Origin of the sequence: Anoxybacillus sp. FSL W8-0382 (assembly GCF_038003845.1) — a bacterium.
GTDB classification, from domain to species: domain Bacteria; phylum Bacillota; class Bacilli; order Bacillales; family Anoxybacillaceae; genus Anoxybacillus; species Anoxybacillus flavithermus_G.
Genome location: NZ_JBBOPX010000001.1, coordinates 450001 through 507671, shown reverse-complemented (window position 1 = coordinate 507671; position 57671 = coordinate 450001). Strand labels below are relative to the sequence as shown.

50 protein-coding genes, 25 tRNA genes, 2 rRNA genes and 2 riboswitches (2 of these 79 only partly in view) are annotated in these 57671 nt (G+C 41.8%); of the genes, 23 read left to right on the top strand and 54 right to left on the bottom strand.

Features of this window, described 5'->3' with window-relative positions; translation table 11 throughout:
* Positions 1–40 carry the 3' portion of an IS4 family transposase gene (locus NSS60_RS02775; RefSeq protein WP_032101754.1) on the top strand. 1076 nt of this gene lie to the left of the window's left edge, so 40 of the gene's 1116 nt are visible here — the last part of the coding sequence; the start codon falls outside the window, past its left edge; its stop codon occupies positions 38–40.
* 268 nt (positions 41–308) lie between these two features.
* Here NSS60_RS02775 and tnpC read toward each other — a convergent pair whose 3' ends face one another.
* The gene (tnpC, locus tag NSS60_RS02770; protein ID WP_088223648.1) at positions 309–1757 is read right to left on the bottom strand and encodes an IS66 family transposase; all 1449 of its coding nucleotides are present in this window, start codon (positions 1755–1757) and stop codon (positions 309–311) included.
* Positions 1758–1962: 205 nt separating this feature from the next.
* Here tnpC and NSS60_RS02765 point away from each other — a divergent pair, with 205 nt between their 5' ends.
* The gene (locus NSS60_RS02765; RefSeq protein ID WP_004888965.1) at positions 1963–2841 is read left to right on the top strand and encodes an IS982 family transposase; all 879 of its coding nucleotides are present in this window, start codon (positions 1963–1965) and stop codon (positions 2839–2841) included.
* Positions 2842–3183: 342 nt separating this feature from the next.
* Here the strand turns inward: NSS60_RS02765 and NSS60_RS02760 are convergent, their stop codons facing one another.
* Positions 3184–4533: an ISLre2 family transposase gene (locus NSS60_RS02760; RefSeq protein ID WP_339172569.1), complete on the bottom strand. Its 1350-nt coding sequence runs from the start codon at positions 4531–4533 to the stop codon at positions 3184–3186.
* A 159-nt stretch (positions 4534–4692) separates the two neighbouring features.
* Here NSS60_RS02760 and NSS60_RS02755 point away from each other — a divergent pair, with 159 nt between their 5' ends.
* Positions 4693–5466, top strand: coding sequence for a hypothetical protein (locus NSS60_RS02755; RefSeq protein WP_340720622.1), 774 nt, complete (start codon positions 4693–4695; stop codon positions 5464–5466).
* Between the two features lie 35 nt (positions 5467–5501).
* Here NSS60_RS02755 and NSS60_RS02750 read toward each other — a convergent pair whose 3' ends face one another.
* The gene (locus tag NSS60_RS02750; RefSeq protein ID WP_004888963.1) at positions 5502–5642 is read right to left on the bottom strand and encodes a hypothetical protein; all 141 of its coding nucleotides are present in this window, start codon (positions 5640–5642) and stop codon (positions 5502–5504) included.
* Between the two features lie 10 nt (positions 5643–5652).
* Positions 5653–5916, bottom strand: coding sequence for a YtzC family protein (locus NSS60_RS02745; protein ID WP_003397789.1), 264 nt, complete (start codon positions 5914–5916; stop codon positions 5653–5655).
* A 124-nt stretch (positions 5917–6040) separates the two neighbouring features.
* On the opposite strand from NSS60_RS02745, the gene NSS60_RS02740 reads away from it, so the two are divergent.
* Both NSS60_RS02740 and NSS60_RS02735 read left to right on the top strand, forming a co-directional pair.
* Positions 6041–6991 (top strand): TIGR01212 family radical SAM protein, encoded by a 951-nt coding sequence (locus tag NSS60_RS02740; protein ID WP_064214612.1) that lies wholly within the window; start codon positions 6041–6043, stop codon positions 6989–6991.
* On the top strand, positions 6991–7563 hold the full coding sequence (locus NSS60_RS02735) for a tRNA (mnm(5)s(2)U34)-methyltransferase (RefSeq protein WP_035018433.1): 573 nt from the start codon (positions 6991–6993) through the stop codon (positions 7561–7563). Before NSS60_RS02740 ends, NSS60_RS02735 begins: the two co-directional genes overlap by 1 nt.
* A 40-nt stretch (positions 7564–7603) precedes the next feature.
* Here NSS60_RS02735 and NSS60_RS02730 read toward each other — a convergent pair whose 3' ends face one another.
* The 3 genes from NSS60_RS02730 to NSS60_RS02720 are packed head-to-tail and all read right to left on the bottom strand — an operon-like array spanning position 7604 to position 10074.
* Complete coding sequence (locus NSS60_RS02730) at positions 7604–8167, bottom strand: Uma2 family endonuclease (RefSeq protein WP_004888960.1); 564 nt, start codon at positions 8165–8167, stop codon at positions 7604–7606.
* A gap of 43 nt (positions 8168–8210) precedes the next feature.
* A complete protein-coding gene (locus NSS60_RS02725) occupies positions 8211–9281 on the bottom strand; it encodes a tetraprenyl-beta-curcumene synthase family protein (RefSeq protein ID WP_004888959.1) in 1071 nt (356 codons plus the stop codon).
* Positions 9256–10074, bottom strand: coding sequence for an alpha/beta hydrolase (locus tag NSS60_RS02720; protein WP_004888958.1), 819 nt, complete (start codon positions 10072–10074; stop codon positions 9256–9258). The genes NSS60_RS02725 and NSS60_RS02720 overlap by 26 nt, the downstream gene beginning before the upstream one ends.
* A gap of 82 nt (positions 10075–10156) precedes the next feature.
* On the opposite strand from NSS60_RS02720, the gene NSS60_RS02715 reads away from it, so the two are divergent.
* Together NSS60_RS02715 and NSS60_RS02710 are read left to right on the top strand one after the other, a co-directional pair.
* Complete coding sequence (locus NSS60_RS02715; protein ID WP_004888957.1) at positions 10157–10687, top strand: gamma carbonic anhydrase; 531 nt, start codon at positions 10157–10159, stop codon at positions 10685–10687.
* 73 nt (positions 10688–10760) lie between these two features.
* Positions 10761–11291 carry a phosphatase PAP2 family protein gene (locus NSS60_RS02710; RefSeq protein ID WP_004888956.1) on the top strand — a complete coding sequence of 177 codons (531 nt, stop codon included), beginning with the start codon at positions 10761–10763 and terminating at the stop codon, positions 11289–11291.
* Between the two features lie 376 nt (positions 11292–11667).
* Here NSS60_RS02710 and metK read toward each other — a convergent pair whose 3' ends face one another.
* Positions 11668–12873: a methionine adenosyltransferase gene (metK, locus tag NSS60_RS02705; protein ID WP_004888955.1), complete on the bottom strand. Its 1206-nt coding sequence runs from the start codon at positions 12871–12873 to the stop codon at positions 11668–11670.
* 120 nt (positions 12874–12993) lie between these two features.
* Positions 12994–13102: riboswitch (SAM riboswitch) on the bottom strand.
* A gap of 174 nt (positions 13103–13276) precedes the next feature.
* Here metK and pckA point away from each other — a divergent pair.
* On the top strand, positions 13277–14863 hold the full coding sequence (gene pckA, locus NSS60_RS02700) for a phosphoenolpyruvate carboxykinase (ATP) (RefSeq protein WP_004888954.1): 1587 nt from the start codon (positions 13277–13279) through the stop codon (positions 14861–14863).
* A 294-nt stretch (positions 14864–15157) separates the two neighbouring features.
* Here pckA and NSS60_RS02695 read toward each other — a convergent pair whose 3' ends face one another.
* The gene (locus tag NSS60_RS02695; protein ID WP_004888953.1) at positions 15158–16237 is read right to left on the bottom strand and encodes a fatty acid desaturase family protein; all 1080 of its coding nucleotides are present in this window, start codon (positions 16235–16237) and stop codon (positions 15158–15160) included.
* 237 nt (positions 16238–16474) lie between these two features.
* On the opposite strand from NSS60_RS02695, the gene NSS60_RS02690 reads away from it, so the two are divergent.
* The 4 genes from NSS60_RS02690 to NSS60_RS02675 all read left to right on the top strand — a co-directional run bounded on the left by NSS60_RS02690 (position 16475) and on the right by NSS60_RS02675 (position 19367).
* A complete protein-coding gene (locus tag NSS60_RS02690) occupies positions 16475–16717 on the top strand; it encodes a DUF2584 domain-containing protein (protein ID WP_004888952.1) in 243 nt (80 codons plus the stop codon).
* Between the two features lie 99 nt (positions 16718–16816).
* Positions 16817–17794: an ABC transporter substrate-binding protein gene (locus NSS60_RS02685; protein WP_004888951.1), complete on the top strand. Its 978-nt coding sequence runs from the start codon at positions 16817–16819 to the stop codon at positions 17792–17794.
* Positions 17795–17803: 9 nt separating this feature from the next.
* On the top strand, positions 17804–18574 hold the full coding sequence (locus NSS60_RS02680) for an ABC transporter ATP-binding protein (RefSeq protein ID WP_340720621.1): 771 nt from the start codon (positions 17804–17806) through the stop codon (positions 18572–18574).
* Complete coding sequence (locus NSS60_RS02675; protein ID WP_004888949.1) at positions 18561–19367, top strand: ABC transporter permease; 807 nt, start codon at positions 18561–18563, stop codon at positions 19365–19367. Before NSS60_RS02680 ends, NSS60_RS02675 begins: the two co-directional genes overlap by 14 nt.
* Positions 19368–19394: 27 nt before the next feature.
* On the opposite strand, the gene ytkD is transcribed toward NSS60_RS02675, so the two are convergent.
* The 4 genes from ytkD to NSS60_RS02655 form a co-directional block, all read right to left on the bottom strand.
* Positions 19395–19868: an RNA deprotection pyrophosphohydrolase gene (gene ytkD / locus NSS60_RS02670; RefSeq protein WP_004888948.1), complete on the bottom strand. Its 474-nt coding sequence runs from the start codon at positions 19866–19868 to the stop codon at positions 19395–19397.
* Between the two features lie 63 nt (positions 19869–19931).
* Positions 19932–20240 carry a hypothetical protein gene (locus NSS60_RS02665; protein WP_004888947.1) on the bottom strand — a complete coding sequence of 103 codons (309 nt, stop codon included), beginning with the start codon at positions 20238–20240 and terminating at the stop codon, positions 19932–19934.
* A gap of 114 nt (positions 20241–20354) precedes the next feature.
* Entirely contained in the window at positions 20355–20792 is a 438-nt protein-coding gene (locus NSS60_RS02660; RefSeq protein ID WP_004888946.1) for a Dps family protein, read from the bottom strand.
* 208 nt (positions 20793–21000) lie between these two features.
* A complete protein-coding gene (locus NSS60_RS02655) occupies positions 21001–21474 on the bottom strand; it encodes an S-ribosylhomocysteine lyase (RefSeq protein ID WP_004888945.1) in 474 nt (157 codons plus the stop codon).
* Between the two features lie 129 nt (positions 21475–21603).
* Here NSS60_RS02655 and yidD point away from each other — a divergent pair, with 129 nt between their 5' ends.
* The 5 genes from yidD to NSS60_RS02630 all read left to right on the top strand — a co-directional run bounded on the left by yidD (position 21604) and on the right by NSS60_RS02630 (position 27685).
* A complete protein-coding gene (gene yidD / locus NSS60_RS02650; RefSeq protein ID WP_004888944.1) occupies positions 21604–21828 on the top strand; it encodes a membrane protein insertion efficiency factor YidD in 225 nt (74 codons plus the stop codon).
* Between the two features lie 209 nt (positions 21829–22037).
* Complete coding sequence (locus NSS60_RS02645) at positions 22038–23009, top strand: metal ABC transporter substrate-binding protein (protein ID WP_004888943.1); 972 nt, start codon at positions 22038–22040, stop codon at positions 23007–23009.
* Between the two features lie 212 nt (positions 23010–23221).
* Positions 23222–23423: riboswitch (cobalamin riboswitch) on the top strand.
* 110 nt (positions 23424–23533) lie between these two features.
* Positions 23534–25813 (top strand): ribonucleoside-diphosphate reductase subunit alpha, encoded by a 2280-nt coding sequence (locus tag NSS60_RS02640; RefSeq protein ID WP_035018431.1) that lies wholly within the window; start codon positions 23534–23536, stop codon positions 25811–25813.
* 389 nt (positions 25814–26202) lie between these two features.
* Positions 26203–26694 (top strand): flavodoxin domain-containing protein, encoded by a 492-nt coding sequence (locus NSS60_RS02635; RefSeq protein ID WP_035018430.1) that lies wholly within the window; start codon positions 26203–26205, stop codon positions 26692–26694.
* Positions 26648–27685 (top strand): ribonucleotide-diphosphate reductase subunit beta, encoded by a 1038-nt coding sequence (locus tag NSS60_RS02630; protein WP_004888939.1) that lies wholly within the window; start codon positions 26648–26650, stop codon positions 27683–27685. Before NSS60_RS02635 ends, NSS60_RS02630 begins: the two co-directional genes overlap by 47 nt.
* A 22-nt stretch (positions 27686–27707) precedes the next feature.
* On the opposite strand, the gene NSS60_RS02625 is transcribed toward NSS60_RS02630, so the two are convergent.
* From NSS60_RS02625 to NSS60_RS02610, 4 genes are read right to left on the bottom strand one after another with little or no spacing between them, the layout of a single operon-like run.
* The gene (locus NSS60_RS02625) at positions 27708–29663 is read right to left on the bottom strand and encodes a cytochrome D1 domain-containing protein (protein ID WP_004888938.1); all 1956 of its coding nucleotides are present in this window, start codon (positions 29661–29663) and stop codon (positions 27708–27710) included.
* Between the two features lie 47 nt (positions 29664–29710).
* Positions 29711–31771 carry a hypothetical protein gene (locus tag NSS60_RS02620; protein WP_064220688.1) on the bottom strand — a complete coding sequence of 687 codons (2061 nt, stop codon included), beginning with the start codon at positions 31769–31771 and terminating at the stop codon, positions 29711–29713.
* Positions 31772–31813: 42 nt separating this feature from the next.
* The gene (locus NSS60_RS02615) at positions 31814–32260 is read right to left on the bottom strand and encodes a hypothetical protein (RefSeq protein ID WP_004888936.1); all 447 of its coding nucleotides are present in this window, start codon (positions 32258–32260) and stop codon (positions 31814–31816) included.
* Between the two features lie 7 nt (positions 32261–32267).
* Positions 32268–32567, bottom strand: a complete 300-nt coding sequence (locus NSS60_RS02610) for a DUF2325 domain-containing protein (RefSeq protein WP_004888935.1) — start codon at positions 32565–32567, stop codon at positions 32268–32270.
* A 176-nt stretch (positions 32568–32743) separates the two neighbouring features.
* Here NSS60_RS02610 and NSS60_RS02605 point away from each other — a divergent pair, with 176 nt between their 5' ends.
* From NSS60_RS02605 to cydB, 3 genes are all read left to right on the top strand, one after another.
* Complete coding sequence (locus NSS60_RS02605) at positions 32744–32899, top strand: DUF1540 domain-containing protein (protein ID WP_064498957.1); 156 nt, start codon at positions 32744–32746, stop codon at positions 32897–32899.
* A gap of 177 nt (positions 32900–33076) precedes the next feature.
* Entirely contained in the window at positions 33077–34426 is a 1350-nt protein-coding gene (locus NSS60_RS02600; protein WP_004888934.1) for a cytochrome ubiquinol oxidase subunit I, read from the top strand.
* Positions 34416–35444 (top strand): cytochrome d ubiquinol oxidase subunit II, encoded by a 1029-nt coding sequence (cydB, locus tag NSS60_RS02595; protein WP_004888933.1) that lies wholly within the window; start codon positions 34416–34418, stop codon positions 35442–35444. The genes NSS60_RS02600 and cydB overlap by 11 nt, the downstream gene beginning before the upstream one ends.
* Positions 35445–35455: 11 nt before the next feature.
* On the opposite strand, the gene NSS60_RS02590 is transcribed toward cydB, so the two are convergent.
* Genes NSS60_RS02590 through NSS60_RS02570 form a run of 5 tightly spaced genes read right to left on the bottom strand, consistent with a single transcriptional unit; the run spans position 35456 to position 41666 of the window.
* Positions 35456–36886 (bottom strand): o-succinylbenzoate--CoA ligase, encoded by a 1431-nt coding sequence (locus NSS60_RS02590; RefSeq protein ID WP_035018425.1) that lies wholly within the window; start codon positions 36884–36886, stop codon positions 35456–35458.
* A gap of 56 nt (positions 36887–36942) precedes the next feature.
* Positions 36943–37761, bottom strand: a complete 819-nt coding sequence (menB, locus tag NSS60_RS02585; protein WP_004888931.1) for a 1,4-dihydroxy-2-naphthoyl-CoA synthase — start codon at positions 37759–37761, stop codon at positions 36943–36945.
* Complete coding sequence (gene menH / locus NSS60_RS02580; protein WP_004888930.1) at positions 37751–38578, bottom strand: 2-succinyl-6-hydroxy-2,4-cyclohexadiene-1-carboxylate synthase; 828 nt, start codon at positions 38576–38578, stop codon at positions 37751–37753. Before menH ends, menB begins: the two co-directional genes overlap by 11 nt.
* A gap of 2 nt (positions 38579–38580) precedes the next feature.
* Positions 38581–40314 (bottom strand): 2-succinyl-5-enolpyruvyl-6-hydroxy-3-cyclohexene-1-carboxylic-acid synthase, encoded by a 1734-nt coding sequence (gene menD / locus NSS60_RS02575; protein WP_004888929.1) that lies wholly within the window; start codon positions 40312–40314, stop codon positions 38581–38583.
* On the bottom strand, positions 40311–41666 hold the full coding sequence (locus NSS60_RS02570) for an isochorismate synthase (protein ID WP_004888928.1): 1356 nt from the start codon (positions 41664–41666) through the stop codon (positions 40311–40313). The genes menD and NSS60_RS02570 overlap by 4 nt, the downstream gene beginning before the upstream one ends.
* A gap of 157 nt (positions 41667–41823) precedes the next feature.
* Here NSS60_RS02570 and NSS60_RS02565 point away from each other — a divergent pair, with 157 nt between their 5' ends.
* Entirely contained in the window at positions 41824–42759 is a 936-nt protein-coding gene (locus tag NSS60_RS02565) for a 1,4-dihydroxy-2-naphthoate polyprenyltransferase (protein WP_004888927.1), read from the top strand.
* Between the two features lie 87 nt (positions 42760–42846).
* Positions 42847–43578 carry a yteA family sporulation protein gene (locus NSS60_RS02560; protein WP_004888926.1) on the top strand — a complete coding sequence of 244 codons (732 nt, stop codon included), beginning with the start codon at positions 42847–42849 and terminating at the stop codon, positions 43576–43578.
* Between the two features lie 37 nt (positions 43579–43615).
* Here NSS60_RS02560 and NSS60_RS02555 read toward each other — a convergent pair whose 3' ends face one another.
* The 5 genes from NSS60_RS02555 to glgB are packed head-to-tail and all read right to left on the bottom strand — an operon-like array spanning position 43616 to position 51496.
* On the bottom strand, positions 43616–46003 hold the full coding sequence (locus tag NSS60_RS02555) for a glycogen/starch/alpha-glucan phosphorylase (RefSeq protein ID WP_004888925.1): 2388 nt from the start codon (positions 46001–46003) through the stop codon (positions 43616–43618).
* A complete protein-coding gene (gene glgA, locus NSS60_RS02550; protein WP_004888924.1) occupies positions 45990–47444 on the bottom strand; it encodes a glycogen synthase GlgA in 1455 nt (484 codons plus the stop codon). The genes NSS60_RS02555 and glgA overlap by 14 nt, the downstream gene beginning before the upstream one ends.
* Positions 47441–48463: a sugar phosphate nucleotidyltransferase gene (locus tag NSS60_RS02545; protein WP_004888923.1), complete on the bottom strand. Its 1023-nt coding sequence runs from the start codon at positions 48461–48463 to the stop codon at positions 47441–47443. The genes glgA and NSS60_RS02545 overlap by 4 nt, the downstream gene beginning before the upstream one ends.
* On the bottom strand, positions 48451–49623 hold the full coding sequence (locus NSS60_RS02540; RefSeq protein ID WP_064214609.1) for a glucose-1-phosphate adenylyltransferase: 1173 nt from the start codon (positions 49621–49623) through the stop codon (positions 48451–48453). The genes NSS60_RS02545 and NSS60_RS02540 overlap by 13 nt, the downstream gene beginning before the upstream one ends.
* On the bottom strand, positions 49571–51496 hold the full coding sequence (gene glgB, locus NSS60_RS02535; protein WP_035019123.1) for a 1,4-alpha-glucan branching enzyme: 1926 nt from the start codon (positions 51494–51496) through the stop codon (positions 49571–49573). Before glgB ends, NSS60_RS02540 begins: the two co-directional genes overlap by 53 nt.
* Before the next feature lie 274 nt (positions 51497–51770).
* Here glgB and NSS60_RS02530 point away from each other — a divergent pair, with 274 nt between their 5' ends.
* Positions 51771–52697: a cation diffusion facilitator family transporter gene (locus NSS60_RS02530; protein WP_340720620.1), complete on the top strand. Its 927-nt coding sequence runs from the start codon at positions 51771–51773 to the stop codon at positions 52695–52697.
* Positions 52698–52756: 59 nt separating this feature from the next.
* Here the strand turns inward: NSS60_RS02530 and NSS60_RS02525 are convergent.
* The 27 genes from NSS60_RS02525 to NSS60_RS02395 form a co-directional block, all read right to left on the bottom strand.
* Positions 52757–52828 (bottom strand) — tRNA-Glu (locus NSS60_RS02525).
* Positions 52829–52839: 11 nt separating this feature from the next.
* Positions 52840–52931, bottom strand: a tRNA-Ser gene (locus tag NSS60_RS02520).
* A 3-nt stretch (positions 52932–52934) separates the two neighbouring features.
* Positions 52935–53009, bottom strand: a tRNA-Asn gene (locus NSS60_RS02515).
* A gap of 19 nt (positions 53010–53028) precedes the next feature.
* Positions 53029–53102, bottom strand: a tRNA-Ile gene (locus tag NSS60_RS02510).
* Positions 53103–53107: 5 nt separating this feature from the next.
* Positions 53108–53178, bottom strand: a tRNA-Gly gene (locus NSS60_RS02505).
* Positions 53179–53354: 176 nt separating this feature from the next.
* A tRNA-His gene (locus tag NSS60_RS02500) sits at positions 53355–53430 on the bottom strand.
* A gap of 8 nt (positions 53431–53438) precedes the next feature.
* Positions 53439–53511 (bottom strand) — tRNA-Thr (locus NSS60_RS02495).
* Between the two features lie 28 nt (positions 53512–53539).
* A tRNA-Ser gene (locus tag NSS60_RS02490) sits at positions 53540–53632 on the bottom strand.
* Positions 53633–53645: 13 nt separating this feature from the next.
* Positions 53646–53722, bottom strand: a tRNA-Ile gene (locus tag NSS60_RS02485).
* Positions 53723–53730: 8 nt separating this feature from the next.
* Positions 53731–53804 (bottom strand) — tRNA-Met (locus tag NSS60_RS02480).
* Positions 53805–53816: 12 nt separating this feature from the next.
* Positions 53817–53892: transfer RNA gene (locus tag NSS60_RS02475), tRNA-Ala, on the bottom strand.
* Between the two features lie 7 nt (positions 53893–53899).
* Positions 53900–53976 (bottom strand) — tRNA-Pro (locus NSS60_RS02470).
* Positions 53977–53996: 20 nt separating this feature from the next.
* Positions 53997–54073 (bottom strand) — tRNA-Arg (locus NSS60_RS02465).
* A gap of 8 nt (positions 54074–54081) precedes the next feature.
* Positions 54082–54167, bottom strand: a tRNA-Leu gene (locus NSS60_RS02460).
* Positions 54168–54176: 9 nt separating this feature from the next.
* Positions 54177–54251, bottom strand: a tRNA-Gly gene (locus NSS60_RS02455).
* 4 nt (positions 54252–54255) lie between these two features.
* Positions 54256–54336, bottom strand: a tRNA-Leu gene (locus tag NSS60_RS02450).
* Positions 54337–54340: 4 nt separating this feature from the next.
* Positions 54341–54416: transfer RNA gene (locus NSS60_RS02445), tRNA-Lys, on the bottom strand.
* A 10-nt stretch (positions 54417–54426) separates the two neighbouring features.
* A tRNA-Thr gene (locus NSS60_RS02440) sits at positions 54427–54502 on the bottom strand.
* Positions 54503–54539: 37 nt separating this feature from the next.
* Positions 54540–54615, bottom strand: a tRNA-Phe gene (locus NSS60_RS02435).
* 5 nt (positions 54616–54620) lie between these two features.
* Positions 54621–54696: transfer RNA gene (locus tag NSS60_RS02430), tRNA-Asp, on the bottom strand.
* 4 nt (positions 54697–54700) lie between these two features.
* A tRNA-Met gene (locus tag NSS60_RS02425) sits at positions 54701–54777 on the bottom strand.
* Between the two features lie 29 nt (positions 54778–54806).
* Positions 54807–54882: transfer RNA gene (locus NSS60_RS02420), tRNA-Val, on the bottom strand.
* Between the two features lie 8 nt (positions 54883–54890).
* Positions 54891–54962, bottom strand: a tRNA-Glu gene (locus tag NSS60_RS02415).
* Between the two features lie 21 nt (positions 54963–54983).
* A tRNA-Ser gene (locus NSS60_RS02410) sits at positions 54984–55074 on the bottom strand.
* A gap of 5 nt (positions 55075–55079) precedes the next feature.
* A tRNA-Asn gene (locus NSS60_RS02405) sits at positions 55080–55154 on the bottom strand.
* Between the two features lie 166 nt (positions 55155–55320).
* Positions 55321–55437, bottom strand: a 5S ribosomal RNA gene (gene rrf / locus NSS60_RS02400).
* Positions 55438–55549: 112 nt separating this feature from the next.
* Positions 55550–57671: ribosomal RNA gene (locus NSS60_RS02395) — 23S ribosomal RNA — on the bottom strand (it continues 804 nt past the right edge of the window).

Sequence of the window (57671 nt, the reverse complement as noted above, 5' to 3'; positions counted from 1 at the left end):
TGTTTGGTTGCGAAAATTTGATGGGCGAGCCAGTCCATAATCTCCCTTTTGTCGTTGTCGCTCTGATTTAACTGTATATATTTACCAAATGGACAGTGCCGCCTTTCTTTAGGTTTTGTCTTTTTGGCACAAATTCACAAAAAATAATTAACAGAAAATTCTAACTATATTTATGCAATGCTAATGTTAATAATTATATAGATTGTAAAAATTTATGTCAACAAAAAAATGGAATGTAACTATTCACCCCGATAGTAGTATGTAAAGGAGCGCAACACAAATAAGGCATCCCCGTAATAGAAAATGCCCTAAGTGGTAGAAAGAACACGATCGAGCGTTTCGCCTGTCAACAGAAGACATAACGAATCCCACACGTTTTTTTCGTGTTTCGTCAGTGTGGAAATGATGCTTCTTGTGATGCAAAAAGACTGGGCGAATGTTTCTTCGCGAAATGTACCCGAAATGTTCTCTTTCACTTTGACCATGCGAAGATCGCGTTCGGCTTGGTTGTTGTCAAAGGGAACATGCACTTCACGTAAGAAACGCAACACTTCTTCCTTTCGTTTCTGAAGCCGTCGAACAAAAGCGAGTGCTTTTTTCGGAAGAGGCGTCTTCGCTTCCAATCGGTGTTGTGCTCTTTCTAGGATGCGATCATACACTCGTTCCCACCGTCTCGCTTCTTCTTCGGAAAGTGCACCGTGATGGGCTTCGACGGCTTGCTTGGCGGCTAACAGAAACGTGGTCATGCGCATCGCCCACGTATGCCCTTGTTCGATGAAGCCCTTCAATTCACGCAAATGATGGGCGTGACAAAGGGCATGAGTGGCTTGTGTGTATTTCGGATACGTACCGAACCCATCGTGCATCATCGTCCCTTGATACCGCGGAAGAATCCCGATGTCATCGGTCGCTTTCTTTCCACGAGAAGCGTGAGGAGCCAAGTACGTATATTTCGATGTGCACGCGACATGCACCCATGCGAGTTTCCCCTTGATGCGCAAACTCGTTTCATCGACATGCAGGATGTTGGATTCAAGTAAGGCGTCTTCGATGATGTCCATATTTGATTCCAGCGCTTCACGTCCTCGTTTCACCATATTGGCAAGGGTTCCTGTACTGATTGAGTGTTGATATAATGCTTCGATTGTATCACTCAAACGTTTGTAAGGGATCAATTGGATATGATGCAAATATACAGCGAGCGCTGTGAGCCGTGGACCGTATTGCACATGATTCGTGACGTGGGATGGGAATTCGGCTTGTTGCACGCATCGACAATGCGGACACGATTTCACTTCACGTTCATGTTGTGTCACCTCGATCGTCACAGGAGGGAGATCAAACACTTGACGGATATCGACTTTGAACGGTTTGACTTCACGCAAAGAAGCCCCACATCCTTGACACGTATGCACACGGTGGACGACACGATGATGTGGATGTTCCACTTGACGGAGCGTCGTTCCTTGATGTCCTTCTTGTCCGCCTGGCTTGTTGCCAGATGGTTGACGAGAAGAACGTGTGTTGGCAAAACGGTCAGAAGATGGGGGCAAATGGCTATTGGAGCTGTTTTTTTTCGTGCGTGCTTCCAGCTCTTGAACACGGTACTTCAGTTGTTCATTTTCTTTGCGTAGTTGTTTGTTTTCGTGACGCAAATGTTCATTTTCTTGAACGAGTTGATGAATGAGCTGTTTTTGTTGTTGAACTTTGCCGATTAAGCTCTCAACTGTAAATACAGCTTGTTGTACCGTCAACATGCGATTCACCTCCTTGTCTATCAGTATTCACATCATAGACAAGGAAAGAAGAAAATATTCAGCTCACTTTATGATGTGGCTGAATAGTTACAATGGAATTATAACCCGTGGTACTAGATAAAATCGAGTAAGCATAAAAATAGCTCTTGCCTGCGGATCTCCTGTAGAATGAAAGTGCGATCCAACATTCGAAAGGAGAATCCCCATGCAAGAGCACTTTCATTTTACTACAGATCAAGCAAAGATTCAAAAACAATATGCAGTCATTTTCTTTTTTGTTTCTGCCCAGCTGTCACAAATTCAATTCTATCTTCAACGTCGCAATCGTCATTTGGTGAAACAAGAAGATACGGTGATCATTGCTATTCATCTTTTAGGAAAGCTGCTTGGCTTCTCTTCCGAACGTGCATGGCATCGCTTTGTGACTGGGAACTTGTTTACGGATGGACATTTTCTTGAACGTTCTCGATACAATCGCCGTTGCCGAGCGCTGCGCTTTGCGATCAAATGGATTCGTCATGAACTAGCGAAACGTGGACAACACCACGCCTATGCGGTCGTAGATAGTATGCCACTCGAGTTGTGCCATGCCGCAAGAATGTACCGTGTCAAACGATTCCAAGGAATCGCGGACATCGGACTTTGTGCGTCGAAAAAGCAGTGGTACTACGGATTTAAGCTCCATCTTCAGGTGACCAACCAAGGACTGCCCATGGGATACGTGGTAACGGAGGCGTCCTGTCACGATCGAACTGCAGCTGAAACCGTCATGACTCAAATTCCTCACCTCTATAACTTGGGTGACAAAGGATTCATCAGTAGCGAATTGCAAGAAAAGTTGTATGAAGAGTACCAAATCGCTTTTTGGACTCCATCTCGCAAAAACCAGAAACACCGCCCATCGGAATCATGGGAGAAATGGCTCAAACAAAAACGTAAAGTTATAGAGACGGTGTTCTCCGTCCTCGTTGACCAGTATCGTATGACAGAAATTCGTGCGAATTCGATTGCGGGATTTGAAGTAGCACTAGATGGCATCTTGTTGGCATATTCACTTGTCACACTTGGGCTAGTTGAGCGCTAGCGCTCAACTAGCACCACGGGTTATACACATTATTTTAAAAAATTTACACCCTCGTTGCAAGTGTATTTAAGCATGGCTACTCAATCATATAGATGATACACATGATACAAAAAGTATAAAATAATTAAAAATATTTCAGGTAGTTATTTTATTATGATTAGGTTATTATACACTAAAATGAAAGGGAGTTGACAATAAATGATGAAAAAATGTTTGAGTCAAGACTTTGTGGGAGATTTTTTTCTCGACCGATTTTTTTGGTTATATATGGTTTTATAAAATCGTTATATGTAAGCGCTTTTACTTACTCTCATCCTGTAGGTATGTGCGTTTTCTCTCGTTTTAAAAACCTTTCAATGCTTGCAATGCCTCGTAAATCGGTGTCCCTGAAGATTGGCGAAGGTATGGGATGTTATCTCGTACCACTTCTGTCATTTGCGTTTGCACGCGCTTCAGTGCCTTTTTCACGATCGTTTCTCGTTTCGTTTCTTCTCGTTCTTCCACGCCATACATCACTCCATCGCGTGTCCGAATGAGTAACGTATCTTTTATCGCGACGATCGCTCGCAACATCGCTTCAATCCCTGCATCCCTCCAACTTCGACCGTTTTTACTTCGTTTCGCAAACACATGCATCGTTGCTTCCGCACTCCCCATCGCCCTCATGTTTGTCGTGTCAATCCCTTTTTCCTTCAACCATACGCGATAGTCACGCAAACATCCTGGCATCTCCTCGATTCGACGAACAAGCGCCTCGAGTTGCTTTTCCTTCTCCTCATGTTCTAACGTACCGATGGCACTTGTGAGTTCTCGTAACACACCTTCTTCATCCCATGATGCTAACTTCTTTCGAATCACCCGATATCTCGCATGACCTCGGAACAATTGACGAATCTCTCTTGCCACATGGAACCGATCAAGCTGAAAGTACCCCCTGTCCCCGAAATATTCTCGACACGCTGTAATCCATGGGGCTCCATCTCCATTGATGACCACCCAATCCTCAAACGGATCATAGCTGTATTCCTTCATCAGAAAATTCTCTACAGCTTCCCAAATCGGTTCATTCGTTTGATGAACCATATACCGTCGATTCACTAAGGATACGCGTTTCCCGTTTTTCTCCCATCCTTGGTGAATCGTGATGATCTTTTCTTCTTTTCCTTTGATGCGGCTTCGTTGACGTTTCACGTACAACCCGTCTGCTTCGATAAAAAACACGCGCCCTTTTTTCTCCATCGCACGGTGCCCTTCCACCTCTGCCTCGATGATGGACTGGCGAATCGTTTCGTGACTCATACATGCATACCCCACCAGCTTTTCAAGCGACTGCGCAGCCTGTCGATACGAAGAACCCGTCACGGCGAGATGAATCGCTGTCTCCTCTAATAGCGGACTCACTCCATGCGCCCCATCGAACTGAAGAAAGACATCGAGTAAAGACGTATACACCTTTTTTTCACGGTCAAAGTAGTAGTTTCGCTTCACTTCCACCTCTCCAAATAGCGTTTGGAGTCGGATCGTCCGCTTATCTTTGAGCGCATATCGTTTCTTGTCCCGCTGTTCTGCCAATGTGCGGTCGATCTCCTCCAACACCTGTTGAAGGAGATGACCATATTGTTTTTGCATATGTCTAAATAAAGACTGTTCGATCTCTTTTAATGTCAAGCCGTTTGTGATATAATCCTGCATGGGCTCCACTCCTTTCTTTGGTTGTATTTTTTTCTCACTTACTACCTTACCAGGAGGAGAGCCCGTTTTTCATCTATTTTGCTTACATATCTGACAGGTTCCTTATTATACCAAATCAGGAACCTGTCTTTTTTTCTCCCACAAACATTTTACTCATACATGAAAAAATTTTTTCTCATCTTCTCTATTCTCATCAGTTTTCTTATTCTCGGATGCCAGTCGGAACACATAAAAGGATTTATTGTTTTTGGGAAATGGGACGGTGTATATGTAGCAAAAAAAGATGCTCCTTTTGTTCTTAACTTCATTTTATTAAGTGACAGCCCTCTAACAAACGTAACATCTATCGATTTTCCCGAAATCTCACACGCAATCGATGACATGCAATATGATCTTATCAAAGGTGATAAATACAAAGACTTTCAATTATTTAATATCGCTGTAAATTTACGTTTAAAAGAAGTAAGTAGCGCGACACTATCTAAAATAACTCTCATATTTGATCAAAAATATAAAGAGACATTCCCGATCGGTCAAATCAAGTTAGCTGTAGACGAGAAAGGAATATTTACTCCACAAAATGAGTATGTGACAGCTTATCCAAATACGCAATTTTTTCAAGCAAAGCTGAAAAACGTTTCAAAGCATACGATCCAAATAAAGGGTGTAACTGTAGAAAACACTTATTTACAGACAAAAGATGTAAAGATAAACGATAAATCGGAAAAACAGAGTGTAAGTCCGAACGAAACAATAAATATGTATTTTACTTTTGCTGAAAAGGCGGAACAAAGCGCTCACTTTTATATTGTTTCACCAAAAATTGAATATGAATTAGCAGGAAAAGCATCAAGCACATATATTGATCCTGTTTTTTACGGTGTGACAAACCTTACCAAAGAAAAACTAGATGACATTTTGAAACAAAACTAAACTATCCCCACCCGGAGCATGTCCGAGTGGGGAAATTACGTTTCATTATGATATTCCGATTTTGCTTCTTGCCCCTTTTTCGCATTCCTTTGTTTCACTTCTTTTATCGGATCACCAAAATCTTTCGCATGCAATGTTTTTTGTTCTGGATTGTTTTGTTTCGAACGTTTTTTCATCGTTTTCCTCCTAGTGACGAAGTAAAATCATATCGTTTTGTAATTGTTCAAGCTGCAGGCGCATGCGATGCAATTGCTCGCGCTGTTGGGCGTTACAACTTAACGAAAAATGTGCCAAATCGGTCACCGCATGTTCAAGCATTTGCTGGGCTTTTACATATTCTGTATCGTTATAATGTTCAAGCTTGCTTGCTTCCGTATATTGCTCTTTTGCATAGCGAAGCACATCTTCACAATGTTGTAAAAACTCATCCATTGACTGTCGTGTTGCCATACGCATCCCTTCCTTTCTTTCGTATCGCTTTATAGTTTGTACATTTTCTTGTCATTTATCACAGCACCGTTGAGTTTCTCGTTTGAAACGTGCTACAATGCTAAAATGATGCGAGGTGATAAACATGAATCCTTTTCCATATACAAACGACAAGAAACGATACCATACATGGAATTATCATTTACGCCAAACGTTCGGTGAAAAAGTGTTTAAAGTGTCGCTTGATGCAGGATTTGATTGTCCGAATCGTGATGGCACCGTCGCGTACGGCGGTTGCACATTTTGTAGCGCTGCCGGTTCCGGTGATTTTGCAGGTAGACGAACGGACGACTTAGTAACGCAATTTCATACGATTAAAGAAAAAATGCATACGAAATGGAAAGATGGCAAATACATCGCCTATTTTCAAGCGTTCACAAATACGCATGCACCCGTTGACGTCTTGCGTGAAAAATTCGAATCGGTGTTACATTTAGAAGGGGTCGTCGGTTTATCAATCGCTACACGCCCCGATTGTTTACCTGACGATGTCGTTGACTATTTAGCCGAATTGAATGAGCGAACGTATTTATGGGTCGAGCTTGGCTTGCAAACCGTCCATGAACAAACCGCTACTTTAATTAACCGCGCACATGACTTTTCGTGCTATGTAGAAGGGGTACAAAAGCTACGTAAACATAGCATTCGCGTTTGTGCCCATATTATTAACGGATTGCCGCTTGAAACGTACGACATGATGATGGAAACAGCAAAGACGGTCGCTCATTTAGATGTACAAGGCATTAAAATTCATTTACTACATTTGCTAAAAGGAACTCCGATGGTGAAGCAATATGAAAAAGGAATGCTTCGCTTTTTAACGTTCGACGAATACGTGCAACTCGTTTGTGATCAGCTAGAGGTATTGCCGCCAGAGATGATCGTTCATCGGATTACAGGAGACGGTCCGATCGATTTAATGATCGGTCCGATGTGGAGCGTCAACAAATGGGAAGTGTTAAACGCCATCGATGCCGAATTAGAGCGACGCAATAGTTATCAAGGGAAAAAATATGTACGAAAGGGAGAAAGATGATGAAACTCATGCGCATTTTGCCGTTTGCGCGCTCGCTCATCGACTTAGCTGTCAAAGAGGGAGATATCGTCGTCGATGCAACGGTTGGCAACGGCCACGATACGCTTTATTTAGCTGAACGTGTCGGAGAATATGGGCATGTGTTTGGCTTCGACATTCAAGCGCAAGCGATTGAAAATACGACAAAGCGATTGCACGAACATCATATAGAAACACGTGTCACACTTGTGCAAGCAAGCCACGCGGAACTTGATGCGCATATCCCTCCCGAATATAAAGGACGCATTACCGGAGCGATGTTTAATCTCGGTTATTTGCCCGGGGGAGATAAACAAATTGTCACAAAGCCAAACTCAACAATTGCTGCGATTGAACAATTGCTGGACATCATGGCTCCGGAAGGAATCATCGTTCTCGTCATTTACCACGGTCATCCCGAAGGAGCAATCGAGCGTGATGCTCTTTTACAATACGTTTCAACAATCGATCAACAGCGCGCACACGTCATTCGATACGAATTTATGAATCAAATCAATCATCCGCCGTTTATCGTCGCGATTGAGAAGAGGTAAGAAGTAGCGATCGGTCTTCCCTATCGCTACTTTTGCTTTGTTAGTGAAATATTTCTTCTAAATGAACAAACAAACCTGGAAAGCAAACAGATTGAACAGTTCCAACACTTACTTTAATATCCGCCTGCTCGTATAGCCTCTCTTCATTTAATACATAAACGGTCACGGCTTGTTTCATTGGATTGACAATCCAATATTCTTTTACACCATATTCCATATATAAATTAAACTTCGTCACTAAATCGTACGCTTGATTCGAAGGACTGAGTATTTCAACAATTAACGTCGGAACACCGACATATTTTGTGTCTGTAAATCCGGTTTGATCACAAATAATGCTTAAATCAGGAATGACGAGCTTTCTTTCAGAACATGTTTCACTCACTAGCTCAATGTCCGTAGGGGCGGCAAATACTTTACATGTCTTTCCTTTCAAATAACTCCCGAATATTGTATGAAGATTGCTTGATACGAGTTGATGCTGGATGCTCGGTGAAGGTGTCATATAAACGACGCCATCAATATATTCTAATCTTTCATCACTATGTTGACGCATAATTAGATATTGTTCATACGTGACGTGTGAAAAGCGAGGTAACGACATATTCATCCCTCTCTTCTTTTCTTCCATTATACACCCGTTTTCTTCACGCATACATCCATTTTTGCCATTTTCGATACATTCTGCCGTTCCAATAAAAGAAGTGGGACGTCATGCCACCGGAACGCAACAATTGTTTCGCTAGCTTATGAATACCTTCTTGCTCGTGTACTTTTTCATCTGATAAATATAATCCGAGCAAGCCACGATGAATAAAGCGATGAAATTCACGATGTGGCAATTGTGCAATATGGCGATCTGCCTCTTCAATGAAATGACGCAAACGGGCAAATAGCGTCTCCTCATTCGGATAATAAAAACAAAAATTTAAATCTCCACCTTGTCGGTCTTCCTCTTGATCAATGAAATAATCAAGCAAAATGTGCAGCCCTTGTACGTATGGAAAATAGCTGTTGCGCACACGTTGTGCAAGAAGCTGATCGAACGCATCGTTGCAGGCGTAAGCAACTAGACAAAAAATACCGAGCGTTGAACCAGAACAAGCGGAAAATTCGTACCACTCCATTTTCGGCAACGATGCTTCATGTTTAGCGAACCATTGCTTCAAGCGCGGAATGCGCTCCTCTTTTTTTACATGTTTATGTACTTGTAAGTCACAATAATATGATGCAAGTTCATGTAAAAATGGAGCAATGACGTCATAATGTTTCACTTCTTGCAACATTTCTTGGCACGTATCGACAAGGGCATGCAAATAGCCACCGTCATCTTGTTCGGCACGATAACGATAATATGCCTCTTTTTTTGCCCCGACCGTTAACGCATGGATCATTGAATCGTGCAACGCACGAAAGTCAGTCGGATCCAGCGACGTACTGCGATCGCATAAATTATCGAGGTAATCGCTAATCGTTTGATAAGCAACGATAAAACGAATGCATCGCTCCATTTCTTTTCCCGCCAGTAAAGCTAAAATCGCGCCCCCTTCGCAATGAAACGTTTTTGTTGCGATGCTCGCTAACGCTTGTTTGCGCAATTCTTCGTTCGGAATAGCTTCTGCTCTTTTTTTCCAAACGGCTAGTTCCCGGTGAACAAGCGGAAAAACGCGATGATAGACAGCTCGCATTAGACTAAACGGATTTGTTGGAACGTTCAATGAGTTCACCCCTTTGCAGCTGCAAAGTTAAAAACGTATGGGCATATAAAAATACTTGTTCACGTTCAGGTTCGTTAAAAATTTCATGATACAGTTTTGGCCATTCTTTATACACTTTTTCACTTACCGTCAACTGATCAAACCATGATTTGACTGCATGTTTATCGACAATTTTATCATCTCCCGCCTGCATGACAAGCATCGGAACGTCTGGTAAGTCCGCAATTTTATCATGAGCAATCTGAATGGCTTTGACTAGCTCACGATACCAGCGAACAGACACTTTCGTCACGTATAATGAATCGTTTTTATCCATCTCACGCACTTCTTCATTTCGAGTCGCCATCTCCACCGTTAACCCTAATGGAAAACGCTTTTTCGGATGAATGACATTTAAAATGCGTGAGGCGATTTCAAGTGCTTTGGACGGATAGTGAACGAGCCCTAAACATGGAGAAGATAAAATGACACCGCGCACAGGAAGACGCTTTTCTTGTAATGTGCGAATGACAACAAGTCCCCCCATACTGTGGCCAAGTAAAAAAACAGGCTGCTCATACACGCTTGCTTCATGCACCCAACTGGCAACCGCTTCGATATATTCGTCAAAGGAATCAATATGTCCTCTTCGACTGCGTGATGTCGTTCCTTGCCCTGGTAAATCTCCTGCAACAACATGAAAACCGTGCGTGCGAAACATTTCAATAAGCCATTTATACCGACCGTGATGTTCAGCGGCACCGTGAACGATTACAATCGTTCCTTTTGCGTTTTCTCCTTCCCATTTCCACATATACACCCCTCCTTTATGTTTACGAATAGACGAAAAATTTGTACACTAAATATAACAAAACGAAACGAAAGGGACGAGTGAAATGATTTATCCATATAAAGAACACACACCAAACATTGCACGTTCTGCTTTCATCGCCGATTACGTTACTATTACAGGCGATGTAACGATTGGAGAGGAAACGAGCGTTTGGTTTAACACTGTCATTCGCGGAGATGTTGCACCAACGATCATCGGCAATCGTGTGAACATTCAAGACAATTCTGTCCTGCATCAAAGTCCAAACAATCCACTTATTATTGAAGATGATGTCACCGTTGGCCATCAGGTCATTTTACATAGTGCCATCGTGCGAAAAGGTGCCCTCATCGGCATGGGCTCCATCATTTTAGACGGTGCCGAAATTGGTGAAGGTGCGTTTATCGGCGCTGGTAGCCTCGTTCCACAAGGAAAAAAAATCCCGCCACGCACACTTGCATTCGGTCGTCCTGCGAAAGTGATTCGTGAATTAACTGAAGAAGATGAGCGTGAAATGGCACGCATTCGTCGCGAATATGTCGAAAAAGGACAATATTATAAATCACTTCAAGTAAACAAACCACGCGACAAATAAGCGTGGTATTTTTACATTGTTTTATTATTGACTTCACATATGTATTTTATCATAAAATCAGGGGGATTTGCTTATGTTACGAAAATGGTACGATTGGGAGTGCAAGTTATTTTACAGCATTAATCGTTATTTTGATCAAAAATGGCTAAACACCTATTTTCGTTCAATTACACACGTTGGAGGGGCTACATTTTCAATTACATCGGTTATGCTAGCCATTTGGCTATTGCGGGATGAATGGCGCGATACTGCTATCGCAAGTGCGATCGCCTTAGCACTTAGCCATATTCCTGTCACAATGATGAAAAAAATATATCCTCGCAAACGACCGTATATTTCACTGCATAAAACGAAAGTAACAAAAAACCCATTAACTGACCATTCATTTCCATCAGGACATACGACTGCAATATTTTCTGTCATCGTTCCGTTTTTACTATACGCTCCAGCGCTTGCTGTTTGTCTTTTACCTATTGCTGTTAGCGTTGCCGTGTCGCGCATTTACTTAGGGCTTCATCCTATTTCGCGCAGGAGACTCCCACTTCAACGAACAAAGGGAGTAAGTGGGAGAGGAATGCGCGTTCCCCCTTTCTTTTGTGTATGATATAATAGAGGCGTGGAGAAAACCGTTTAATAAAGGCACTCCAGTAACTGCTACTCGATGTATGGAGTTGGTTACAGGAAACGTTGTAACCGTAAAACATCGAGCGTGGGTTCGTCTGTTGTGTGTGGAAGCCAAGTACTGCCAACAGACATGCCGAGAGAATCGGTAACGATGCAGGCATGACCTGCGTCGTTGGGTAGTCGTCAACCTGCCCCTGATGCAACCCCAAGTCAAGGAAGGAGGACAGAGTCCGTTTGCACTTCTGGGGAGTTGCAAGCCCTCACTTCAAGCGTTAGCTAAGTGGGGGTAGTTGACTTTCTGTTCTTACTTAAAAAATAGGAAAGGAGAGCTACATCTTGTAACTCTCCTCTTTTCCTTACTTCGCTAACTGTAACGCTTGTTGTTTTAACGCTTCCGCTTTATCTGTACGCTCCCAAGGAAGATCAATGTCCGTACGGCCGAAGTGACCATAAGCTGCTGTTTGTTTATAAATCGGGCGACGGAGATCGAGCATTTTAATAATGCCTGCTGGGCGAAGGTCGAAGTTGTTGCGCACCACTTCAATTAATACATCCTCAGATACTTTGCCTGTGCCGAACGTGTCGATTGAGATCGATACAGGTTGCGCCACACCGATCGCATATGCTAATTGCACTTCACATTTATCCGCAAGACCTGCTGCGACAATGTTTTTCGCTACGTAACGAGCCGCATATGCTGCCGAGCGATCTACTTTCGTTGGGTCTTTTCCTGAGAAAGCCCCACCGCCGTGACGAGCATAACCACCGTAAGTGTCAACGATAATTTTGCGTCCTGTTAACCCTGCGTCACCTTGTGGACCACCGATGACGAAACGACCTGTTGGGTTAATGAAATATTTTGTGTTTTCATCGATCAACTCCGCTGGAACGACAGGTTGAATGACATGTTCTTTAATATTGCGCACAATTTGATCTTGCGTAATTTCTGGATGATGTTGTGTGGAAACAACGATCGTATCAATGCGTACAGGTTTGCCGTTTTCATCATACTCCACTGTCACTTGCGTTTTTCCGTCCGGGCGTAAGTATGGTAAAATGTCTTCTTTACGCACTTCTGCTAAACGGCGCGCAAGTTTATGGGCAAGTGAAATTGGAAGCGGCATAAGCTCTTTCGTTTCGTTGCACGCGAAACCAAACATTAATCCTTGGTCTCCTGCACCGATCGCTTCGATTTCTTCATCTGTCATTTGCCCTTCACGAGCTTCTAACGCTTTGTCAACACCCATCGCGATGTCTGGTGATTGTTCATCAATTGACGTTAATACGGCGCACGTATCGGCATCAAAACCGTATTTTGCACGTGTATAGCCAATCTCGCGAATCGTTTCACGAACAATTTTTGGAATATCTACATATGTAGACGTTGTAATTTCTCCGCTCACTAAAACAAGTCCTGTTGTTACACTCGTTTCGCATGCAACACGCGCATTTGGATCATTCGCTAAAATCGCATCTAAAATCGCATCGGAAATTTGGTCACAAATTTTATCCGGATGCCCTTCCGTTACAGATTCAGATGTAAACAGACGACGTTTAGGCATTCAAACATTCCTCCTCAGTATAATGACAAATGATACGGTACTCATCCCTCTTATTATGGTCTATCGTGAAAAAAACCTTTCCCTCAGAGGAAAGGTTCTTGCATTTGTCTGCGCCTTTCACTCTTATCGTTCAAGGGCGTCCCCTTGCCACAGGTTAGCACCTTTTCACGTATGTGACGGTTGCTGGGTTTCATCGGGCCTGTCCCCCTCCACCAACTCGGGATAAGAGTATCCGTTCATCTCAGCATCATATCACATCTATCATAAGCGAGTCAACGTTTTTTCTCCCTTTATGATGTCTAAAATAAATTCAAGAAAAATACATGAATTAGTATGGACTATTTATCAAAATGTGTTATACTTTTTACATAAAGATAAATCAAACAAAGGTAGGTTTTGTCCAATGAATTCCATTGAACTGACAAACAAATTATCAACGCTCTTACAAAGGGATGGGGTTTTTCATAACTTATCTGTACCACGACTAGTAGAAAAAGTACTAACTCGGAAAGAAGGCATCCTAACTTCATCAGGAGCGATTTGTGCAACAACCGGAAAATATACAGGCCGTTCTCCAAAAGATAAATATATTGTAGAAGAACCATCTGTTAAACATAAAATTGATTGGGGAACTGTCAACCAACCAATTTCTGAAGAAGTATTTGATAAACTTTACAACAAAGTGACCGATTATTTAATGACAAAAGAAGAACTATTTGTATTTAATGGCTTTGCAGGCGCCGATCCTGCTTATCGCTTACCGATTCAAGTTATCAATGAATTTGCTTGGCATAACTTATTTGCCCATCAATTGTTCATTCGTCCAACAGCGGAAGAATTACAAACACATGAACCACAATTTACAGTCATTTCTGCACCAACATTTAAGGCAAATCCATCTGTTGACGGCACGCGTTCAGAAACGTTTATTATTATCTCATTTGAACGTCGTACCGTGCTTATTGGTGGAACAGAATATGCTGGTGAAATGAAAAAATCCGTTTTCTCTGTCATGAACTTTTTATTGCCAGAACAAGGAATCTTCCCGATGCACTGTTCAGCAAACGTCGGTCAAGAAGGTGATGTCGCGCTCTTTTTCGGTTTATCTGGTACAGGAAAAACAACGCTTTCTGCTGATCCAAACCGTCGCCTAATTGGCGATGACGAGCACGGTTGGTCAAACAACGGTGTTTTTAATATTGAAGGTGGATGTTATGCCAAATGCATTAACTTATCACGTGAAAAAGAGCCGCAAATTTTCGATGCGATTCGCTTCGGCTCCGTATTAGAAAACGTCATGATGGATCCAGATACGCGCATACCAAATTACGACGATGCAACGTTAACTGAAAATACGCGTGCGGCGTACCCGCTTGAAGCGATGGATAATATTGTTCAACCAAGCATTGCAGGTCATCCGCATACGATCGTCTTTTTAACAGCAGATGCATTCGGGGTATTGCCGCCAATTAGTAAATTAACGAAAGAACAAGCAATGTATCATTTCTTAAGCGGATATACGAGCAAATTAGCAGGCACAGAGCGCGGAGTGACAGCGCCGGAAGCAACGTTCTCTACATGCTTCGGCTCACCGTTTTTACCGCTTCCAGCAACACGATATGCAGACATGCTTGGACAAAAAATCGATGCTCACGGCGTTCAAGTATTTTTAATCAACACCGGCTGGACGGGAGGCGGATACGGCATTGGCGAACGGATGAAGCTATCGTATACGCGCGCGATGGTCAAAGCGGCGTTAGAAGGAGAATTAAACAACGTCGAAACCGTTCAAGACCCGATTTTCGGTCTGCATATTCCGCTTCACGTTCCCGGTGTGCCTGATGAAGTGCTGCAACCAAAAAGCACATGGGCCGATCCAGAAGCGTATGAACAAAAAGCAAAAGAGCTTGCGGCGAAGTTCCAGGAAAACTTCAAAAAATTCACAAACATTGATCCACGCATCGAAAAACTCGGTGGGCCAATCGCGTAAACAACAAAAGCTGCCTGTTTCGGCAGCTTTTTTCTTTTTTTTATTGTTTGTACAAAGTTTGTACAAACCATTTACGAAATGGAACATATAGTGGTATATAAAAACGAACAAAAGGAGGCTAAAAAATGACGAGAAGACGAAAAATTATATTAAAAGCAAATTAAAAGAAAAAATGAAATAGCTTTCAATGACACATCTCCCCTATAATAAAACATGCAAGAAAATAATAAGACGTGGCGAATTGTCCACGTCTTGTTTTCTTTATAAAAACAAAAAGCGCCGAGATGCGACGCTTTATTTTTCTTTTACCATTTTTCCTATAACATTTTCTTTCACTTTATGCGAAAGGTCATCTATATTTAATCCATATCCAAGCGTGCCGTATACATATCCTTCACGTGGCTCGATTAGTTCTGTTTGTTCGTGATAAAGCCGTGGTGTTTTCCATAGCGCAATTAACGCTTTTGTCATCGGCATTTCATAATAACGATCCGGCCGTAGTTGTTTAATATATTGTTTAACGAGCGGATAATATTTTGAACTCATCGCTGGGAACAAATGATGTTCTGTATGGTGCGAAAAGTTAAAATGCAATATGTCGACCCACTTCGGAACGATGACAGTTAAGCTGTTTGCTAATGGATCGTTAACTGGAACGAGCGGATTTAAGCGATGGTTCGTTGAAATGTATCCCATCACGATCGTATTTCCAATAAGTAGTGGAAGAACGAACGCAAAGAGCCATTTTTCTACTCCGATCATCAACAATAACCCAATCCATACCGACCATGGTAAGACAAATTGCCAGAATACGGCACGACGATTTCCTTTTTCAAAATCCTTCCAAAAATGAAGAAGCATATGAAGCGAATGAACTGTAAACATCCCTGCTAAAGACAAGAACGAAAAAGCCGCACGAATCGGAAACGGAATGCGATAAACCCAACGGAGGAAACGACTTTGAGCTAAACGTTTGATCGTTGGCCACGCATCCGGATCAAGTTCCTCATGTTGTGTATGCACATGATGCGTTGCGTTATGCCATTTTCTCCACAACTTTGGACCTGTGCAAAGTGGCAAAAATGCAATGCCTCCTAACAAATCACGAAGCCACGCCCGTTTGACAACTGTTCCATGCAAAATTTCATGTCCTAAAAACCCTAAACCAGCAAAACAAAATCCAATAACAACTGAAAGCAATCCGTTCCATAACCAATGGAGATCAAATAAAGAAATCGTGACAATGCTGCTAACTAAAACGAGCATGTAAGCAAGACCACCAAACAGACGAGACGGAACAGGACGGAACGCTTCCTCAGGCAAATACGGGGCAATGCGAGCCGCATACCACCCAAATGAATGAAATTGTTTCATCAATAAAAAACTCCCCTCATACGTAAACACTTCGTTCAAAAAAGAAATGAATATTCAAACATCTCTCTTTCAAACTTATTGTCATCGTACCATTTACATTTTTGTCCTGTCAATAAAATTTATCACTAGATCATATGATTTATTTATATGATATAGTATCAATATATGAAATGCAGTTGTGTAATCGTCATAAATGTGTTTCAATGAAGGTAAAAATGTGGAATATGGAGTGATCCTATGGGTATGCCGTTAGAAGTACAAACAATGATCGTCACAAATGGAAAAGAAAAACGAATTGAACACAACTTATTTGTATTACAAAAAGAAGGCTATCGTTTATATCCGCTTGATGTCCCATTAGAAGTAAGACGAACAAAACACGGAGAAGCAACAGGGCAAGCTGTTGTCAAAAAACTTGTTCTTGAAAACGAGACAACGATCGTTACATATGAATTGATTGCCTTACATTCAATTAATTAAACCGTCGGGGGATGTGCTCGGCGGTTTTCTTTTTAGATCATTCACACATTTTTATTAGGCGCATACGATAAAGCAAACGACAGGAAAGAGGGGAAACACATGCGAAAATGGGGGTTTTTGCTCATTATTTTAATGTTTTTACTTACAGCCTGCTCATCAAATGATGTAAAAACGTTACGCGTTGCAGAAGTAACTCGATCCATTTTTTACGCTCCACAATACGTGGCAATTGAAAAAGGTTTTTTTGCTGAAGAAGGGCTTCATATTGAGCTAAATACAACGTGGGGCGGCGATAAAACGATGACGACACTTTTATCAAACGGAGCGGATATTGCGCTCGTCGGTTCCGAAACGTCCATTTACGTGTATAGCCAAGGAGCTGTTGATCCGATCATCAATTTCGCGCAATTGACACAGACCGATGGTACATTTTTAGTTTCACGAAAACCAATCGCCAACTTTACATGGGATCAACTGAAAGGAAGTACATTTTTAGGACAGAGAAAAGGCGGCATGCCGCAAATGGTCGGAGAATACGTCTTGAAGCAACACGGAATTGACCCGCACAAAGATTTAAACCTCATTCAAAATATTGAATTCGCAAATATTGCCAATGCATTTGCAAGCGGAACAGGCGATTTCGTCCAACTATTTGAGCCAACTGCTAGCATTTTTGAACAAGAAGGAAAAGGATATATTGTCGCTTCATTCGGAACGGAATCTGGTCATCTCCCATATACGACATTTATGGCAAAACAAAGTTTTATCGACAAAAATAAAGATGTCATCGAAAAATTTACGCGTGCCCTTTATAGAGCACAACAATGGGTACAAACACATGATGCGAAAGAAATTGCAACAGTCATTCAACCGTACTTTGAAAATACAGATATCGCTCTCATTGAAAAAGTCGTCGATCGCTATAAACAACAAGGTTCATACGCAACTGATCCGATTTTAGATGAAGAAGAATGGAACAATCTCCAAAACGTGATGAAGGAAGCAAATGAATTACCGTCGTACGTGGATCACTCCATTTTAGTCAATACATCATTTGCTGAACATGCAAAAAAGTAGGTGAACATCATGCCCATTTTAACGATTGATCAAGTGATGCACGCCTACGTCACAAAGCAATCTGCCGTATTGGCGCTTGATCATCTATCGCTAACTGTCGAGAGAGGAGAGTTTGTCTCCTTTCTCGGCCCAAGCGGCTGTGGAAAAACAACGCTTCTTTCAATTATCGCAGGATTGATCGAACCGACAAAAGGACGTGTGCTTATCGAAGGAAAAGAAATAAGAACAATGCGTCAAACGATTGGATATATGCTACAACATGATTATTTGTTCCCATGGAAGACGATCGAACAAAACGTGACACTTGGATTAAAGCTAATGGGAAAATATAGCGAGAAAACAGGGAGACAAACACTCGCCCTATTGCATCAAATCGGGCTGCGCGATGTCGATGACCGCTATCCTAATGAATTGTCGGGAGGAATGCGCCAACGCGCTGCACTCGTACGCACGCTTGCAACGGATCCGAAAATATTACTGTTAGATGAGCCGTTTTCAGCGCTTGATTATCAAACAAAGCTCAAACTAGAAGATCTTGTATGGGAAACGTTAAAACAGTATCAAAAAACAGCACTTCTTGTCACGCACGATATTGGTGAAGCCATTGCGATGAGCGACCGCATCGTTTTATTTACCGCAAGACCGGGAAAAATTCAAAAAATCGTTACCGTTCCAGATTCGTTAAAAGCGTGTACACCGTTTCAAGCCCGCCAACATCCAGATTTTTCACCGCTCTTTCAAATGATTTGGAAGGAGTTAGAGAGCATTGAACAAACATGAGTGGTTGCAACGTATATATGATCAATATATGGCATATGAAAAACGCGAAAAACAAATCGTCCGTTTTTTTCAAGTAATCATTGTCATTACGTTTTTTAGTTTATGGGAAATCGCAAGCCGATTTCATCGGATTGATCCGTTATTATTTAGCTCCCCGTCTTCCATTTGGCATTTGTTTATCGCCAAAATACGCGATCATACATTGCTAACACACACGACCGTCACATTAACAGAGACGGTGCTGGGCTTTATCACCGGAACGATGATCGGCGTTTGTTTTGCAGCAATACTTTGGTGGTTTCCGCGCATCTCAAAAATCGTTGATCCGTATTTAGTCATTTTAAACGCGATGCCAAAAGTAGCGCTCGGTCCGATTTTAATCGTCGCACTCGGACCGAATATGACATCGATCGTCGCAATGGGAGCGATCATTTCGATCATCATTACAACGATTGTCGTTTACACCTCATTTAAAGAAGTCGATGCAAACTATATAAAAGTGCTTCGAACATTCGGAGCAACGAAACGACAGTGGTTTACAGAGGCCATTTTACCTGCCTCCTTCCCAACAATCATTTCAACGTTAAAAGTAAACGTTGGTCTATCTTGGGTTGGTGTCATCGTTGGTGAATTTCTCGTCTCAAAACAAGGGCTCGGCTATATGATTATTTACGGCTTCCAAGTGTTTAACTTTACGCTCGTTTTATTAAGTTTGCTTATGATTGCTTTACTCTCTAGCATCATGTACCAGCTTGTCAGTTGGTTTGAAAAAAAATTAATAAAACGCGCATAACCCCACACGTCAAAAAGCGGTGGGGTTTTACAACATTCCCCGCCGCTTTAACTCTTGTTTTGTATATGTCCATACGCCATCTTTCATAATAAAACTAAATCGTTCATCTTTCGCTATGTCATCTGGCATATGCTCAATGAGCACAGGACCATTTGTTTCAAAATACGACTCCCTTTGTTCCAAAGATTTAACATGGGCAAAGTAAATATTTTTTACAATCGTTTCATTCGGACAGTTGACTTCATACTGTCCAATGTACGTGATCTTTTCAACGACCCCTCCCGTTTCTTCCCTTACTTCACGAATAGCTGCCTCTTCTGCCGTCTCTCCCTCTTCTACTTTGCCACCCGGAAACTCCAAGCCACGTACAGCGTGATTTGTCAATAACCAACGACCACCGTACCGACAAATAACGAAAACATGTTTCGGTTGCTTCGAGAAAGGATGGTCAGAAAAAGAAAGTCGAACGTTGTATCCGTAGTAATCTTGAAATACAATCATCACCGTCTACCCTCAACTGTATGTTTTCTTCATTGTACCACACAGTGAAGTAGTCGACAGCTTTTATAACTGTATGACACCCATCGTTTCAATTTGTTGTTTCGCTTCCTCATCGCCAAGTTCATAAATCATTTCATACACTTTTTTCATTGCGTTGTCATACCCGTCGTTCGGCCGATCATAATGATATTGCACATATGGCACATGTGCACGCCAAAACGATTGCCAATCGGATGAATACATTTCATCAAAATACTCCCGTAATTGAATGATTTCTTCATCCGTCGCTTCAATGCGAAATTCCCATGGGGAAGCCGTTTTCACTTGTGAAATCTCACCACGTGCCACCGAAACATAATACGTTTTTTTCATCGACCCACCTCTTTTTCGTTTGTTACAGTTAGTGTGAGTCGATTCATTTATTTTCATGCAACAAAAGCACTCATCTGCGACTGAACATGCAAATAAGGTGGGGCCACTCCCACCTTATCCGAGAAACGATTTGAGCATCCATACATGTTTTTCTAAACTTTGATGAATGCCTAAAAGCATATCGCCTGTTGTTTCATCTCCAATTTCTCCGGCGTAGTCCATGCCAGCTTTCAATTCTTTAATCATCGTTTCAAAATCGCGAACAATTTCCGCTACCATTTCTTCCGCCGTTTCATTTCCTTTTGCTTCATGTACGGATGCTACCGCTAAATAATCTTTCATCGTTGCTAGCGGTTTTCCACCTAATGCTAATAAACGTTCTGCTAACTCATCAATATGTAGTGCCGCTTCATTGTACAACTCTTCAAATTTTGTATGCAACGTAAAAAACTGCGGCCCTTTCACATACCAATGGTAGTTGTGTAATTTTACATATAACACGTTCCAGTTTGCAATTTGTTTGTTGACAATATCAATTAATTTTTCTTTCACACTAATTCCCTCCTCGATTATAAACTTCCCCCTCTTTCATTATAGCAAACAAAAAAAAATTTGGAAAATGATACGTTTTTGCATGAACAATGTAGAGAGACATGTAACCATCATTGTATTGGTAGTGACCGCTTCGAAAGCATAGTTGATAAATTGCCAACTGAAAAAATAAAGGCCCAGACGTATAGCGCGCCTGAACCTTTATTTTTTAACTGAACACCTTTTTCAATTCTTCCTTTGGCTGCGATAGCCAATATCGCATAAGTCGCTTAGCTCCTTCTAAATCGTGCAATTTCGCTTGACCGCACTCTTTTTCCGTTGCAGCTGGCACTTCTGTAACCGTCAATGCCTCATTCATCGTCGCCTCAAGCAAATCAATAATTTCTTCGACTGTTGGCGTGCCACTAACGACTAAATAATACCCCGTTTGACATCCCATCGGAGAAATATCGATAATATCAAAATGAGCGTATTTTTCAGCATGCTTACGAATGTGCACCGCTAGTAAATGTTCAAGTGTATGAATCGCTGCCGGTTGCATCGCTTCTTTATTTGGTTGACAAAAGCGAATATCAAATTTATTCACAACACCGTCGCTACCGACTTGATGAACACCACAATGGCGAACGTACGGTGCTTTGACCGCACAATGGTCTAGTTCAAAGCTTTCTACTGAAGGCATATTTCTCACCTCTTTTTCAATTGTCACGTTTTTATCATACACAAAAGTCCGACTTTTTTCATCTTTTTTTGTTGGAATTGTTTCGTCCAACTATGTTACAATAAGAAAAAATAGGGGCGGGCGTATTACATGAAACATATATTCATCTTACTCATTCGTTTTTATCAACGATTTATTTCCCCTTTAAAACCACCGACATGTCGCTTTTATCCGACTTGTTCGCATTACGGATTAGAAGCGATTCGTCGCTTCGGTGCACTTAAAGGAGGCTATTTAACAATCAAACGCATTTTAAAATGCCATCCATTTCATCCAGGTGGATTTGATCCTGTTCCAGAGAAAGAGCAAAAATAGTTGCCCTTTCTCTTTTTTTCGATATGATAAACAATGTAAATCGTAATAATTACGTTTGAAGATTGGTCTACTTTTGTCGATCCACTCCCACCATTTGTTTCTGTTTCATAGTTTTCAAATCGTAACGATTACGATATAATAAAACAGGAGTGAGAAAGATGTTATTTGACGATCAGAAACATCTTTCTTTATTTGGAAGGAGGAAGAAGATGAAGGTAAAAACCATTTTATCCATTATACTTACGAGCACACTGCTATTGTTTGGATGCTCGCAACAAGAACAGACGAATGAATCGAAGAATGAGGAAAAAAACGATCAACTTATCGTTTATACAACTGTATACCCTCTTCAAGACTTTACTGAAAAAATTGGCGGTGAGCACGTTCAAGTGGAAAGCGTATACCCTCCTGGCGTTGATGTGCACACATACGAACCGACGGCAAAAACGATGCAACAAATCGCAGATGCTGACGCTTTCATTTACATCGGTCAAGGAATGGAAGGATTTGTTGATCGCGTTGTCGAAACGCTAGAGAATGAACACGTCAAGTTCGTGGAAGCAACAGCTGGGACGGAATTTCTTCCAGCCAACGATACTCATGGAGACGAACATGCTCATGAAGATGAACACGCCCATGAAGATGAGCATGAGCACGGTGATGTAGATCCTCATGTCTGGTTAGATCCGATATATTCAATCCAAATGGCTGAAACGATTAAACAAACGTTAACGGAACTAAAACCTGAGGCAAAAAATGATTTTGAACAAAACTTTGCTTCGTTAAAACAGCAGCTTGAACAGCTCGATAGCCAGTTCCAACAATTGATAAAAGGCGCGAAAAGAAAAGAAATTCTTGTCGCTCATGCGGCTTACGGCTATTGGGAGAAACGATATGGCTTAAAACAAATAAGCGTGACTGGGCTATCGCCAACAAACGAACCGTCACAAAAGCAGCTTGCTTCGATTATTCAAATCGCCAAAGACCATGACATACACTATATCTTTTTTGAGCAAAACGTAACATCGAAAATTGCTGAAGTTGTGAAAAACGAAATCGGAGCTGATGTACTTATCCTTCACAACTTAGAAGCGCGCACAAACGATGATATTGCAAACAACAAAGACTACTTCGCAATTATGAATGACAACATCTCTGCACTAAAAAAAGCTCTACAATAAGCGATCATAACGGTCGCTTATTTTTTGTATATTTTTCCCATTCCAAATCAAACTATGAAACGACATTGTATGGAAAGGGATGAAAGATCGTCGCTATGTAGCAAAGGATGAAAAATAACGATTGCAAATGTTGAGATTTTTCGCTATAGTTTTAAACGTAAACCTTTTTCGTACAATATATTGTGATAATCGTACGAAATAATAACTATATATTGAAACCGACAAGTGAAGGTGTCCAAACGGACTTAATAGGGAATCTGGTGCGAATCCAGAACTGTCCCCGCAACTGTGTGCGCAGACGAAATGGAAATAACACCACTGTATATGTCAGCTATTTATGGCGCATATATGGGAAGGAATCCAAAGTAGGAAGAAGCGCAAGTCAGGAGACCTGCCTTCCTTGTATCGTTTCATATTCTTCGGGGATTGAGAAGATGAAACGATGGTGAAAGCATGCCTTTTTCCATCGTTTCATCCGCTCAACGAGAGCGGATTTTTTTATTTTCTAGGGGAAGGGATGTTATATGGTGTACATAAAACAACAAACAGAAGTAAATGAAGAAACGATCCGCACATTATTGTTTCATATTTTCAAAGACTTTCCACACTTATCAAGCGCGCGATACATCGAGCGTACGATACGGTCGCTGACGTATACAAAATCATACGATGACATGATGAACAAACTCATTTTAAATGCACTTGACGAAATCACCGTAGAACAACCTGATTGGACGTTTGTCGCAGCACGCCTTTATTTACAACAGCTGTACAATGAAGCAGCAACCAATCGTGGCTATGATGTATCCGACACATACCACTACTTTTATGAGTTACAAACAATGCTCGTTGATCTCGGTATTTACGATCCGTTTGTACTTGAACGATATACGAAAGAAGAACTACAAGAAGCGGGGACATGGATCGATTCGAAAAAAGACGAGCAATTTACCTATATCGGATTACGCACACTCGTTGATCGTTATTTAGCGAAAGGATATGACGGAGAAATTTATGAGTTGCCACAAGAACGCTTTTTAACCATTGCTCTTACGCTGATGGTGAATGAGCCAAAAGAAAAACGAATGGAACTTGTTAAAGAAGCGTATTGGGCATTATCGAATCAATATATGACGGTGGCTACACCAACATACGCAAACGCAGGCAAATCTTATGGCCAATTATCGAGTTGCTTTATTGATACAGTTGATGACAGCTTAATCGGCATTTATGAATCGAATACAGACATCGCTCGCCTCTCCAAAGGCGGTGGGGGAATCGGCGTCTATTTAGGAAAAATTCGGGCACGCAACTCGGATATTAAAGGATTTAAAGGCGTATCGTCTGGTGTCATCCCATGGATGCGCCAATTAAACAATACCGCTGTATCGGTTGATCAGCTTGGTACGCGACAAGGAAGTATTGCCGTCTATTTAGACGTTTGGCATAAAGACATTTTCTCTTTCTTAGACGCAAAATTAAACAACGGCGATGAACGGCAAAAATGCCATGATTTATTTTATGGCGTATGCATCCCTGATTTATTTATGGAACAAGTCGAAAAGCGGGGCGATTGGTATTTATTTGACCCACATGAAGTGAAAAAAGTGATGGGGTGGAAAGATAAAGGTGGGAATCCGCTAGGTCTTGAAGATTTTTACGATGAAGAACGAGGACATGGCTCCTTCCGCGAAAAATACGAAGAATGTATCAACCATCCAGAGTTAAGTAAAGAACGTGTACCTGCCATTGAAATTATGAAGCGCATTTTAAAATCACAATTAGAAACGGGTACACCTTATATGTTTTATCGCGACGAAGCGAATCGCATGAATCCAAATAAACATGCGGGTATGATTTATTCTAGCAATTTATGTACGGAAATTATGCAAAATATGAGCGCGACTACCGTAACAAAAGAGTATACGCAAGATGGTGAAATCATTATTCATAAAAAGCCAGGCGACTTTGTCGTTTGTAACTTATCTAGCATTCATCTCGCTCGCGCCGTACAAGACGATGTACTAGAACGATTAATTCCGATTCAAGTGCGTATGCTTGATAACGTCATCGACTTAAACGAAAATCGCATTGAAGTGTTGCAAGCGGTGATGACAAATAAAAAATATCGGGCAATCGGTCTAGGTGCATTTTCATGGCATCACTTATTAGCGTTAAAAGGAATTAAGTGGAATAGTGAAGAAAGCGTTGATTTCGCTGACAAGCTATTTGAAAAAATCGCTTATTTAACGATTCAAGCAAGCATGGAATTGGCGAAAGAAAAAGGTGCATATCCGGCGTTTGCAGGTTCTGATTGGCATACAGGGAAATATTTTGAGCTTCGCGGTTATCATTCCCACGATGAGTTAGATTGGGATGAGTTAAAGCAACAAGTGATGAGACATGGGATACGTAATGGGTATCTCATGGCGCCTGCTCCAAACGCTTCGACATCCGTTTTAGCAAACGGAACGGCGTCATGCGATCCTGTCTTCAATCGCTTATATTTTGAAGAAAAGAAAAATTATAAAATTCCTGTTACCGTTCCTGATTTAAATGCCAAAACATTTTGGTTTTACGAAAATGCCTATGAAGTGGATCAAAAGATGAGCATTCGTCAAAATGCCGCTAGACAAAAACATGTCGATCAGTCGTTAAGTTTTAATCTTTACGTATACAACACGATTAAAGCGAAAGATCTTTTGGATTTACATTTAACGGCATGGAAAGAACGGTTAAAATCGACGTATTACGTTCGCAGCACTGCCGTAACGATTGAAGAATGCGACGTTTGCTCATCGTAGGAGGAAAAAGCGTCAACAACCCAATGACTAAAGTCATGGGCTTGCAACTCCCCAGAAGTGCAAGCGGATGTTATCCTCCTTCCTTCACTTGGGGTTGCATCAGGGCAGGTTGACAACTACCCAACGACGCAGGTCATGCCTGCATCGTTACCGATTCTCTCGGTGTGTCTGTTGGCAGTACTTGACTTCCACGCACAACAGACGGACCCACGCTCGATGTTTTACGGTTACAACGCTTCCTGTAACCAACTCCATACATCGAGTAGCAGTTATTGGAGTGCCTTTGTTAAACGGTTTTCTCCACGCCTTTATTATATCATACACAAAAGAAAGGGGGAACACGCATTCCTCCCCATGCTTGAAAGCAGGGGTTTCTTGCGTGATTAATCATGAACGTTCTCATTTGCTATACATCCAAAACGGGAAACACAAAAGAAGTCGCCTTGTTAATTGAAGAAGCTTTTCGCTCATACGGACATGCGGTGAAAACGATCGATATTGAACATATATTTGCGATCGAATCGCTCATTCATGAGGCGCATCTTCTTTTATTCGGTTCATATACGTGGGGAAATGGACAACTTCCAGATGAAATGAGAAAGCTACTTCGTTTTCTTATCAAAGAACGAAATCTTCCTTTGCCTCCTGTTGCGCTGTTTGGCACAGGGGATCAAATGTGGCCATACTATTGCCGTGCTGTCGATGAAATGGAGTACCATTTGCGAAAAGTGACGACGGTGCTCGGCACGCTAAAAATTGAACAATCACCACGCGGCCATCAACAACATTTACCGACTGTATTCGTACAACAGCTACTAGAGGAGGTTGACCGTTTTGTTATTGGCGAAAGTAAAATTGCTCGAGCCGTCGCATCCAAATAAGGCAACAAGCATTATAAACGGGAAAGCAAGCGGCATTTTAAACTGGAACGATATTAAATATAGCCATTTTTACGATATATACAGAATGTTGCTCAGCAACTTTTGGACGCCGTTTGAAATTAATATGTCGGATGATATTAAACAATGGCATGAGTTAAGTGGACGGGAACGGGATGCATTTTTACACATTATCGGCTTGCTTTCAATTTTAGATTCTGTTCAACCAAATTTTATTGGGGCGATGAAAGAATACATTACCGATCCGAGCGTCAAAGCAATTTTTTCGATTATCGAACAGCAAGAAGTCGTTCATAATCAATCGTACTCGTACGTTCTTGCTTCGATCGAAAAATTATCGGAGCAACATCGTGCGTTTGAAATGGCACGAACAAATCCGCACATTTATAAGCGAAATGAACACGTCATTCGCGTATATGAAGCATTTCGCGAGCAACCAACGGTAGAGACGTTTTGCCGCGCGCTCGTCGCTTCGCTCGTCTTAGAGGGGATTAATTTTTATTCTGGGTTTGCCTTTTTTTACAATTTGGCAAGAAACCAAAAAATGCTCAAAACATCAACGATGATTAGTTATATTAATAAAGATGAGCTATGCCATAGTTACTTTATTTCTCAACTTGTACGCGCAGTGTTATGGGAAAATCCACAAATTGATGAAAATGGAGCGTTTTCTGCGTGGATATATGACTATATCGACGAAGCCATTCGTTACGAAACAGAATGGTCGCGCTTTGTGTTGCGCGATATTGATGGCATTGACGTTATCGAAATGGAAAAATATATTGAATACCTTGGAAATAAGCGATTGCGGATGCTTGGGTTAGACGATCGATACGATGCTGATGAAAATTGTATGCCTTGGATTCGTGTCTTTAGCGATGAAAATGTGAATTTAGGCAAAACCGACTTTTTCGAGGCGCGTCCACGTTCATACACAAAAACAACAGATATGAATGGGTTTGATGAATTGTAAAAAGGTGGGGATCCCCACCTTTTTACTCTAATGATCGTACATATGCCGCAATTTGCTTTATTTCTTCTTCGCTAAGCTGCTCTACTTCCTTTATCTGGTGACGTACAATAGCTTCTTCAATCGTGCTTGCGCTTCCGTCATGTAAATACGGGGCAGTCGCCCACACTCCACGCAATGTAGGAGTATCCCACTGCTTCGGAGTTCGAGGATTTTTAAATTGCGCACGTGCATCCCCGGACGATGAGCGATCGAGTACATTTTCTGTTCCGATATCGTGCAAAAACGATATTTGACCTGTTGTGAGCTGCCCATTGTTATCCACTGCTTTTACACTATCCGTAAAATACTTTCCTCCATGACAAGTGAGGCAGTTCCCCTTTCCAAAAAACAGCTGCTCCCCTTTTTTTGCTATATGTGTTAAACTTCCATCTTTCTCTCGATAAGGGCTCTTTGGAACAGGAAATGAACTTGGATCATCCAAATATGCAAATAGCGCATCAAACATATGTTGCACATCAGGCGGTAACGGTTTACTTGGATCGTATTGCAACATCCCGCCCATCTCCCCTTGGACTGTATGAATATAGTCAGTAAAATCATCACGCGATCCGTCCCACATAAATAATCCTGTCTTCGTTGTTAATATGTTGCTTGGCACATTTCTTGGTCCTTTCGGTGTCATAAGCGTCAAGCCATTTATATCTCCGTCGCTATGACAAGATGCACAACTCATCCAATTATTTTTTGTTATCTCCGCTGCATATTCATCGCTATTTGCACTATAAAATATCTTTTTTCCTTCTCTTACAAGCGGTGGTAACGAATCTTGCGAAATTAGAGAAATATTTTTACCTATTTGTTTTGCTTTTGCATATGCTTGTTCACCGCCTGTTTTTACAATGGCAAGTTCATGACTCATCGCTTGATGAATATAAAGTGTTTCGCCATCCGGGGAAATGACAATTCCTCTCGGATTATCTCCTTGAATTCTGCGCAATACTTGCGTAGCATTTCCTCCACGGGCAAGGTCAAAAACGACAAGATCTTCACTGCCAGACATAATGGCATATGCTTTTTTTCCGTTTGGATGAAATGCTATATCGTACGGATTCGACACAATCATTGTTTCATTGTTTACATCTGTGACGTTGATTTCTTCAAATAATTCTTTTCTTTCATCTAACACTTCTTCATCAATATCTAAACGAATGACAGAAATAGCCGGAAAAATCGTCTCTTCAAAATGAATAGGTGTATCAACATTTGTTAATAAATGTGGCACGTATGCTTTTTTTCCATCAGGTGCAATAACAAACTGCTCTAACGTATTTGGGATGCCCTGACTTTTTTTTCGATCTTCTTGATCGGGTGAAGGTGCCAATGAAATTTGTTTAACGACTTTTTCTTTTTTTGTATCAATGACTGTAATTTTCCCTTGCAAATAATGTGGGACATATAGCTTTTTACCATCTGCCGTAATTGTAACCGTTCGAGGACGATCACCTACTCGAATGTCTTTTTTCACTTTTCCTGATTGCAAATCGACAATAGATAATGTGCCCGAACGGTAGTTAGCGACATATAACCATCGACCGTCTTGGCTCGTCACAAGGCCAAACGGTTCAATCCCTGTTTGAATATGCCCAATGACTCTTTGCTTTTTTAACGAAATAATATCAACTCGGTGGTCATACATACAGGACACATATAAAAATTGTTCATCAGGACTTAATGTTAATTGCCGTGGCTCCCGTCCAACAGCAATTTCCGCCTTCTTCTTTTTTGTTTTCACATCGATAATTGTTACAGTAGGTACGTCTATATTTGCAACATACAATTCATCTCCCGCTCGATTCATAACAATATTGTTGCTGTTTACTGCCACATCGCGAATCACTGTTTGTTTAGACATAAATACCGGTTGCTTAGCGCACGAAGCGAGAAAAAAAACAAAAAGAACTATGGCTAATTTTTTCATACTCATCCCCCACGCAGAAAAGGCGCCCGGTTCAGACGGTCCGCCTTTTACTTTTCTTTTACTTCAACATTCACAAGAATAGGAGCAATACCATACGGGCCATCTCCAGCTTGAACTTGTGGCACGTGATCTTTATCTGTGTTGCCAGATTGGTCGTCTTTTTTATACACATCCCCTGTATCCCAAAACTCACTTGCTTGCATTCCTTCTTTTATGCTCGGTCCATCGATGATGAGATTGTAAAAATCTACATATCGGGAAATAATTGTTTCGCGATCAAGCTCTTTTGGTTGTTGTTCATCTTGATCTATGTTGTTTAATTGGTTTATGGCTAAACGGAATATACTAGAAAGAGCGCCAGCCACAAACGGATCATATTTCATTTCACCTTTTGCCGTTTGATAAACATGCAATTTCTGATCCCAAAAATATCGATCCATGGCAACATAAATATTTCGTGCAGCTTCACGGTACTTCTCTTCTTTTGTAGCCAAAAAGGCTGCCGTTAACCCACGAATCGCTCCAAGTTGAGAAAGTAGCGTTGGTTCTGATTTATCTATCCCTTCTCCAATTGTAAACCCATTTGCGACAAGTCCATCTTCTCTTATTAATTTTTCAATGATGAAATCTGCTTGTTTATGAATAAGCTCGAGCGCTCGTTTTCCTTCCGCCGTATGCAAACCTTCTGCTTCTTCTCCATTCGCATAGCCAACTGGCAAACCGTCAATTGCTCGTTGAAAAATACGAAGTGCTTCCATCGTATAACCAGCATCAAACGTGTTCATATACTTCCCTTGCTCAGTTCCGCTATGTTCTTCAACAAATATACCTAATTCATCATTGAAATGCATCGCATCAACGTTTTTAAAAACAGTCAGTAAAATATCTCGATTCACCGAATACGGATCGTCACTTTGTACATCATTATGAACATTTTCATCGATATTTTCATTTGGTGCTTTTGGATAAGGTTGACCATCAAAAACAGCTAAAAAGGCGGGATTTTGATTTTTGTTAGCCTCGCGCTGATCGGTCATACCAAAAAATTCAGCCGCTGGCCATAACATAAGCCATTGGTCTTTCAAAAAGCTACGTTTATCTTTCAAAATGAGTTGTTGAGCATCAGGTGCTTGATCATCTCCATTTTCAACAACTTCAACTTGATGTGGCAAATATACAAACCCTTTTTCCGGCTCATAAGTTCCCTTGTTCAATGAAGTAAGCTTGTCATTTTTTGCATCATAAAATAAATGGTCACGAATAAACAACAACTTATTCCATATTTGCTCAGTTAAAATCATTCCTTGCATTCCATCAGCCGAACTAACTCCTAATGCAATATTTGAATGCTGATCATCATTTGCCGTTTTTGCCTCTATTTCCTCGTCTTTATCAACCGTATGGAACGCACTTAAAAAGTCACCAGCCCATAAAGCTTGTTTTAAAAACGTTGCCCCGTAAGCTGCAGGAACAAGCATTTTATTCATTTTTTCACGAGCCCATCGCAACGTTTGAAAATCTACTTGGTACACTGGGACGTACGTACCGTCATCATTTTCTGCATATACGTCTGTATCCACTTGTTGTATGTAATGTGGATCCCCACTTTCATACTCAATTAATGTAGGAAACATATTGCGAAATATTTCTTCGCGTGGATATCCAACTTGATCAGCAAGTAAATAAAAACGTTCAGCTAATACTTCATGACTTTCTTTTCCGCTTTGTTTCGCTAATTTTTTTGCTATAGGACCGTGAATAAGATGCAAACCGAGCCCTGACTTTTCCGTTACCTCATACATGGCTTCCTCAGAATACTCGTAAGACTCTACACCTGCAATATAATCAAATTCGGTCGGTTCATTTATTTTTCGAACATCCAACAAATCTAAATCTAATCCTAACCCTTCTGCTAAAGGTTCACCAGACAGCTCAAACTCTGAATACGCAAACATATTTCCTGCGGTTCGAAACGTATAATCTGTCACAGGAACTTGGATAGTTTTTTTTGTCTCTTCTTTCTTTTTTATCGTTTGTTCAGCACAGCCGCTAACAACTAGCGACGATGATAAAGCAATGGCTGAACCGATTTTGATCCATTTCCCCATACTTCCCTCTCCCTAAAACTGAAATTCATTATCATTATACATTTATGATACTTGATGCACATGTCTTGTCAAGCAAAAATGTATGACACGATTCTCTGACATATGGTAAATATAAACTTTTTCTGGTTTTACTTTAAAATGATTTTCAAACATGCGCATTGCTTTTGAAAGCGAAATTGCATCAACTATAAAAATGTTCATACATGATGGGACAACGCATGTGTCAGACGTACATGATGTAGTAACAAAAGCATCATGAGCATCTAATATGTGAACAAACGACTGATCGTTCGCAACAAAGCGAAGCAAGTAATCTGTCATTTGTGCAATCATTTTATAATATGTAACGGGAGAATCAAAAGAAGCGATCGAAAACGATGATGTTGCCCGTTCAATTCCTTTTAGCAACGTAAGCGATGAACGATGAGGTGGAGATATGTTGTAATGATAAGCTAACACTTCATTCATAAACGATTGCCACAATGTCATCTCCCCCTTAATTCACTTGTTTCAATTCCTCCATTTGTTGAATAACGAATTGAATGGAACTCCATGAACGCTTTACAAAATAGATAGGCTTATGTTGATCCTTCGCTTTTTGCTTAATGACTTTCGCTAAATTATGGTTAATATAATCTGTCATGACAAATACGATATCGACATGCTCTGGAATTTGTCGTTTCACCATGTTCACTTTGCGGCCATCTAAATGAATAATCTCCTTAAATCCTGAGTTTTTTAATTTATCGGTAATGTTTCCTAAATGATCAGCACCAACAACTAATAATGACGACATATAACTCCCTCCGATTTTTTGTTTTATGTTACACAATTCCATTCTAATTGAGAATGATTATCTATGTCAACATTTAATCATAAAAAATTCCCCTTGTTTTTGCTCATTTTTTCATGTTATGTGTCGCTAATCTTTTGTCTACACTAACAACAGCATAAGGAAAGGAGGGAACAATCATGGCCAAAGATGTACTTTGTGAAGTGCAAAACTGTCAGTTTTGGTCACAAGGCAATCGATGTAGTGCAGAAGCTATCTATGTCGTAAGCCATGCTGGCCCAACAGCAGCAAGTTCGACTGAAACAGACTGTAAAACGTTCCAACCAAACAGGTGACACCCCCACTTGCTTACGGCAAGGAGTTTTCCAATTTTTACATGTTAAAAACAATGAATAGACATATTTTTTTAAAATTATCGCCACAGTTTTGCAACATTTCCCTCACCTCTTCTTCACGTATTGAGGTTACTCTTATACGTAGTAAAAAACATTTTGTATGTTGGAGGGGGACTTATGAGCGATGTACTTTTGTTAAGCCGTTTTCAATTTGCCATTACGGTTTTTTATCATTTTTTATTCGTCCCGTTGACCATTGGTCTTATTGTTTTAATTGCATGGATGGAAACACAACATGTGCGAACAAAAAATCCGCTTTATCGACAAATGGCAGATTTTTGGGGGAAATTGTTTGCTATCAACTTCGTCCTTGGCGTAGTCACAGGCATTACGATGGAATTTCAATTTGGTACAAACTGGTCTGAGTATTCGAAATATATGGGGGATATTTTCGGATCTCCGCTCGCCATTGAAGCGCTCGTTGCTTTCTTTTTAGAATCAACATTTATGGGCATTTGGCTATTTGGGAAGGATAAAATTTCACCAAAACTTCGTGCGTTTTCGATTTGGATGGTTGCGCTTGGTACAAACATTTCAGCACTTTGGATTATTACAGCAAACGGGTTTATGCAAAATCCGGTCGGGTATATTGAGAGAAACGGTCGCATCGAACTACAAAACTTTTGGGAAGTTGTGACGAATCCATATGCTTGGCATATGTTCGTTCATACCGTCGTCAGCTGTTATATCGTTGGAGCGTTTTTTGTGATGGCTGTTAGCGCATGGCATTTGTTGCGTAAGCAGCATGTCGTATTTTTCGAAAAATCGTTTAAGTATGCACTTATTCTAGGTCTTATCGCGACAACAGCAACACCATTTATCGGTCATAAATCAGCATCGTTTGCGGCAAAGATGCAGCCTGCTAAAGGAGCAGCACTAGAAGCTGTTTGGGAAACGAAAGAGGGGTTACCTTTTCATATTATTCAAATTCCGGATCCAAAAAACGAACGAAATATCGTTGAATTTTTAACGATTCCGAAGCTCGGAAGTTACTTTTATACGCATTCGTTTGATGGAAAAGTCGTTGGATTTGATCAAATTCCGAAAGACGAACGACCGAACGTCAATATTGTGTTTTACTCATTTCGATTAATGGTCGCACTCGGACTATATTTCGTCGCTTTATGTTGGTATGGGTTTTACTTGTATCGTAAAAATAAATTAATTGAATCAAAACGCTTCTTAAAGGTAGTCATGTATTCCGTTTTGTTACCGTACGTTGCGATCAATGCTGGCTGGGTCGTTGCGGAAGTCGGACGTCAACCATGGACGGTGTATGGCTTAATGCGCACAGCCGAAGCGGTATCGCCAATCTCGCTTTCACAAATCATATTCTCACTTGTCAGCCTCGTATTGTTTTATACGATTTTGCTTATTGCTGACGTGTACTTAATGTTGAAATATGCGAAAAAAGGTCCATACACATCCGCGGCTACGAAAGGTGGGGAAATGCAACATGTCTTATGAAATAGTTGCGATCATTTGGTTTGGTCTATGGGGACTTATTTGGACGATATACTTTGTATTAGATGGATATACGCTCGGGACGGGCATGTTGTTTCCGTTTTTAGCGAGAAACCGTCAAGAGCGAAATCAACTACAAGAAGCGGTTGGACCGTTTTGGGGTGGCAATGAAGTATGGTTAATTACAGCGGGCGGAGCTACATTTGCTGCATTTCCTGCTGTTTATGCTGACTTATTTAGCTTCTTATATACGCCGATGATGCTCATTTTATTCGCGCTCTTTTTCCGTGCTGCTGGATTGGAATTTATGCATAAAGACGATGCACCGCTTTGGCAAAAAAGTTGGAAATGGGCATTTACAATTAGCAGTTTTGCTTTAGCACTTTTATTTGGCGTTGCCTTTGCGAATTTGTTTTACGGCTTAAAAATTGGCCCATCTGGATATGAAGGAACGTTTTTTAGTTTACTTCATCCGTACGGTTTGTTAGGCGGATTATTGTTTATCAGTTTATTTATCGTCTCTGGTGCTCTCTGGGTCATGCTAAAAACGGTTGGAGAGGTAGCGGAGCGAGCGTATGCAGTCGCTCGCCCTGCTGCTATTGTTGCAACGGTCATATTATCCCTTTTCTTCGTTGCAACAAGTAATCGGACACCTTTGTTTCACAACTTTACAAAAGCATCAATTCTTTGGGTCGTTCCAGCGCTTACTTTCGTATGTGCATTACTGATGTTATTGTTCGTTTGGCAAAAACGAATTGGACTTGCATTTACGAACATTTGCTTGACGATTTTCACACTTATGGCAACTGGTTTTATCGGCATGTTCCCAAATATGCTTCCTTCCCGCATCAACGATGAATATAGCACAACGCTTTTTGAAGCAGCAGGAAGCGAATTGAACTTAAAAATTATGCTCGGCGTCGCCATCGTTATGGTACCGATCGTCGTAGGCTATCAACTTTGGAGTTATAAACTGTTTAAAGAAAAAATTACGAAAGAAACAGCGAAAGGATATCAATAAGAGGAGGCTTTTTACGCCTCCTCGACCCATTTTTTTAGCTTATGGCGCATCAGTTTGTTTGTAGCATTGCGCGGCAAATGATCAACAATGTAAATTCGCTTTGGCACTTTATATTTAGCCAATTTACTCATACAAAACAACTTTAATTGTTCTTCCGTTGCTGTCCCATCATATAATACAACAAATGCATGTGGCACTTGTCCCCACGTTTCATCAGCAACTCCAATGACGCCTGCTTCTTTTACTGCCTTATGTTCCAAAAGTACCGCCTCAATTTCGGCAGGATATACATTTTCTCCACCAGAAATAATTAAATCTGAACGACGGTCAAGCACATATAAAAATCCTTCTTCATCCATATATCCAATATCTCCGGTATATAACCAACCATCTTTTAAAACCGCATTCGTTTCCTTTTCGTTTTGCCAATACCCTTTCATGACGCTCGGACCTTTGACAACAATCTCTCCTACTTCATTGGCATTCAGCTGGTGTCCGTCTTTTTCAATGCGAATACCCATATGAAACAGCGGCTTTCCTGCTGAGCCATGTTTATGACGAGCATCTGGAGATAATGTAGCCACTTGGGAAGCGGTTTCTGTCATACCATATGTTTGATATACAGGTATATTCCAATTAGCACACGAATGCAATAACGGTTGCGAAACAGGTCCTCCTCCAACGAGCATACAACGAAATGACGGAGGGTACGGCTGCTTGAGTTGCTGAATTATTTGTTGCACCATGGTGCTGACAGCGGACATCATCGTAACTTTCCCTTGCAAAATAAGCTCATTGCTACGTTTCGCGTCAAATGATGACATAATATAAACACTCATGCCATAAATGACGCTCCTCATTAAAATCGACAAACCACTAACATGAAAAAAAGGAACAGCGGCAAGCCAACAATCATTTTCATGCAAGCCAAGATTTAAAGCGGAACCAATCGCACTCCACCAATGATTCCCATATGTTTGCATAACCCCTTTTGGCTTTCCTGTCGTCCCTGATGTATACATAATGGTTGCTACATCATCAAGATGGTACATCGTTTGCCATTCTCCATCTCGTTCTCGGAGTTTTATAAATTCATTCCACTCAATCACTCGTTCGTCTGGAAATGGCGCATCACAAATGACGAAACGCGCCCCACTATGATCCAACTGCCACTTTATTTCTTCTATCGACAAGCGTACGTTTTGTAACAAAACAATCGCTCCAATATAATGAAGCGCATGAATGACTTCGACCATATGTATACTATTTTTCATTAAGATAGCTACAATGTCGCCTTTTTTTACACCGAGATAAACAAATTGCCTTGCCCGTTTTACTGTCCGATCATGAAGTTCCGCAAATGAAATCGATTGTGTGTCGTCGTATAGCGCTACACGATTCGGAGTTAAATGTGCACGTTGACGTAACCAATTTGGAATCATGTTCACACCACCTTCAAAAAAACAGCTTGATGTATGCACATCAAGCTGTTTTATTTTTATGGAAAACGCGGGAACTGCTTGAAGTCCGGTTTTCTCTTTTCTTTAAATGCATCGCGTCCTTCCTTAGCTTCATCCGTTGTATAGTAAAGAAGCGTTGCATCTCCAGCAAGTTGTTGAATGCCTGCCAATCCATCAGTATCAGCGTTGAACGCAGCTTTTAAGAAGCGAATAGCTGTCGGGCTTTTTTCTAAAATTTCTTCCGCCCATCTCACCGTTTCTTCCTCTAACTGTTCAAGCGGAACAACTTTATTCACTAGTCCCATTTCTAGCGCCTCTTGGGCATTGTATTGGCGACATAAATACCAAATTTCACGCGCTTTTTTATGACCGACAATGCGCGCTAAATAACCGGCTCCATATCCTCCATCAAAGCTACCGACTTTCGGACCTGTTTGACCAAAAATCGCGTTATCTGCTGCAATCGTTAAGTCACAAACGACATGTAGCACGTGACCACCGCCGATCGCATAACCTGCAACCATCGCAATAACCGGCTTCGGAATAACACGAATTAAACGTTGCAAATCTAATACGTTTAAGCGCGGAATTTGATCATCCCCCACATATCCACCATGTCCACGCACTTTTTGGTCGCCACCCGAACAAAACGCTTTGCCGCCTGCACCTGTTAAAATGATGACACCAATATTAGAGTCGTCACGTGCATATGCAAACGCATCAATTAATTCCATTACTGTTTTTGGACGAAACGCATTATGTACTTCAGGACGATTAATTGTGATTTTTGCAATGCCGTTATACGTTTCGTACAAAATATCTTCATATTCCCTCTCTTTTATCCATTCAATCGCCATGCAATAAACCTCCTCTTAGCACAAATTGTTGAACAAGCGTACCAAACCGCTCACGCTGCTCCATATGCACAACGTGTCCAGCTTGCGGAACGGCAATGAGCGTTCCGTTTGGTAATAATTGTACCATTTCTGACGCAATTCGACAAAACTTTTCATCATCTTCTCCACAAATCAACAATGTCGGCATCGTCAATTGATGCAACGCTCCCCACCAAGAAGGTTGCGCTCCTGTCCCCATGCCGCGCAAACTATTGGCTAATCCGACAACCGTATGCTGTAACCGCTCTTCTCGTAACTGCTTTTGCACATCCTTTGGCAATCGTTGAAGCGAAGAAAACAACGGAATTTTCTCCCATTGATCAACAAACGATGCAACCCCATGTTGTTCAATAAACTGCGCTAATCGTTCATCTTCTTCACACCGCTTTATTCGCTCTTCTTCCGTTTTTAATCCCGGGGAACTACTTTCTAATATTAATGTTTGAACGTACTGCGGATAACGAATCGCAAACGTTAACGCAAGCCGCCCCCCCATTGAATATCCAAGCACATGAGCTTTTTTTATTCCTAATCGATCAAACAACATCGCAATATCTTTCGCCACCGTTTCAATATCGTAGCGCTGTATAGCAGCTGGAGCATCCGTTCGTCCGTGGCCAAGAATGTCAATGGCGATGCACTGTATATGTTGGCTCCAAGTTGAAATAAACGGATGCCACGTTTGACAGCTGCCTGTAAATCCGTGTAGTAACAACAGCGGTTGTCCATTACCGTACATTTCCACATAATACGTTTGTCCTCGAACGACAAACTTCATGTTCATTCCCCTTTATTCAACAAGTTGGACATTTCCTTGGAAACATCTTTCCACAATTTCCGATGGATTTTGACATTATATTCACGTGATGTCGGAACTTCAATGACGTTTAATGTCGGGCGTGAAAGAGCGTCCGTCATCGCTCGTCGAAAATGTTCCCACGTCTCTACTTTTTCATAATGCCCATTATACATGTCAACAGCATGCTGAAATGATAAATGTGTCGGCGTACCAAATAACCGTTCGAAATGCTTTGGTTCATTCGCTTGCGGTAAGAAAGAGAAAATACCTCCGCCGTTATTGTTTAACACGATGATTGTCGCATGTAGCTGTTGTAATTTCGCTGCCAACAAACCGTTTAAATCATGATAAAATGACAAATCGCCAATCACTAACACAAGTGGTTGGGAAACGTAACTTGCCCCAAGAGCACTAGATACAACTCCATCAATGCCGTTTGCTCCTCGATTCGCGAGTAAACGGATTCGTTTACTCGATGACATAAAAAACGTATCCGCATCACGAATAGGCATACTGTTGCCAACGTAGAGTGTTGCTTTGTCTGGCAATAGGTTGGCAAGTTCAATAAATATTTTCCCTTCAAACATATCCGTCTCTTCTTCTGCTTTCAACAAAATGTGTTTTGCACGTTCATTCATATATTGCCACTTGCTCATCCATTGCGACGAACGAAGGGAATGTGAGGCACGTTGCGCTAAATCATAACAAAACTGAACCTCATTTGCTTCTATCAGTACTTGAAGCGACAACGTTGGATCGCGCCATTGTCCCGCTTCATCGACAACTATTTGTTTTACTTGTTTATGCTTCTGCAACCAAACATAAAGCGATTTCGATACAGGCATCGCTCCGAACCGAATAGCGACATCTGGAACAAACCTATCCGCAAACGTTTCATTTTTTAACATCGCATCATACGATTCAATAATACATCGTTTCTCGTGTATACCTGTCCGCAATGGAGAGAGAGGATCTGCTAAAATAGGGTATTGCAATGCTTCCGCTAACTTCACAACTGCCTCAGAAAAACCTTCGATATGCAAATCTCCGCATATAATGACCCCTTTTTCGACACCGCTCAACTCCGCATACAACTCATCGATCATCTCTTCACAAAGATGCTTATTTCCTTTATACACGATGCGAGCTGGAGAAGATGGCAAAAACAACGGCTCATCGATCGTTGGAACGAGTGGTTCGCGCAACGGTACGTTAATATGAACCGGTCCTTTTGGGACAGACGATGCAACGTATACCGCGCGAGCAGCGACCATTTCGGCATAACGAAGCATTCGCTCATTTCCTTCTGGAAGCGCCATATCAACAAACCATTTTACATATGAACCATACATATGTAACTGGTTAATTGCTTGTGGGGCGCCAACATCACGCAGTTCATGAGGGCGATCAGCCGTAATCACAACGAGTGGGACACGTGCATAATAAGCTTCAACGATTGCTGGATAATAATTTGCTACTGCTGTCCCTGATGTACAAACAAGAGCAACTGGCTCTCCAGAAGCCTTCGCCATGCCCAATGCGAAAAAAGCAGCGGAACGTTCATCAATATGAACATGAATATTTAACGTTGGATGTTCAGCCATAACCATCGCTAGAGGAGTGGAGCGAGAACCAGGACTAATGACTACTTGTTGTACTCCCATATGAGCTAGTTGCTCAACGAAAGCTGTGACATACGCTGTCATTTCATTCATCTTTGTTCCCCCTCTAGCGCTAATAACATCGGTTTAAACTTTACATTCGTTTCCTCGTATTCATTATGTGGATCAGAATGGGCGACAATGCCACATCCTGCAAACAAATGTGCTTTATTGTCTTCAAGCAATGCCGAACGAATCGCAACAGCGAACTCTCCGTTTCCGTTCGCATCAACCCAACCAATCGGAGCAGCATACCATCCACGATCAAGCGGCTCAATCTCCCGAATCGTCTGTACCGCCTTTTCTTTCGGAAATCCCCCGAGCGCAGGGGTTGGATGAAGCCGTTCAACGAGTGAAAAAATCGAGACGCCTTCCTTCACTTTCGCCTGAACAGGCGTATATAAATGTTGAATATGTCTCATTTTCAAAAGCGTTGGTTCGTTCGGAATGACAACTTCCGTGCATACTTCATTCATTGCTTGTTTAATCATATCGACAACAAACGCATGCTCGCGGCGATTTTTATCGTCTTGAAGCAACCATCGTCCAAGCTCTTCATCTTCTTTCACCGTATGTCCACGGCGAATCGATCCCGCCAAACAAGCTGTTTCACACATATGCCCATTCTTTCTCACAAGTTGCTCCGGAGAAGCCCCGATGAAGCAAGTAGAGCCATTTTCAAAAGCAAAAATGTAGCTCATCGGTTGTTGTTCATGAAGCTCGTGTAACACATGAGAACGATCAATTCGCTCAGAAAAAGAAAGAAATAGCTTCCGTGCTAAAACAACTTTCTCAATTGCATCATTTCGAATAAGATCTGTCGCGTAATGAACGGAACGGAGCCATTGGTCGCGAGCAACTTCTTCTTTTTTCACAATGTGAGCACGATGCGAATCGCTCTCATCGCGTGTGTGAAATAAGGAATCGATCATTTCTTCAATCTGATTGAGCGATTCATGAACAACATTGACTGTTAACCATATTTCATCTCGCTGCTTTGTTAACAAAAATGTAGGTACAACAAACTGGGCAGAAGGAAATTCAATCCAATGTTCATCCGACTGTTTCAGCGGGTCAAAGGCAAATCCTCCAAACATCAGTGGCCCTTGCCCTTCAATGAAAGCGCCTTCTACAATTTGTTTCCATTCTCGTTCGACGTCACGAAACCGCTTTTTCGTCTTTTCATTGCTTTTTATAACTTGAGCTCGTCCAAGTCCAACAAATGTTCGTTCGTGCAAGCAATCCGACCAGTAAAAACGTTGCCCATAAAATAACGTTTCACCCGCAGAGAAAAAAGCAAGCGGATCGATTTGTTCCATTCTTATGGTAATACTAACCATATGCTCTTTTTTCCCTAATACATGACGCAATTGGTCAATAACTTTGTTTTGATATAAAGTAACCACCTTTTATCACGCCTATACTTAAACTTTTTGTCCCTTTTCCATTATAATATTGTTTTTTAGAGATAGGAAACAATTTATATTGTCAAGACATTGACACATTTTCCCCACTTCCCTAAACTTATTGTGAACGACATTTTACTTAAAGGAGAAGAATGGTATGCCCACACCAGTACGTTCAAATACTCAAACGGTTCATTATAAACGAGACTGGCGCGTTTGGTGGCGTTTATTGCGACCACATACGCTAACTGCAGCGTTCGTTCCCGTTTCCATTGGTACTGTGCTTGCAGTAGACGAAGCACCAATTCGCTTCTCTTTATTTTTGGCCATGCTTATTGCCTCATTGTTTATTCAAGCGGCAACAAATATGTTTAATGAATATTACGATTATAAACGTGGTCTCGATACACCAGAGTCCGTCGGTATCGGTGGAGCAATCGTGCGCGATGGCATTTCTCCAACAACTGTCTTGTTTCTCGCTTGGTCTTTTTTTGCTGTTGCTATGCTACTTGGCGTTTATATTTGTGTCAATAGTAGCTGGTGGCTAGCTGTAATCGGAACGATTTGCATGGCCGCTGGATATTTTTATACGGGCGGACCTGTTCCAATCGCTTACACTCCGTTCGGCGAATTAGCAGCAGGCTTTTTCATGGGGCTAACTATTATTTTAATTTCATTTTTTATTCAAACAGGTACAGTGACAACAACGCCTATTCTTGTCTCTGTTCCCATCTCTATTTTAGTTGGAGCGATTTTATTAGCCAATAACATCCGCGATTTAGATGACGATCAAAAAAGTGGTCGAAAAACGTTAGCCATTTTACTTGGAAGAAAACGTGCCATTCGGTTATTAGCCGGCATGTTTATTACATCATTTTTATGGATTGTGTTACTTGTTTTTACGAAAACGATTTCACCATGGACATTGCTCGTATTTTTCAGCATTCCAAAAGCATGGCAAGCAACGAAAGGATTTATCGGAAAAACAAAGCCGATCGACATGATGCCAGCAATGAAAGCGACAGCACAAACAAATACACAATTTGGATTTTTACTCGTCATCGGCCTTTTCATTCATTATTGGTTACAATAGTTCCACAGAAAAAACCGTAGCCCAAAAGCTATGGTTTTTTCTTTTTGGTGAATACTATGCATAGTCGATCATAAAGGAGGGGTCATATTGCAATATTTATCTGCTTTACGCGAACGTTTATTACAAGAAAAACAACAAATTGAGCAACGATTGAAACAAAACGATCATTTTGGTCTTACCCGAACATCTGCTCATGACTCAGTTGGGGAGCTTTCAAACTACGATAATCATCCTGCTGATAGCGGAACAGAACTATATGAACGTGAAAAAGATATCGCATTAAACGAGCATACCGAACGTGAGCTTCACGATATCGAGCTTGCACTTCAAGCGATGGAAAATGGAACGTACGGGGTTTGCCAAGTATGCGGAAAATCGATCCCATGGGAACGTCTTGAGGCCATCCCAACAACAACGTTTTGTAAGGAACATAGCACCGATCAAGTCGTTTCACAACATCGTCCAATAGAAGAAAGTGTTTTGTCTCCTCCATTTGGCGAATTTGTCGTTCATGACGATGCAGAAACTTTTGATGCCGAAGATAGCTGGCAAAAAGTTGCACGTTTCGGTACATCAGAAACACCTTCGGATCTACAAGAGGATACTGTGCATTACGATCGAATGTATATCGATGCAGAAGAACAAATCGGTTACGTCGAACCGTTTGAAACATTTGCTGCAACAGACCTTTATGGGACCGGCATCACGGTTTATCCAAATATCGTCCATGAACAATATGAACAAATGCTTGACGACGAACAACTTATGTCTCCTCTTGGCGACCTTCCTGCATACGAAAAAGATCCTTATACTTCCTAAAAAAGTCCTGTGAGCATATGCTTACAGGACTTTTCCATTAGTGAATATTCCAAATGTCTTGAGCGTATTCTTCAATCGTTCGATCGCTTGAGAAATACCCTGAACAAGCGATGTTCACGATGCTCATTTCTAGCCATTTTTGACGATTTTTATACGTTGCCCCAACTTGCTGTTGCGCATCGGCATACGACGCGAAGTCGCGTAAAACAAAATATTGATCATTATGAGCAAGCAACGAATCGTAAATCGGTTCAAAATGATCATACGCATCTGGAAAAAAGCCATTTACAAGCTGATTGACGACTTGATGAATACGTTGATCATGATGATAATACTCATATGAATGATATCCACCGTTGGCATAATAGTGCAACACTTCTTCTGCAGTCAATCCAAAAATAAACATATTGTCATGACCGACACGTTCTAAAATTTCAATATTTGCTCCATCGAGCGTTCCAATTGTAATCGCTCCGTTCATCATAAATTTCATATTTCCTGTGCCTGATGCTTCTTTACTAGCTGTCGAAATTTGCTCACTTACATCAGCGGCTGGAAAAATTTTTTCTGCCAATGAGACACGGTAATTTTCTAAGAAAATCACTTTTAATCGTCCGTTAATTTGCTCATCGCTATTTACCTTTTGTGCAACGGAATTAATTAACTTAATGATCCGTTTCGCATAATGATATCCTGGGGAGGCTTTTGCTCCAAAAATAAACGTGCGCGGATACATATCAAAATGTTCATCTTCTTTTAATCGGTTATATAAATGCATAATGTGCAACACATTTAATAACTGCCTTTTATACGCATGCAGTCGTTTGACTTGTACGTCAAAAATGGATGATTCATCAACAGCGACTCCTGTTTTTTCGTAAATATATGTTGCCAACTGTTGTTTATGATGATGTTTGACTTTTTCTAATTGTTCTTGAAATGCATGATCAGTTGCATACTTTTTCAACTGAATAAGCTGCTCAGGCTGCTTTATCCATTCCGTTCCGATCGCTTCGGTAATAAGAGAAGAAAGCTCCGGGTTTGCTTTAAGCAACCAACGACGATGTGTAATGCCATTCGTTTTATTATTAAATTTTTCTGGAAAATATTCGTAAAATAACTTCATTTCACGATGCTTTAAAATTTCAGAATGAATTTTGGCTACACCATTCACACTATAGCTTCCTACAATCGCTAAATGGGCCATTTTCACAAGCCCATGAGCAATAATGGCCATTTCCTCAATCCGTTTCCAATCACCAGGATATCGATTCCATAAGTCGCGACAAAACCGTTCGTTAATTTCTTGTACAATCATATAAATTCTTGGCAAAAGCGGTTGGAAAATGTAAATAGGCCATTTTTCCAACGCTTCAGACAATGTTGTGTGATTTGTATAAGAGATCGTATTTGTCGTAATGTGCCACGCTTCATCCCATCCCATTCCTTCCTCATCTAACAAAATTCGCATCAATTCTGGAATGGCTAGCACAGGGTGGGTGTCATTCACATGAATCGCTACGTGTCGATGGAAATGTTGTAAATGACCGTATCGTTGCCGATAGTCGCGCACAATGCTCCCGATGCTTGCAGCAACAAGAAAATATTGCTGTTTTAACCTTAAAATTTTTCCTTCATCATTTGTATCATCAGGGTACAAAAATTCAGAAATAGCTTCCGTTTCTCGTTTATATTGCATGACATGTTTATGAAGCGGAAACTTCGCGGGCTCGGCACTCCACAATCGCAACGTATTTACAGTCGTCGTATCATACCCGATGACAGGCATATCATAAGGAACCGCCATCACTTTTTCTACATCATAATGTCGAAACGTTAATCGCCCATCTTGTTCGTAGCATTCTACTTTTCCCCAAAAATTAACTTCTACCGCTAAATCTTCTTTTTTTACTTCCCAAACGTTCCCGTGACGCAACCATTGTTCAGGGAGTTCGACTTGATAACCATTCACTATTTTTTGATCAAACAAACCGTGCTTATAACGAATTCCTTGACCATGTCCAGGCAAATCAAGAGAAGCAAGAGAATCTAAAAAACAAGCAGCTAATCGACCAAGCCCTCCATTTCCGAGACCTGCATCTATTTCCACTTCTTCGATATGAGCCAATTCAATGCCAAGCTCTTTTAATCCTTGCTCCACGACATCTCGTATACCAAGATTCATTAAATTGCTGCCCAACAAGCGACCTAGCAAAAATTCAATCGACAAATAATATACTTGCTTTTTATGCTCAGCACGGTATCGTTCGTTCGTTTGAATCCAATGTTTGCTAATGTACTCACGAATCATATGCCCTAGCGTATTGTATTGATCCAGGACAGTGGATTCCCAAAACCGTTTTCCATACATCATTTCTAATCGCTTCAAAAACGTTTGCTTAAACTCTTCCTTATCCGTGAACATAGATGCCACTCCCAGCCATTAATTCGTCGTATAGTTGATTGTATTTAAATGCCGATTGTGCCCAGCTGTAATCCTTGTTCATTGCTTGTTTCATAATTGTCTCCCATATTTCTTTTTGTTCATAAAATGACCGTGCGCGCTGAATCGTATATAACATATCATGCGCATTAAAGTTTTTAAACGTAAAACCTGTTCCTTCTTTCGTAAATTCGTTAAAAGATTGTACCGTATCATTTAATCCACCTGTTTCGCGAACGATCGGCACAGCTCCGTAACGCATCGCAATCATTTGTCCAAGCCCACATGGTTCGAACTGTGACGGCATTAAAAACATGTCCGCACCAGCATAAATTTGATGAGCAAGCTGTTCGGAGAATCCAATATATACGCGAACCCGATCTGGATATGTCATCGCCATCTCATGAAAGAAATGTTCGAACTCCCATTCCCCTGTTCCGAGAATGATCATTTGGACATTTTGAGCAATGATCTCATGAAATACACATGTCACTAAATCTAGGCCTTTTTGTTTTGTGAGCCGCGAAACAATAGCGATAATTGGGATATCTTCTTCTGACGGCAATGAAAAATGTTGTTGGAGAGCTCGTTTATTAATGCTTTTTCGCGCAATTGTCGTTACATCATACGGCACTGCAATATACGGATCTTTTTTTGGATTATATATTTCATCATCAATCCCATTTAAAATGCCAACTAAATGCGAACTTCTCGCTCGCAACAGCCCGTCAAGCCGTTCACCATAATATGGCGTTTGAATTTCCTCTTTATACGTTGGACTGACCGTTGTAATCATATGCGCTGAGACAAGCGCCCCTTTCATAAAACTGACGTTTCCATAAAACTCCAAATGTTCAATAGAGAAATAACGGTCGTTTAAATTCAGCAAGTCCCCTAAAATTTCGCGTGGGAAAATACCTTGAAATTGTAAATTATGAATCGTAAATACCGTTTTCATTCGTGCGTAAAATGAATTGTTCGTATATTCTTCACGCAATAAAAATGGAATCATACCTGTATGCCAATCATGGCAGTGGATTACATTCGGTTGAAAATCAATGACCGGAAGAGAATCGAGTACAGCGCGACAAAAATATGAAAAACGCTCGCCGTCATCGTAATGTCCATATAATGAATCTCGCTTAAAGTAATACTCATTGTCGACGAAATAATATGTAATTCCTTCATATTCTAATTGTTCAATTCCACAATATTGTCTTCTCCAACCAACACGAACGACAAGCTCAGCAATTTTATGCATTTTTTTTCGCATATGTTCTGGAATTAACCCATACTTTGGTAACATGACACGTACATCTGTCCCAAGCTTTTTCAACTCTTTTGGTAATGCACCAGCCACATCTGCTAACCCGCCTGTTTTTACGAATGGTACACATTCTGATACGACAAATAATACTTTCACGATTTCATCAGCGCTCCTTGTATTGTTCCTTTTCGAATGACGATTGGCTCCTTCGGTGTCCCAATTAATTTCACCCCATCGCCAATTCGGGCATCTTTATCAACAATGACATATTCAAGATGACAGTTCTCCCCAATTTGACTTTTTTGCATAATAACGCTATGTTTCACAACAGCTTCTTTTCCTATTTTTACTGATCTCGAAATAATGCTATTTTCAATTTCCCCTTCGATGACGCATCCGTTTGCGATCATTGCATTACGCACGCAAGCATGCGATGTATATTTTGTCGGTGGCTCATCTTTTACTTTTGTATAAATCGGTCTTCCTTTTAAGAACAATTGTTTCCACACATCTGGTTGAAGAAGTTCTAAACTATGATGAAAATAACGTTCGATACTATCAATGACCGCAACATACCCATCATATTCATAATCACATACTGTTAATCCATTTGTTTGATCATTGACAACATCAACAATACTTTGATAATGATTTCTTTGTTGGTTAGCGATCAAATCGAGTAACAACGATGTTTCTAAAATAAACATGTCGAGGGATTGACCATGATGACATATACGAGTAATATCGCACTCGTTCATGATGTGGCGTCGCAGCACTTCTTCATAATCGATGTTACATACTGTATAACTATTGCAAATGAGAGCGTACTTTTGTGTACTTCGCAAAAAATAATCGATATGTTGCTGGAAATGTTGAAATGATCCAATATGAGAAATCGGGAGATCTGTTGAAGGAAAAAGGAATAAGCCATCGCGTTTTCGATTCAAATCCCAATTTTTACCCGAACCTAAGTGATCCATTAACGAACGATATTGATATTTTGGGAAAATAGCGACACTTTCAATCCCTGAATTAACCATATTTGATAAAACAAAATCGATTAATCGGTAACGCCCAGCAAACGGGACAGCCGCAATCGAACGCTGGAGCGTTAAATCATTCATTTCCTTCTTATATGTTGTAGCATCAATGACCCCAAGCATTAATTTTCCCACAGCTTTTCATCCTCTCTCTCTGAAAAATGTCCCAAAAGCCCCTCTGTTACAAGAATGACTTCCATTTCAGATGAACTAGCATAAATGGAAGTTCCGTCTGGAATTTCTATGTTCGGTGGAACAATCGCTTTTTCAATGTATACATTTTTCCCAATAACCGCATTGGGCATAACAACGCAATCTTTTACTGTTGCACCCTGTGCGATGTGCACCCCTTGGAACAACACAGAATGCTCTACATGCCCTTCAACAATGCATCCTTCATTCACTAAAGATTCTTTTACTTGCGCATATGGAGCAATATATTGCGGTGGCTCATTCGGATTGACAGAATAAATGCGCCACGTATGATCGAATAAGTTTAATGCCGGGGTATCCTCGAGTAAATCCATATTTGCTTCCCATAAACTCTTTACTGTACCGACATCTTTCCAATATCCTTTAAATGGATAGGCAACAAGTCGCTTTTTTTCATCGATAAGTAAAGGAATAATATCCTTACCAAAATCATGACTCGAACGATCGTTGCGATTGTCCATTTCCAAATATTCTTTTAAAACAGACCATTTAAAAATATAAATGCCCATGGAGGCTAAATTATTTTTCGGATGAGCTGGCTTTTCTTCAAACTCAACAATTTCCATCTCCTCATTTGTGTTCATAATGCCAAAACGACTCGCTTCTTCCCAAGGCACTTCAATAACAGAAATCGTCACATCTGCCTTCTTTTCAATATGATATTGCAACATATCTGCATAATTCATTTTATAAATATGGTCACCAGAAAGAATGAGCACATGCTCTGGATCATACTGCTTTAAATAGTTTAAGTTTTGATAAATCGCATTTGCTGTCCCTTTATACCATCTCATTTCCGACGATTCAGCATACGGTGGAAGAACGGTTACCCCACCATTTTTCCGATCTAAATCCCATGCACTACCAATTCCAATATACGTATTTAACTCTAGCGGTTGATATTGAGTCAGCACGCCAACTGTATCAATACCGGAATTGGCGCAATTACTTAATGTAAAATCAATAATACGATACTTTCCCCCAAACGGAACAGCCGGTTTAGCTACATTTTTTGTTAATGAGCTTAATCTACTCCCTTGCCCCCCCGCGAGTAGCATAGCGACGCACTTTTTTCGTACCATGGTTTCCCTTCCCTTCTCTTTTTCTTGTAGGTCGTAAAATAGTGATAGCATACGGCGGAATCGTCATTCGAATGTGGTACGGCTTTCCGTGATATGATTCTTCACATGCCTTAAGTGGCTTTTTGTTTATATGTCCCGCACCACCGTACATCACATCATCGCTGTTGAATACTTCTCGATATGATGTCAGAAATGGCACACCAATTTTGTAATTGTCATATACAACATTTGTAAAGTTACAAACAACAATTAGCGTATCTTCCTCTTTTTTTCCGCGCCGAATAAAAGAAAAAATACTTTGTTCAGCGTTGTTCACATCAATCCATTCAAACCCATTTGGATCATGATCATATTCGTATAGTGCTTTTTGTTTTTTATAAAAATACGTGAGGGATTTCACGTAATCATCCATTTTTCGATGCATATCAAAATCAAATAGCACCCAGTCGAGTTGTTCTAAATCTTTCCACTCATCAAACTGTCCGAACTCTCCACCCATAAATAATAGTTTTTTTCCTGGATGAGTTATAAAATAGCCGTAAAGCAAGCGAAGTTGGGCGAATTTATCCCAATAATCGCCGGGCATCTTATTCAACAACGATTTTTTTCCGTGTACCACTTCGTCATGAGATAAAGGTAAAATAAAGTTTTCCGTATAAGCATAAAGTAGAGAAAATGTCATTTTGTGATGCATATGTTTTCGTTCACTCATGCCCGTTTCCATATAAGTTAGTACATCATTCATCCAGCCCATATTCCATTTGTAGTTAAATCCTAATCCACCGTCGTACGTCGGTGCTGTTACTTTCGGCCAATCAGTTGAATCCTCTGCAATCATTAATACGTTTGGATCAAAAGCAAAGACAACTTCGTTTAACTTTTTTAAAAATGAAATGGCATATGGATTTGGATGTAATACGTCACTATTTGGCCAATAAAGCATATTCGCCACCGCATCTACACGAAAACCGTCAATATGATAATATTGTAACCAAAACAAAGCATTCGAAATTAAAAAGCTGTGCACTTCTGGCTTCCCTAAATCGAAATTAGCTGTTCCCCAAACAATATTTTCCCGATCTTGCATATTCACATATTCATACGTCGGTTCGCCATCAAACATATATAGCCCATGTGCATCTTTACAAAAATGTCCCGGAACCCAATCTAAAATAACACCGATTCCTTCTTGATGACAGCGATCGATAAAATACATAAGATCATGGGGCGTCCCATAGCGACTCGTTGCAGCATAGTAACCCGTTCCTTGATATCCCCATGAACGATCGAGCGGATGCTCAACAAGCGGTAACAGTTCAATATGAGTAAATCCATGCTCAACAACATAAGGAATTAACTCATCTGCCATCTCCGCATATGTATAACATTGCCCATCTTCTTTCTTTTTCCACGTTCCGAAATGAACTTCATAAATAAACATCGGTTGCTCATAAATAGGCTTTCGCTTCTTTTTTCTTTGCCACGCTTGATCGTTCCATTTGTATCCATCCAACTGATATACAATAGAGGCTGTATGGGGGCGTTCTTCAGCATAAAAAGCATATGGATCTGCTTTAAGAAGAGTGCGTCCATCTTTTGTTATAATTTCGTATTTATATAAATATCCTTCTAAATTTTCTGGAACAACAATCATCCATACTCCTTGATCGTTTATTTTTGTTAATTCATGCTCCTCTCCGTTCCAATCGTTAAATGTCCCAACAAGCCGAACTTTTTTGGCATGTGGGGCCCATACACAAAAACGCGTTTCCGTTCTCCCGTCTCGTTTCACAAGATGTGCACCGAATAAATGATAGCTTTCATAAAACGTTCCTTCGTGAAATAAATGCAACTGCAAATCGGTTGGACTCATCGTTAGCAAATGTTCATCCTTCCTTTCCTAAAGGGATACAAAATCACTCCGTACTGATATATTACACTACGCCATGTAAAATTCCTGTAAGAAAATTAAGATATTTCTCGACAATGTTCAACAAATCACATGCTAAATGTGGCGAAATGAAAAATCAATACGAACGTCCATAAAATTGTCGTTTGATTATCAAATGATAATTATATATAATATTTTATAGTAATTATTTTTTATATTTTTTTATATTTATTATAAATAATAAAGGGGTGTTTATATGTACGATTTTCATCATTTGCCACATATAAAAGTGCAGACAACATCAAAAAAAGCACTTTGGACGACATTATTATTAACCGCTTTTTTCACGATTGTGGAAGTCATAGGGGGCATTTTATCAAATTCCCTTGCTTTATTGTCAGACTCAGCACACATGGCGTCCGATGTGATTGCATTAGGGTTAAGTATGATTGCTCTTTATTTAGCTTCTCGTCCGCCAAATAAAAAATTTACATTTGGTTATTTACGGTTTGAAATTATCGCCTCATTTTTGAATGGGCTTGCACTTGTCGTTATTGCGGTGGGGATTTTTGTCGAAGGAATCCGTCGTTTCATTCATCCCGAATCCATTCAATTTTCCTTCATGTTAACGATCGCAACAATCGGATTTATCGTTAATCTTGTGTTAACAATCGTTTTAAGCCAGAGCATGAAAGAAGAAGAAAATTTAAATGTAAAAAGCGCTTTATGGCATTTCATTGGCGATTTGCTCAGTTCCATTGGTGTCATCATTTCAGCAATTTTGATTTACTTTACAAAACTATATATTTTCGATCCACTGATCAGCATAGTCATTGGGGCAATTATTTTTATAGGTGGGGCAAAAATTGTCCGTGAGTCGTACTTTATTCTGATGGACGCTGTTCCACATCAATTTGATATCGAACGCATTCGTTCTGATATTCTTTCTATCGAAGGAGTAGAAGATGTGCATGAATTGCATATTTGGGCCATTTCGACTGATCATTATTCCCTTACTACACACGTTCTCATTAACGAACATATCGAACCATTTCGCATCGTTTTAGCCATTAATGAAATGTTAAAAGAACGATATAATCTCTCACATGTCACAGTTCAAGTCGAACATCCATCTATTCACCCACATGGTGAATACGGGAAACAATTTTTAGACAAAAAATAAATTTGAGCAAAATGTAAAAAGGACATCCCATATCAATTATGAGATGTCCCTTTTTCTAGTGACCCGTACGGGATTCGAACCCGTGTTACCGCCGTGAAAGGGCGGTGTCTTAACCACTTGACCAACGGGCCATATGTGGCAATGGCGGAGAAGGCGGGATTTGAACCCGCGCGCCGCAAAACGCGACCTAACGGTTTAGCAAACCGTCCCCTTCAGCCACTTGGGTACTTCTCCAAATGGCTCCGCAGGTAGGATTCGAACCTACGACCGCTCGGTTAACAGCCGAGTGCTCTACCACTGAGCTACTGCGGAACGAAAATAAAGATTATAATGGGCCTAAGTGGACTTGAACCACCGACCTCACGCTTATCAGGCGTGCGCTCTAACCAGCTGAGCTATAGGCCCATGTAAGCGGGTGATGGGAATCGAACCCACGACATCAGCTTGGAAGGCTGAGGTTTTACCACTAAACTACACCCGCACGTCGAATTTTATAATAAGCAACACTCATCACGCTCAGTCATGCCTCTTCCTCTACTAGCATATTCAAAGATGATGGATGCGTCGAGGCAACTCGTGGTTTACTCGACGAAGCGTCGCTCGTGGCTGAGGTTTTACCACTAAACTACACCCGCATATTTGAATTTGCAAATGTTATGGGGCGACTAGTGGGAATCGAACCCACGAATGCCAGAGCCACAATCTGGTGCGTTAACCACTTCGCCATAGCCGCCACAATGATGCCGGCTGCAGGACTTGAACCCGCAACCTACTGATTACAAGTCAGTTGCTCTACCAATTGAGCTAAGCCGGCATAATATAAAGCGATATGAAACTGTATATGGCGGAGGAGGAGGGATTCGAACCCCCGCGCGCCTTTCGACGCCTCTCGGTTTTCAAGACCGACCCCTTCAGCCAGACTTGGGTACTCCTCCGTATAATATAACATGGTGGACCTTGTAGGACTCGAACCTACGACCGGACGGTTATGAGCCGTCTGCTCTAACCAGCTGAGCTAAAGGTCCTAAGCTAGTAGCGGCGGAGGGAATCGAACCCCCGACCTTACGGGTATGAACCGTACGCTCTAGCCAGCTGAGCTACGCCGCCATTATAAATATATGGTGGAGCCTATCGGGATCGAACCGATGACCTCCTGCGTGCAAAGCAGGCGCTCTCCCAGCTGAGCTAAGACCCCTTGAAAATGGTCGGGAAGACAGGATTCGAACCTGCGACCCCATGGTCCCAAACCATGTGCTCTACCAAGCTGAGCTACTTCCCGTCCTCATAATGATATAAACATGGCGCGCCCGAGAGGATTCGAACCCCTAACCTTCTGATCCGTAGTCAGATGCTCTATCCAATTGAGCTACGGGCGCATATGAAGTGCCGAGAGCCGGACTCGAACCGGCACGGTAGTCACCTACCGCAGGATTTTAAGTCCTGTGCGTCTGCCAATTCCGCCACCCCGGCATGGCATATTGGAGCGGAAGACGGGACTCGAACCCGCGACCCCCACCTTGGCAAGGTGGTGTTCTACCACTGAACTACTTCCGCATTATGCGGGTGGAGGGACTTGAACCCCCACGCCAGAGGCGCCAGATCCTAAGTCTGGTGCGTCTGCCAATTCCGCCACACCCGCATCATGGTGAGCCATGGAGGACTCGAACCTCCGACCCTCTGATTAAAAGTCAGATGCTCTACCTACTGAGCTAATGGCTCAAAAACAATCTGGTGCCGGCTGCAGGACTTGAACCCGCAACCTACTGATTACAAGTCAGTTGCTCTACCAATTGAGCTAAGCCGGCACACTATATATTCATACGAAACTGACATGATTCAAAATGGTGGCTCGGGACGGAATCGAACCGCCGACACAAGGATTTTCAGTCCTTTGCTCTACCGACTGAGCTACCGAGCCATACATGGCGGTCCCGACGGGACTCGAACCCGCGATCTCCTGCGTGACAGGCAGGCATGTTAACCACTACACTACGGGACCATTTTGGTTGCGGGGGCAGGATTTGAACCTGCGACCTTCGGGTTATGAGCCCGACGAGCTACCTGGCTGCTCCACCCCGCGATGATGAGAAAGAACTAATTTTTTATCTATGGTGGAGGATGACGGGATCGAACCGCCGACCCCTTGCTTGTAAGGCAAGTGCTCTCCCAGCTGAGCTAATCCTCCATAAAAGATGACCCGTACGGGATTCGAACCCGTGTTACCGCCGTGAAAGGGCGGTGTCTTAACCACTTGACCAACGGGCCATATATTATTTCCAAAGTGGCTGGCGGAGAGCAAGGGATTCGAACCCTTGAGACGCTCATCGCGTCTACACGATTTCCAATCGTGCTCCTTCGACCACTCGGACAGCTCTCCGTAAATGGCTCCGCAGGTAGGATTCGAACCTACGACCGCTCGGTTAACAGCCGAGTGCTCTACCACTGAGCTACTGCGGAATAAAAACGTAAGTAATTCATACTGCTTAACCATTATTTCAATTGGATGTTACTGCCTCTTCCTCTACTCGCATACTCAATGATGATGAATGCGTCGAGGCAACTCGCAGCTTGATCGATGAAGCATCGCTCGTCACTGAGCTACTGCGGAATAACATATTGTTTTGCCCGGCAACGTCCTACTCTCGCAGGCGGTGTCCCGCCAACTACCATCGGCGCTGGAGAGCTTAACTTCCGTGTTCGGGATGGGAACGGGTGTGACCTCTCCGCCATCGTCACCGAGCAATAATGCTTCAGACAAATGTTATTATAACGGAATATTTTTTGTTGTCAAGCATTTTTTTATTCCTTCAAAACTAGATAACAGAACAGTCGCCTTCGCTTTTCTTGTGTGCTTAGTTAAGTCCTCGATCGATTAGTATCCGTCAGCTGCACGTGTCGCCACGCTTCCACCTCGGACCTATCTACCTTGTCATCTTCAAGGGATCTTACTCGCTTGACGCGATGGGAAATCTCATCTTGAGGGGGGCTTCACGCTTAGATGCTTTCAGCGCTTATCCCTTCCGCACATAGCTACCCAGCTGTGCTCCTGGCGGAACAACTGGTACACCAGCGGTGCGTCCATCCCGGTCCTCTCGTACTAAGGACAGCTCCTCTCAAATTTCCTACGCCCGCGACGGATAGGGACCGAACTGTCTCACGACGTTCTGAACCCAGCTCGCGTACCGCTTTAATGGGCGAACAGCCCAACCCTTGGGACCGACTACAGCCCCAGGATGCGATGAGCCGACATCGAGGTGCCAAACCTCCCCGTCGATGTGGACTCTTGGGGGAGATAAGCCTGTTATCCCCGGGGTAGCTTTTATCCGTTGAGCGATGGCCCTTCCATTCGGAACCACCGGATCACTAAGCCCGACTTTCGTCCCTGCTCGACTTGTAGGTCTCGCAGTCAAGCTCCCTTCTGCCTTTACACTCTTCGAATGATTTCCAACCATTCTGAGGGAACCTTTGGGCGCCTCCGTTACGCTTTGGGAGGCGACCGCCCCAGTCAAACTGCCCACCTGACACTGTCTCCCACCCCGATCAGGGGTGCGGGTTAGAATCTCAGTACGACAAGGGTGGTATCCCAACGGCGACTCCACCTAGACTGGCGTCCAGGCTTCTCAGTCTCCCACCTATGCTGTACATGTCGCACCAACATTCAATATCAGGCTGCAGTAAAGCTCCACGGGGTCTTTCCGTCCTGTCGCGGGTAACCTGCATCTTCACAGGTACTATGATTTCACCGGGTCTCTCGTTGAGACAGTGCCCAAGTCGTTACACCTTTCGTGCGGGTCGGAACTTACCCGACAAGGAATTTCGCTACCTTAGGACCGTTATAGTTACGGCCGCCGTTTACTGGGGCTTCGGTTCGCACCTTCGCTTGCGCTAAGCGCTCCCCTTAACCTTCCAGCACCGGGCAGGTGTCAGCCCCTATACTTCGCCTTACGGCTTCGCAGAGACCTGTGTTTTTGATAAACAGTCGCTTGGGCCTTTTCACTGCGGCTCCCCTGGGCTATTCACCCGAGGGAGCACCCCTTCTCCCGAAGTTACGGGGTCATTTTGCCGAGTTCCTTAACGAGAGTTCTCCCGCGCACCTTAGGATTCTCTCCTCGCCTACCTGTGTCGGTTTGCGGTACGGGCACCTCTCACCTCGCTAGAGGCTTTTCTTGGCAGTGTGGAATCAGGCACTTCGGTACTTTATTTCCCTCGCCATCACAGCTCAGCCTACTCAAGCGGATTTGCCTACTTGAGGCGCCTAACTGCTTGGACGCGCACAACCAGTCGCGCGCTGACCCTATCCTCCTGCGTCCCCCCATTGCTCAAACGGTGAGGAGGTGGTACAGGAATATCAACCTGTTGTCCATCGCCTACGCCTTTCGGCCTCGGCTTAGGTCCCGACTAACCCTGAGCGGACGAGCCTTCCTCAGGAAACCTTAGGCTTTCGGTGCAGAGGATTCTCACCTCTGTTTTCGCTACTCACACCGGCATTCTCACTTCTAAGCGCTCCACTAGTCCTTCCGGTCTAGCTTCGACGCCCTTAGAACGCTCCCCTACCGACGACGTAAGTCGTCCCACAGCTTCGGTGGTACGTTTAGCCCCGGTACATTTTCGGCGCAGAGTCACTCGACCAGTGAGCTATTACGCACTCTTTAAATGGTGGCTGCTTCTAAGCCAACATCCTGGTTGTCTAAGCAACTCCACATCCTTTTCCACTTAACGTACACTTTGGGACCTTAGCTGGTGATCTGGGCTGTTTCCCTCTTGACCACGGATCTTATCACTCGTAGTCTGACTCCCGAGCATAAGTCATTGGCATTCGGAGTTTGACTGAGTTCGGTAACCCGATGAGGGCCCCTAGCCCAATCAGTGCTCTACCTCCAAGACTCTCAACTCGAGGCTAGCCCTAAAGCTATTTCGGGGAGAACCAGCTATCTCCAAGTTCGATTGGCATTTCACCCCTACCCACACCTCATC

Coding starts and splice junctions, on each gene's coding strand:
- tnpC (WP_088223648.1), bottom strand. CDS start 1,757: ATGTTGACGGTACAACAAGCTGTATTTACAGTTGAGAGCTTAATCGGC.
- NSS60_RS02765 (WP_004888965.1), top strand. CDS start 1,963: ATGCAAGAGCACTTTCATTTTACTACAGATCAAGCAAAGATTCAAAAA.
- NSS60_RS02760 (WP_339172569.1), bottom strand. CDS start 4,533: ATGCAGGATTATATCACAAACGGCTTGACATTAAAAGAGATCGAACAG.
- NSS60_RS02755 (WP_340720622.1), top strand. CDS start 4,693: ATGAAAAAATTTTTTCTCATCTTCTCTATTCTCATCAGTTTTCTTATT.
- NSS60_RS02750 (WP_004888963.1), bottom strand. CDS start 5,642: ATGAAAAAACGTTCGAAACAAAACAATCCAGAACAAAAAACATTGCAT.
- NSS60_RS02745 (WP_003397789.1), bottom strand. CDS start 5,916: ATGGCAACACGACAGTCAATGGATGAGTTTTTACAACATTGTGAAGAT.
- NSS60_RS02740 (WP_064214612.1), top strand. CDS start 6,041: ATGAATCCTTTTCCATATACAAACGACAAGAAACGATACCATACATGG.
- NSS60_RS02735 (WP_035018433.1), top strand. CDS start 6,991: ATGAAACTCATGCGCATTTTGCCGTTTGCGCGCTCGCTCATCGACTTA.
- NSS60_RS02730 (WP_004888960.1), bottom strand. CDS start 8,167: ATGTCGTTACCTCGCTTTTCACACGTCACGTATGAACAATATCTAATT.
- NSS60_RS02720 (WP_004888958.1), bottom strand. CDS start 10,074: ATGTGGAAATGGGAAGGAGAAAACGCAAAAGGAACGATTGTAATCGTT.
- NSS60_RS02715 (WP_004888957.1), top strand. CDS start 10,157: ATGATTTATCCATATAAAGAACACACACCAAACATTGCACGTTCTGCT.
- NSS60_RS02710 (WP_004888956.1), top strand. CDS start 10,761: ATGTTACGAAAATGGTACGATTGGGAGTGCAAGTTATTTTACAGCATT.
- metK (WP_004888955.1), bottom strand. CDS start 12,873: ATGCCTAAACGTCGTCTGTTTACATCTGAATCTGTAACGGAAGGGCAT.
- pckA (WP_004888954.1), top strand. CDS start 13,277: ATGAATTCCATTGAACTGACAAACAAATTATCAACGCTCTTACAAAGG.
- NSS60_RS02695 (WP_004888953.1), bottom strand. CDS start 16,237: ATGAAACAATTTCATTCATTTGGGTGGTATGCGGCTCGCATTGCCCCG.
- NSS60_RS02690 (WP_004888952.1), top strand. CDS start 16,475: ATGGGTATGCCGTTAGAAGTACAAACAATGATCGTCACAAATGGAAAA.
- NSS60_RS02685 (WP_004888951.1), top strand. CDS start 16,817: ATGCGAAAATGGGGGTTTTTGCTCATTATTTTAATGTTTTTACTTACA.
- NSS60_RS02680 (WP_340720621.1), top strand. CDS start 17,804: ATGCCCATTTTAACGATTGATCAAGTGATGCACGCCTACGTCACAAAG.
- ytkD (WP_004888948.1), bottom strand. CDS start 19,868: ATGATTGTATTTCAAGATTACTACGGATACAACGTTCGACTTTCTTTT.
- NSS60_RS02665 (WP_004888947.1), bottom strand. CDS start 20,240: ATGAAAAAAACGTATTATGTTTCGGTGGCACGTGGTGAGATTTCACAA.
- NSS60_RS02655 (WP_004888945.1), bottom strand. CDS start 21,474: ATGCCTTCAGTAGAAAGCTTTGAACTAGACCATTGTGCGGTCAAAGCA.
- yidD (WP_004888944.1), top strand. CDS start 21,604: ATGAAACATATATTCATCTTACTCATTCGTTTTTATCAACGATTTATT.
- NSS60_RS02645 (WP_004888943.1), top strand. CDS start 22,038: ATGAAGGTAAAAACCATTTTATCCATTATACTTACGAGCACACTGCTA.
- NSS60_RS02640 (WP_035018431.1), top strand. CDS start 23,534: ATGGTGTACATAAAACAACAAACAGAAGTAAATGAAGAAACGATCCGC.
- NSS60_RS02635 (WP_035018430.1), top strand. CDS start 26,203: ATGAACGTTCTCATTTGCTATACATCCAAAACGGGAAACACAAAAGAA.
- NSS60_RS02625 (WP_004888938.1), bottom strand. CDS start 29,663: ATGAAAAAATTAGCCATAGTTCTTTTTGTTTTTTTTCTCGCTTCGTGC.
- NSS60_RS02620 (WP_064220688.1), bottom strand. CDS start 31,771: ATGGGGAAATGGATCAAAATCGGTTCAGCCATTGCTTTATCATCGTCG.
- NSS60_RS02615 (WP_004888936.1), bottom strand. CDS start 32,260: ATGACATTGTGGCAATCGTTTATGAATGAAGTGTTAGCTTATCATTAC.
- NSS60_RS02610 (WP_004888935.1), bottom strand. CDS start 32,567: ATGTCGTCATTATTAGTTGTTGGTGCTGATCATTTAGGAAACATTACC.
- NSS60_RS02605 (WP_064498957.1), top strand. CDS start 32,744: ATGGCCAAAGATGTACTTTGTGAAGTGCAAAACTGTCAGTTTTGGTCA.
- NSS60_RS02600 (WP_004888934.1), top strand. CDS start 33,077: ATGAGCGATGTACTTTTGTTAAGCCGTTTTCAATTTGCCATTACGGTT.
- cydB (WP_004888933.1), top strand. CDS start 34,416: ATGTCTTATGAAATAGTTGCGATCATTTGGTTTGGTCTATGGGGACTT.
- NSS60_RS02590 (WP_035018425.1), bottom strand. CDS start 36,886: ATGATTCCAAATTGGTTACGTCAACGTGCACATTTAACTCCGAATCGT.
- menB (WP_004888931.1), bottom strand. CDS start 37,761: ATGGCGATTGAATGGATAAAAGAGAGGGAATATGAAGATATTTTGTAC.
- menH (WP_004888930.1), bottom strand. CDS start 38,578: ATGAAGTTTGTCGTTCGAGGACAAACGTATTATGTGGAAATGTACGGT.
- menD (WP_004888929.1), bottom strand. CDS start 40,314: ATGAATGAAATGACAGCGTATGTCACAGCTTTCGTTGAGCAACTAGCT.
- NSS60_RS02565 (WP_004888927.1), top strand. CDS start 41,824: ATGCCCACACCAGTACGTTCAAATACTCAAACGGTTCATTATAAACGA.
- NSS60_RS02555 (WP_004888925.1), bottom strand. CDS start 46,003: ATGTTCACGGATAAGGAAGAGTTTAAGCAAACGTTTTTGAAGCGATTA.
- NSS60_RS02540 (WP_064214609.1), bottom strand. CDS start 49,623: ATGGTACGAAAAAAGTGCGTCGCTATGCTACTCGCGGGGGGGCAAGGG.
- glgB (WP_035019123.1), bottom strand. CDS start 51,496: ATGAGTCCAACCGATTTGCAGTTGCATTTATTTCACGAAGGAACGTTT.
- NSS60_RS02530 (WP_340720620.1), top strand. CDS start 51,771: ATGTACGATTTTCATCATTTGCCACATATAAAAGTGCAGACAACATCA.